At 36.0% G+C, this 48,634-nt stretch carries 50 protein-coding genes, 2 tRNA genes and 1 rRNA gene; 52 read left to right on the top strand and 1 reads right to left on the bottom strand.

Annotated features, from left to right (window positions below):
* The first annotated feature begins 118 nt into the window (after positions 1 to 118).
* The 10 genes from rrf (at position 119) to rsmI (ending at position 6,932) form a co-directional block, all read left to right on the top strand.
* Positions 119 to 234, top strand: a 5S ribosomal RNA gene (rrf, locus tag DPQ31_RS00365).
* A gap of 190 nt (positions 235 to 424) precedes the next feature.
* The gene (locus tag DPQ31_RS00360; protein WP_097958136.1) at positions 425 to 604 is read left to right on the top strand and encodes a sigma factor G inhibitor Gin; all 180 of its coding nucleotides are present in this window, start codon (positions 425 to 427) and stop codon (positions 602 to 604) included.
* A gap of 78 nt (positions 605 to 682) precedes the next feature.
* Positions 683 to 2,104 (top strand): aminotransferase class I/II-fold pyridoxal phosphate-dependent enzyme, encoded by a 1,422-nt coding sequence (locus tag DPQ31_RS00355; protein WP_098912725.1) that lies wholly within the window; start codon positions 683 to 685, stop codon positions 2,102 to 2,104.
* Position 2,105: 1 nt separating this feature from the next.
* On the top strand, positions 2,106 to 2,732 hold the full coding sequence (tmk, locus tag DPQ31_RS00350; RefSeq protein WP_000677212.1) for a dTMP kinase: 627 nt from the start codon (positions 2,106 to 2,108) through the stop codon (positions 2,730 to 2,732).
* Positions 2,733 to 2,767: 35 nt separating this feature from the next.
* Entirely contained in the window at positions 2,768 to 3,751 is a 984-nt protein-coding gene (gene holB, locus DPQ31_RS00345) for a DNA polymerase III subunit delta' (protein ID WP_000169567.1), read from the top strand.
* A gap of 5 nt (positions 3,752 to 3,756) precedes the next feature.
* Positions 3,757 to 4,584: a PSP1 domain-containing protein gene (locus DPQ31_RS00340; protein ID WP_000272428.1), complete on the top strand. Its 828-nt coding sequence runs from the start codon at positions 3,757 to 3,759 to the stop codon at positions 4,582 to 4,584.
* A 14-nt stretch (positions 4,585 to 4,598) separates the two neighbouring features.
* A complete protein-coding gene (gene yabA / locus DPQ31_RS00335; RefSeq protein WP_000412058.1) occupies positions 4,599 to 4,949 on the top strand; it encodes a DNA replication initiation control protein YabA in 351 nt (116 codons plus the stop codon).
* A gap of 121 nt (positions 4,950 to 5,070) precedes the next feature.
* Positions 5,071 to 5,811 carry a tRNA1(Val) (adenine(37)-N6)-methyltransferase gene (locus tag DPQ31_RS00330; RefSeq protein WP_001055365.1) on the top strand — a complete coding sequence of 247 codons (741 nt, stop codon included), beginning with the start codon at positions 5,071 to 5,073 and terminating at the stop codon, positions 5,809 to 5,811.
* Positions 5,798 to 6,088: a GIY-YIG nuclease family protein gene (locus tag DPQ31_RS00325; RefSeq protein ID WP_000414346.1), complete on the top strand. Its 291-nt coding sequence runs from the start codon at positions 5,798 to 5,800 to the stop codon at positions 6,086 to 6,088. Before DPQ31_RS00330 ends, DPQ31_RS00325 begins: the two co-directional genes overlap by 14 nt.
* A complete protein-coding gene (gene rsmI / locus DPQ31_RS00320; RefSeq protein WP_000267798.1) occupies positions 6,057 to 6,932 on the top strand; it encodes a 16S rRNA (cytidine(1402)-2'-O)-methyltransferase in 876 nt (291 codons plus the stop codon). Before DPQ31_RS00325 ends, rsmI begins: the two co-directional genes overlap by 32 nt.
* 20 nt (positions 6,933 to 6,952) lie before the next feature.
* Here the strand turns inward: rsmI and DPQ31_RS00315 are convergent, their stop codons facing one another.
* The gene (locus tag DPQ31_RS00315) at positions 6,953 to 7,237 is read right to left on the bottom strand and encodes a transition state genes transcriptional regulator AbrB (RefSeq protein WP_000843036.1); all 285 of its coding nucleotides are present in this window, start codon (positions 7,235 to 7,237) and stop codon (positions 6,953 to 6,955) included.
* Positions 7,238 to 7,744: 507 nt separating this feature from the next.
* Between DPQ31_RS00315 and metG the strand changes: the two genes are divergently transcribed.
* From metG to lysS, 42 genes are all read left to right on the top strand, one after another.
* Positions 7,745 to 9,727 carry a methionine--tRNA ligase gene (gene metG, locus DPQ31_RS00310; RefSeq protein WP_395933292.1) on the top strand — a complete coding sequence of 661 codons (1,983 nt, stop codon included), beginning with the start codon at positions 7,745 to 7,747 and terminating at the stop codon, positions 9,725 to 9,727.
* Positions 9,728 to 9,895: 168 nt separating this feature from the next.
* Positions 9,896 to 10,663, top strand: a complete 768-nt coding sequence (locus tag DPQ31_RS00305) for a TatD family hydrolase (protein ID WP_000895828.1) — start codon at positions 9,896 to 9,898, stop codon at positions 10,661 to 10,663.
* A gap of 219 nt (positions 10,664 to 10,882) precedes the next feature.
* Complete coding sequence (gene rnmV / locus DPQ31_RS00300) at positions 10,883 to 11,440, top strand: ribonuclease M5 (RefSeq protein WP_000692838.1); 558 nt, start codon at positions 10,883 to 10,885, stop codon at positions 11,438 to 11,440.
* The gene (gene rsmA / locus DPQ31_RS00295; RefSeq protein ID WP_000651557.1) at positions 11,437 to 12,315 is read left to right on the top strand and encodes a 16S rRNA (adenine(1518)-N(6)/adenine(1519)-N(6))-dimethyltransferase RsmA; all 879 of its coding nucleotides are present in this window, start codon (positions 11,437 to 11,439) and stop codon (positions 12,313 to 12,315) included. Before rnmV ends, rsmA begins: the two co-directional genes overlap by 4 nt.
* 110 nt (positions 12,316 to 12,425) lie before the next feature.
* Positions 12,426 to 13,289 (top strand): sporulation peptidase YabG, encoded by an 864-nt coding sequence (gene yabG / locus DPQ31_RS00290; protein ID WP_001173740.1) that lies wholly within the window; start codon positions 12,426 to 12,428, stop codon positions 13,287 to 13,289.
* A 238-nt stretch (positions 13,290 to 13,527) separates the two neighbouring features.
* Complete coding sequence (veg, locus tag DPQ31_RS00285; RefSeq protein ID WP_000044348.1) at positions 13,528 to 13,788, top strand: biofilm formation stimulator Veg; 261 nt, start codon at positions 13,528 to 13,530, stop codon at positions 13,786 to 13,788.
* 91 nt (positions 13,789 to 13,879) lie between these two features.
* Complete coding sequence (sspF, locus tag DPQ31_RS00280; protein ID WP_001985066.1) at positions 13,880 to 14,059, top strand: acid-soluble spore protein SspF; 180 nt, start codon at positions 13,880 to 13,882, stop codon at positions 14,057 to 14,059.
* A 197-nt stretch (positions 14,060 to 14,256) separates the two neighbouring features.
* Positions 14,257 to 15,126: a 4-(cytidine 5'-diphospho)-2-C-methyl-D-erythritol kinase gene (gene ispE, locus DPQ31_RS00275; RefSeq protein WP_000772089.1), complete on the top strand. Its 870-nt coding sequence runs from the start codon at positions 14,257 to 14,259 to the stop codon at positions 15,124 to 15,126.
* A 54-nt stretch (positions 15,127 to 15,180) separates the two neighbouring features.
* Positions 15,181 to 16,029, top strand: coding sequence for a pur operon repressor (gene purR, locus DPQ31_RS00270; RefSeq protein WP_000702479.1), 849 nt, complete (start codon positions 15,181 to 15,183; stop codon positions 16,027 to 16,029).
* 125 nt (positions 16,030 to 16,154) lie between these two features.
* Positions 16,155 to 16,529, top strand: a complete 375-nt coding sequence (locus DPQ31_RS00265; protein WP_000869822.1) for a RidA family protein — start codon at positions 16,155 to 16,157, stop codon at positions 16,527 to 16,529.
* A 152-nt stretch (positions 16,530 to 16,681) separates the two neighbouring features.
* Positions 16,682 to 16,975: a septation regulator SpoVG gene (gene spoVG / locus DPQ31_RS00260; RefSeq protein WP_000454042.1), complete on the top strand. Its 294-nt coding sequence runs from the start codon at positions 16,682 to 16,684 to the stop codon at positions 16,973 to 16,975.
* Between the two features lie 324 nt (positions 16,976 to 17,299).
* Positions 17,300 to 18,679, top strand: a complete 1,380-nt coding sequence (glmU, locus tag DPQ31_RS00255) for a bifunctional UDP-N-acetylglucosamine diphosphorylase/glucosamine-1-phosphate N-acetyltransferase GlmU (RefSeq protein WP_000071045.1) — start codon at positions 17,300 to 17,302, stop codon at positions 18,677 to 18,679.
* Between the two features lie 18 nt (positions 18,680 to 18,697).
* Positions 18,698 to 19,651 (top strand): ribose-phosphate diphosphokinase, encoded by a 954-nt coding sequence (locus DPQ31_RS00250; RefSeq protein ID WP_000107420.1) that lies wholly within the window; start codon positions 18,698 to 18,700, stop codon positions 19,649 to 19,651.
* Between the two features lie 72 nt (positions 19,652 to 19,723).
* On the top strand, positions 19,724 to 20,284 hold the full coding sequence (gene pth / locus DPQ31_RS00245; RefSeq protein WP_079520253.1) for an aminoacyl-tRNA hydrolase: 561 nt from the start codon (positions 19,724 to 19,726) through the stop codon (positions 20,282 to 20,284).
* A gap of 70 nt (positions 20,285 to 20,354) precedes the next feature.
* Entirely contained in the window at positions 20,355 to 20,579 is a 225-nt protein-coding gene (locus DPQ31_RS00240) for an anti-sigma-F factor Fin family protein (RefSeq protein WP_000399441.1), read from the top strand.
* A gap of 105 nt (positions 20,580 to 20,684) precedes the next feature.
* Positions 20,685 to 24,215, top strand: coding sequence for a transcription-repair coupling factor (mfd, locus tag DPQ31_RS00235; protein WP_000579697.1), 3,531 nt, complete (start codon positions 20,685 to 20,687; stop codon positions 24,213 to 24,215).
* 136 nt (positions 24,216 to 24,351) lie between these two features.
* Positions 24,352 to 24,888 (top strand): stage V sporulation protein T, encoded by a 537-nt coding sequence (gene spoVT / locus DPQ31_RS00230; protein WP_000648310.1) that lies wholly within the window; start codon positions 24,352 to 24,354, stop codon positions 24,886 to 24,888.
* A gap of 228 nt (positions 24,889 to 25,116) precedes the next feature.
* The gene (locus DPQ31_RS00225) at positions 25,117 to 26,718 is read left to right on the top strand and encodes a putative polysaccharide biosynthesis protein (RefSeq protein ID WP_085451296.1); all 1,602 of its coding nucleotides are present in this window, start codon (positions 25,117 to 25,119) and stop codon (positions 26,716 to 26,718) included.
* Between the two features lie 12 nt (positions 26,719 to 26,730).
* Positions 26,731 to 28,191 carry a bifunctional methyltransferase/pyrophosphohydrolase YabN gene (gene mazG, locus DPQ31_RS00220; RefSeq protein WP_087948811.1) on the top strand — a complete coding sequence of 487 codons (1,461 nt, stop codon included), beginning with the start codon at positions 26,731 to 26,733 and terminating at the stop codon, positions 28,189 to 28,191.
* A gap of 14 nt (positions 28,192 to 28,205) precedes the next feature.
* On the top strand, positions 28,206 to 28,481 hold the full coding sequence (locus tag DPQ31_RS00215; RefSeq protein ID WP_001234879.1) for an RNA-binding S4 domain-containing protein: 276 nt from the start codon (positions 28,206 to 28,208) through the stop codon (positions 28,479 to 28,481).
* 58 nt (positions 28,482 to 28,539) lie between these two features.
* Positions 28,540 to 28,848 carry a sporulation protein YabP gene (gene yabP / locus DPQ31_RS00210; protein ID WP_001059100.1) on the top strand — a complete coding sequence of 103 codons (309 nt, stop codon included), beginning with the start codon at positions 28,540 to 28,542 and terminating at the stop codon, positions 28,846 to 28,848.
* Positions 28,845 to 29,498 carry a spore cortex biosynthesis protein YabQ gene (yabQ, locus tag DPQ31_RS00205; protein ID WP_208731454.1) on the top strand — a complete coding sequence of 218 codons (654 nt, stop codon included), beginning with the start codon at positions 28,845 to 28,847 and terminating at the stop codon, positions 29,496 to 29,498. The genes yabP and yabQ overlap by 4 nt, the downstream gene beginning before the upstream one ends.
* Positions 29,495 to 29,854, top strand: a complete 360-nt coding sequence (divIC, locus tag DPQ31_RS00200; RefSeq protein ID WP_001208736.1) for a cell division protein DivIC — start codon at positions 29,495 to 29,497, stop codon at positions 29,852 to 29,854. The genes yabQ and divIC overlap by 4 nt, the downstream gene beginning before the upstream one ends.
* Before the next feature lie 87 nt (positions 29,855 to 29,941).
* Positions 29,942 to 30,427, top strand: coding sequence for a S1 domain-containing RNA-binding protein (locus DPQ31_RS00195; protein ID WP_000021451.1), 486 nt, complete (start codon positions 29,942 to 29,944; stop codon positions 30,425 to 30,427).
* A gap of 161 nt (positions 30,428 to 30,588) precedes the next feature.
* Positions 30,589 to 30,662 (top strand) — tRNA-Met (locus tag DPQ31_RS00190).
* A 13-nt stretch (positions 30,663 to 30,675) separates the two neighbouring features.
* Positions 30,676 to 30,747 (top strand) — tRNA-Glu (locus DPQ31_RS00185).
* A gap of 262 nt (positions 30,748 to 31,009) precedes the next feature.
* Entirely contained in the window at positions 31,010 to 33,481 is a 2,472-nt protein-coding gene (spoIIE, locus tag DPQ31_RS00180; protein WP_001123547.1) for a stage II sporulation protein E, read from the top strand.
* A gap of 237 nt (positions 33,482 to 33,718) precedes the next feature.
* Positions 33,719 to 35,149: a tRNA lysidine(34) synthetase TilS gene (gene tilS / locus DPQ31_RS00175; protein WP_070174023.1), complete on the top strand. Its 1,431-nt coding sequence runs from the start codon at positions 33,719 to 33,721 to the stop codon at positions 35,147 to 35,149.
* Positions 35,146 to 35,688: a hypoxanthine phosphoribosyltransferase gene (gene hpt / locus DPQ31_RS00170; protein ID WP_000981842.1), complete on the top strand. Its 543-nt coding sequence runs from the start codon at positions 35,146 to 35,148 to the stop codon at positions 35,686 to 35,688. Before tilS ends, hpt begins: the two co-directional genes overlap by 4 nt.
* A gap of 85 nt (positions 35,689 to 35,773) precedes the next feature.
* Positions 35,774 to 37,675 carry an ATP-dependent zinc metalloprotease FtsH gene (gene ftsH / locus DPQ31_RS00165; protein ID WP_001079666.1) on the top strand — a complete coding sequence of 634 codons (1,902 nt, stop codon included), beginning with the start codon at positions 35,774 to 35,776 and terminating at the stop codon, positions 37,673 to 37,675.
* Between the two features lie 223 nt (positions 37,676 to 37,898).
* Positions 37,899 to 38,687 (top strand): type III pantothenate kinase, encoded by a 789-nt coding sequence (locus DPQ31_RS00160; RefSeq protein WP_000578374.1) that lies wholly within the window; start codon positions 37,899 to 37,901, stop codon positions 38,685 to 38,687.
* A 6-nt stretch (positions 38,688 to 38,693) separates the two neighbouring features.
* On the top strand, positions 38,694 to 39,569 hold the full coding sequence (hslO, locus tag DPQ31_RS00155) for a redox-regulated molecular chaperone HslO (protein WP_000656375.1): 876 nt from the start codon (positions 38,694 to 38,696) through the stop codon (positions 39,567 to 39,569).
* Positions 39,570 to 39,686: 117 nt separating this feature from the next.
* Positions 39,687 to 40,610, top strand: coding sequence for a cysteine synthase A (gene cysK, locus DPQ31_RS00150; RefSeq protein WP_001261721.1), 924 nt, complete (start codon positions 39,687 to 39,689; stop codon positions 40,608 to 40,610).
* Positions 40,611 to 40,832: 222 nt separating this feature from the next.
* A complete protein-coding gene (gene pabB, locus DPQ31_RS00145; RefSeq protein ID WP_001189707.1) occupies positions 40,833 to 42,230 on the top strand; it encodes an aminodeoxychorismate synthase component I in 1,398 nt (465 codons plus the stop codon).
* Between the two features lie 5 nt (positions 42,231 to 42,235).
* Complete coding sequence (pabA, locus tag DPQ31_RS00140; RefSeq protein ID WP_000602280.1) at positions 42,236 to 42,823, top strand: aminodeoxychorismate/anthranilate synthase component II; 588 nt, start codon at positions 42,236 to 42,238, stop codon at positions 42,821 to 42,823.
* A complete protein-coding gene (pabC, locus tag DPQ31_RS00135) occupies positions 42,817 to 43,689 on the top strand; it encodes an aminodeoxychorismate lyase (RefSeq protein WP_098711665.1) in 873 nt (290 codons plus the stop codon). The genes pabA and pabC overlap by 7 nt, the downstream gene beginning before the upstream one ends.
* On the top strand, positions 43,664 to 44,524 hold the full coding sequence (gene folP / locus DPQ31_RS00130) for a dihydropteroate synthase (RefSeq protein ID WP_002176114.1): 861 nt from the start codon (positions 43,664 to 43,666) through the stop codon (positions 44,522 to 44,524). Before pabC ends, folP begins: the two co-directional genes overlap by 26 nt.
* Positions 44,525 to 44,887 carry a dihydroneopterin aldolase gene (gene folB / locus DPQ31_RS00125; RefSeq protein ID WP_000358065.1) on the top strand — a complete coding sequence of 121 codons (363 nt, stop codon included), beginning with the start codon at positions 44,525 to 44,527 and terminating at the stop codon, positions 44,885 to 44,887.
* A complete protein-coding gene (folK, locus tag DPQ31_RS00120) occupies positions 44,884 to 45,399 on the top strand; it encodes a 2-amino-4-hydroxy-6-hydroxymethyldihydropteridine diphosphokinase (protein WP_001059455.1) in 516 nt (171 codons plus the stop codon). The genes folB and folK overlap by 4 nt, the downstream gene beginning before the upstream one ends.
* Positions 45,351 to 45,554: a helix-turn-helix domain-containing protein gene (locus DPQ31_RS00115; RefSeq protein ID WP_000387028.1), complete on the top strand. Its 204-nt coding sequence runs from the start codon at positions 45,351 to 45,353 to the stop codon at positions 45,552 to 45,554. The genes folK and DPQ31_RS00115 overlap by 49 nt, the downstream gene beginning before the upstream one ends.
* Positions 45,555 to 45,577: 23 nt before the next feature.
* A complete protein-coding gene (gene dusB, locus DPQ31_RS00110; RefSeq protein ID WP_000912241.1) occupies positions 45,578 to 46,576 on the top strand; it encodes a tRNA dihydrouridine synthase DusB in 999 nt (332 codons plus the stop codon).
* Between the two features lie 160 nt (positions 46,577 to 46,736).
* Positions 46,737 to 48,236 (top strand): lysine--tRNA ligase, encoded by a 1,500-nt coding sequence (lysS, locus tag DPQ31_RS00105; protein WP_000369685.1) that lies wholly within the window; start codon positions 46,737 to 46,739, stop codon positions 48,234 to 48,236.
* The last annotated feature ends 398 nt before the right edge of the window (positions 48,237 to 48,634 follow it).

Here is a 48,634-nt window from a genome sequence, read left to right as displayed (position 1 = left end):
ATAGGTTCGAGGTGGAAGCATGGTGACATGTGGAGCTGACGAATACTAATAGATCGAGGACTTAACCATATAATATGTAGCAAATGTTATCTAGTTTTGAAGGAATATGCCTTCATAGTTTGGTGATGATGGCAGAGAGGTCACACCCGTTCCCATACCGAACACGGAAGTTAAGCTCTCTAGCGCCGATGGTAGTTGGGACCTTGTCCCTGTGAGAGTAGGACGTCGCCAAGCAACTAAAACACAAGTCTTTTGACTTGTGTTTTTTTGTATTGTTAAACAGTGCATAAAAGAAGTAATGGTAATACAAACACGTTGCCCAAGAGTAAATCATATTATATAAGAGATGGATGTATATTTTTCTGTAAATTGTTAAGGAATAGAGGTATCAAATATGTTTATTTAAATACAGGGAGGGAAGGTTATGAAATTACAAAGTGAAATTTGCATTGTTTGTGAGACAAAAAGAGAAGAAGGTATATATGTTTATAATAATTTGATATGTCATGAATGTGAAAAAGATATGGTGAGTACTGAGACAGATGATCCAAAATATATATATTATTTAAAACAGCTTCGGAAGTTAGAAGTATCATATTTATAAATAGGCATCTGCCTATTATTTTTTTTGCCTTAATATCTGTATAATAGATACAGAATGAATAATAAGGAAGAGATAGATATGAATCAAAAGCGTATGCCTTTATATGAGGCGTTAATAGAGTTTAAAGAAAGAGAACCACTGTCCTTTCATGTTCCAGGTCATAAGAATGGTGTAAACTTCCCTCAGGAAGCCATTAGGGAGTTTAAAGATATACTATCCATTGATGTAACCGAACTAACAGGGTTAGACGATTTACATAGTCCGTTTGAATGTATAGATGAAGCACAAAAATTATTAGCTGATGTATATGGTGCGGAAAAAAGTTATTTTTTAATTAATGGTTCAACGGTCGGAAATCTAGCAATGATTTTATCTTGCTGCGGTGAGCGTGATATTGTCCTTGTACAAAGAAATTGTCATAAATCAATCATTAATGGATTAAAACTAGCGGGTGCGAATCCAATTTTTCTAGACCCATGGATTGATGAGGCATATAACGTACCAGTAGGAATTGGTGATGAAGTTATTAAAGGGGCAATTAAAAGATATCCTAATGCTAAAGCCCTCATTTTAACGCATCCTAATTATTATGGTATGGGGATAGATTTAGAAGCAAGTATTGCTTATGCACATGCACATAAAATCCCTGTTCTAGTAGACGAAGCTCATGGAGCACACTTTTGCTTAGGGGAACCATTTCCAAAGTCAGCATTAGCATATGGTGCAGATATTGTGGTTCATTCTGCACATAAAACATTACCTGCGATGACAATGGGATCTTATTTACATATAAATAGTCATTTAGTGAATGAAGAAAGAGTTTCTGCTTATTTGAGTATGCTACAATCTAGTAGTCCGTCATATCCAATTATGGCTTCACTTGATATAGCGCGCTTTACACTAGCAAGTATAAAGGAAAAAGGTCATGATGAAATTGTCGAGTTTTTACGGAGATTTAAAAAAGGATTGTGTTCCATTTCGCAAATAGCTGTTTTACAATATCCGTTGCAAGATGATTTAAAGATTACTGTACAGACTCGTTGTCAGTTATCAGGATATGAATTACAGTCTGTATTTGAAAGGGCCGGAATATATACAGAAATGGCAGATCCATATAATGTCCTACTTATTTTACCTCTACAAGCAAAAGAGGAGTACATGAGGGCTATAGAGATAATTCGAGTTGCGTTGGAACATTATGAGGTGAAAGACAAGAACGAATCTATTCGTTATACTTATAAAAGAGAATCCTCTCCTTTACCGTATACATATAAACAATTAGAAGGATACAAAACAAAAGTAGTACCTATAGAAGAAGTGGTAGGGATGATAGCGGCGGAAATGATAATTCCATATCCGCCTGGAATTCCATTGATTATGTATGGAGAGAGAATTACTTCAGAACATAAAGAACAAATTATGTATTTAGAGAAAACAGGAGCTCGTTTTCAAGGTAGCACGAAAGATATGAAAGTGTATGATATAGAAAGTAGGTTTTAGGATGAAGGGATTATTTGTAACAATTGAGGGGCCAGAAGGTTCGGGTAAAACAACGTTAATTAAAAAATTATTACCATACTTTGAGCAAAAAGAACAAAAGGTAATGGCGACGAGAGAACCAGGTGGTATAGCAATTTCTGAAGATATTAGAACAATTCTACATAAACAAGAATATACGATGATGGAAGCACGTACAGAGGCGCTTCTTTATGCTGCTGCACGTAGACAACATTTAGTAGAAAAAGTTATGCCAGCGCTTAATGAGAACTATCTTGTATTATGTGATCGTTTTATAGATAGCTCTTTAGCGTATCAAGGATATGCAAGAGGCTTAGGAATGGATAAAGTATTTGAAATAAATCGCTTCGCAACAGAAGACTGTATGCCTAGTGTAACAATTTACTTAGACATTGAACCAGAGATTGGTTTAGCTCGCATTGAAAAAGATGCGGGGCGCGAAGTGAATCGATTAGATATGGAAGATATCTCTTTCCATAAACGTGTACGTGAAGGGTATTTACAAGTTGTAGAACGTTTTTCTGATCGTATTGTATTAGTAAATGCTGATCAACCAATGGAAAAACTTATAGAAGAAGTTGTTCAGATTATAGAAGATAAATTGTTATAATAGAAGGAAAGAATGAAATAAGTGAGGTATGCATTATGACGAAGACGTGGGAGCAGCTTTCTGCTATACAGCCCATCGGTGTAAAAATGTTGATGAATAGCATTGCAAAAGAGCGTATATCCCACGCTTACTTGTTAGAAGGAGGGAAAGGAACAGGGAAGTTTGCAACAGCGATTCAAATGGCAAAGAGTTTCCTCTGCTCTCAAAGGAATGAGGTAGAACCATGTCATGTATGTACAAATTGTAAACGAATTGACTCAGGTAACCACCCTAACCTACATATTGTAAAACCAGATGGATTATCTATTAAAAAGCAACAAATTCATGATTTACAGGAAGAATTTTCAAAAACAGGATTAGAGGCAAATAAAAAAGTTTATATTATCGAGCATGCAGATCGTATGACAGCAAATGCGGCAAATACACTATTGAAATTTCTAGAGGAACCGAGTAGTGATACAACAGCTATTTTACTTACTGAACAAAGTCATCAAATTTTAAATACGATTTTATCTCGCTGTCAAGTTGTTACATTTAGACCGTTACCTACGGAGTCTTTAAGTAGAAGATTACAGGATGAAGGCATTACGTCCTCTTTATCAACTCTAGCTGCACAGCTTACGAATAGTTTTGATGAAGCTTTAGCTTTATGTAATGATGAATGGTTTGCACAAGCACGAACTTTAGTGATAAAATTATGTGAAGCGCTCGAAAAAGATAAAGCCTCTATTTTTTTTGTACAAGAAAAATGGGGAAAACACTTTGGAGAGAAAGAACAGTTACAGCAAGGTTTAGATATGTTGCTCCTTATTTATAAGGATTTATTATATGTTCAACTTGGAGAAGAAGATCGTCTTGTTTTTCATGAGCAGAAAGAGATGTTTGAATCTTTTTCCTATGCTCAGAAGCGCATTGTATCAGCTCTCTTTAATATATTAGAGGCAAAAAATAGAATCAACGCTAATGTAAATGCGCAGCTTGTGTTCGAACAGTTAGTGTTGCGGTTGCAGGAGGGATGACCGTTTTGTATGATGTAGTAGGTGTTCGCTTTAAGAAGGCCGGCAAGGTATATTACTTTGATCCGAATCAGTTCGATATCTCTGAGAATGAGTTTGTAATTGTAGAAACGGTAAGAGGTATTGAATACGGAAAAGTAGTTATTACCAAAAAGCAAGTTGATGAAAACGATGTTGTGTTACCGTTAAAAAAGGTTATTCGTATCGCAAATGAAAATGATCGTACCATTGTTGACGAGAACAAACATGCTGCGAAAGAGGCATATCAAGTTTGTCAACAAAAGGTAGTAGAGCATAATCTAGATATGAAACTTGTAGATGTAGAGTATACGTTCGATCGTAATAAGATTATTTTCTACTTTACTGCAGATGGTCGGATTGATTTCCGCGAACTAGTAAAAGACTTAGCGGCAATTTTTAGGACGAGAATTGAACTAAGACAAATTGGTGTTCGTGATGAAGCGAAGATGCTTGGTGGTATTGGTCCATGTGGTCGTATGCTTTGTTGTTCTACTTTTTTAGGAGATTTTGAACCTGTATCCATTAAAATGGCAAAGGATCAAAATTTATCATTAAATCCTGCAAAAATTTCTGGTTTATGTGGTCGCTTAATGTGTTGCTTAAAATATGAGAATGATGAATATGAGGCAGCAAAGGAACAACTTCCTGATTTAGATCAACGTATACAAACACCACATGGTACTGGCCGTGTTATCGGATTAAATATTTTAGAAAGATTAATTCAAGTGGAGCTAGTAGACAAGGAACGGATAGTAGAATATACGTTAGATGAGTTAGTGAATAAAGGGGTCGTTTCGAGTCAAACCACAGATTAATGAGGTGGGTGCTTGTGGAGAAAAAAGATATTTTTGCATCGGTTTCTAGTATGGAAGAGCAAATTGGACATTTATATAAACAGTTGGGTGAATTAAAACAACATCTTGCAGAGTTGTTGGAAGAAAATCAACATATAAAAATGGAAAATGAAAATTTGCGACACCGTTTTGAAGAAGTGCAGAATAAAGAAAAACAAAAAGCTCAAAAACGTAAAGAAGTGAAGCCGAAGACGGATATTGGTGAAGGCTATGACAATTTAGCAAGACTATATCAAGAAGGTTTCCATATTTGCAATCTACATTATGGAAGTGTACGTAAAGAGGGAGATTGTTTATTCTGTCTGTCATTTTTAAATAAAAAGTGAAATTACCTTTCCAATTATAATTGGAAAGGTAATTTTTTATACATGAGAATAGAACAAAATGTATTTGTATATTAGTAGAAGATGAAATAGGGTAGGTTAAGTGTAAGAAAAGGAGTAATATATGAATTTATACGAAGATGAACGTTTAGATTATTTATTAGCGCAAGATATGAAGATTATACAAAGTCCATCGGTGTTTAATTTCTCTTTAGATGCCGTTTTACTTGCAGATTTTGCTTGGGTGCCAATTCAAAAAGGAAATTTACTTGATTTGTGCACAGGTAATGCGGTTGTGCCCCTTCTATTAAGCACGAGAACAAAAGGGAATATTACAGGTGTGGAAATTCAAGAACGTTTATATGATATGGGAATAAGAAGTGTTCAATACAATAAGTTAGAAGAAAGAATTCAACTCATACATGGAGATTTGAAAGATATGCCAGAGAAACTTGGGCGCCATCAATATGATGTTGTTACATGTAACCCTCCTTATTTTCAAACACCTCAAACGTCTGAGAAAAATATGAATGAACATTTAGCAATAGCTCGTCATGAAATTATGTGTACGTTAGAAGATGTTGTATCTGCAAGTAGTCAGCTAGTAAAACAAGGCGGGAAAGTAGCGTTTGTACATCGCCCAGGTCGTTTACTCGACATTGTTACATTAATGCGTAAATACAAAATTGAACCAAAGCGTGTGCGATTTGTTTATCCTAAGGCAGGTAAAGAAGCAAATACATTGTTAATTGAAGGAATTAAGGATGGGAACGCAGATTTAAAAATCCTACCACCTCTTTTTGTATACGAAGAAAATAACGAATATACAAAGGAGATTCGTTCAATTTTATATGGAGAAGAATAAGCATTGTTTTTATGTGGTGGAATGTTCTGATGGAAGTTATTATGCTGGATATACAAATCATATAGAAAAACGGATTCAGACTCATAATAGTGGAAAAGGTGCTAGATATACACGTGCTAGACTTCCAGTTGTTTTAAGGTATGTAGAGAATCATGAGGATAAACGAACAGCTATGCAGGCTGAATATCATTTTAAGCAGTTAACGAGAAAACAAAAAGAAGAATATATGCAAAAAGGAGAACGCTATGTGGCAGCAAAAAAGCTTTCAACAAAATGAAAAGGGGATGTTATATCTAGTACCTACTCCAATTGGAAATTTAGAAGATATGACATTTCGTGCAATTCGGATTTTAAAAGAGGTAGATGTTATTGCAGCGGAAGATACAAGACAAACCAAAAAACTTTGTAATTATTTCGAAATTGAAACACCTGTCATGAGTTACCATGAGCATAATAAAGAAGTAAGTGGAAAGAAAATATTAGAGAAGCTAGAGGAAGGGAAGAATATAGCACTTGTTAGTGATGCTGGTATGCCGTGTATTTCCGATCCAGGCTACGATATTGTTGTCGAGGCCGTAGCTGAGCAATATCATGTGGTTCCGCTTCCTGGGGCAAATGCAGCCCTTACAGCGTTAATTGCATCGGGTCTTGAAACAAAGCAGTTTTATTTCTATGGATTTTTACAAAGAAATAAAAAGGAACGAAAAATGGAATTAGAAAAACTTCGCTATGTGCAAACTACAATGATGTTTTATGAAGCACCTCATCGTCTAGATGACACTTTAATCTCGATGCAAGAAATATTAGGCAATAGGGAAATTGTATTATGTCGAGAGTTAACGAAAAAGTTTGAGGAATTTATTCGAGGAACAATCGAAGAAACAATTGAATGGACGAAGCAAAATGAAGTTCGTGGTGAGTTTTGTATTTTAGTAGCTGGTTCAACGGAAGAACCTGCTCCAGAAGAACAATGGTGGGAATCTATTTCGGTATATGATCATATTGAACATTATATAAATGAAAAAGGCATGAATTCAAAAGAGGCGATAAAAACAGTCGCTAAAGATCGAGATTTGTCGAAACGCGATGTGTATCAAATCTATCATGTCGATAAAAAATAAGCTTCTCATAATTGAGAAGCTTATTTTGCTGTTTCGATATAATCTTGAAGTTCGTTTAAGATTTGCTCAGCGCCTTCTTTGCTTAAGATAATTTTACCTTCAGCTAAAGATAGGTTACCATCAGATACTTCACCAGTTACTTGGCAAGTCATGTTTGGTTTATATTTTTTTAAGATGATTTTTTCGTCATCAACATAAATTTCAAGTGCATCCTTTTCTGCAATACCTAAAGTACGGCGTAATTCGATTGGAATTACAACACGACCTAATTCATCAACTTTACGAACAATACCAGTAGATTTCATAATTCTTTTCCTCCTAAATAAATAGTTTATAAGTTTCGAGTCTATTTTTTTGATTCGTCATTTTTCGACAAAATACCCTATGGACATATGATACCAATCATTTACATTTCCGTCAATTCTTAAATTCTATATTTTTTAAAAAGATTTATAGATTTCTTACTTCTTATATATAATAGAATGGGAGTAATTTTTGCGATTATTTTCTGAAAAATATATTTATTTAAAAGTAGGGTTGTATATTTTGTTTGAATATGAGTAATAGATGATAAAGATATGTAGCATTAACTGGTGTTTATCCCGCGTTAACGAGCAATAAGATTCCCGCTTTAAAATGCGGTTGGAGCAAAGAAGTTAAGTTGGAGTCGGGCTGCTCGTAAAAGATTGATTAGTGAGAGTTAATAATTTGTGGGGGATAAACACCCCTACGGATTAAAGTTTCACTTTATATATGAGTTTTTGATATACTATTTATAAATACATATGAGGTTATTCGGGAGGTCCAAAACAATGACAAAGGAAAATAAGTCCTTTTATATTACTACCCCAATTTATTATCCAAGTGGAAAGTTACACATTGGACATGCTTATACGACAGTAGCAGGAGATGCAATGGCACGATATAAGCGTATGCAAGGCTACAATGTTCATTATCTAACAGGAACTGATGAGCATGGGCAGAAGATCCAAAAGAAAGCAGAAGAGTTAAATGTGACACCACAAGCATACGTGGATAATATTGTTGCAGGAATTAAAGAGCTTTGGGAGAAGATGGATATCTCTTATGATGATTTTATTCGCACAACTGAAGATCGTCATAAAGATGTTGTCGAAAAGATCTTCAAGCAACTAGTAGACCAAGGTGATATTTATCTTGATGAATATGAAGGTTGGTATTCTGTACAAGATGAAACATTCTATACAGCGCATCAATTAGTAGATCCAATTATGGAAGGTGACAAAGTAGTTGGAGGAAAAAGTCCAGATAGTGGTCATGATGTAGAACTTGTTCGTGAAGAATCATATTTCTTTAGAATGGGTAAATATGTCGACAGACTATTAAAGTTCTATGAAGATAATCCACATTTTATCCAGCCAGAGTCTCGTAAAAATGAAATGATTAATAACTTCATTAAACCAGGATTAGAAGATTTAGCAGTTTCTCGTACTTCATTTGATTGGGGAGTTCGTGTTCCAGGCAACCCAAAACATGTTATTTACGTATGGGTTGATGCATTATCTAACTACATTACAGCATTAGGTTATGGAACAGAAAATGAAGAGATGTATAAGAAATTCTGGCCGGCAGATGTGCATTTAGTCGGAAAAGAAATTGTTCGTTTCCATACAATTTATTGGCCAATCATTTTAATGGCATTAGATTTACCTCTTCCGAAAAAGGTCTTTGCTCATGGCTGGATTTTAATGAAGGATGGAAAAATGAGTAAGTCAAAAGGAAACGTAGTAGATCCAGTTACATTAATTGATCGTTACGGATTAGATGCATTACGTTATTACTTACTTCGAGAAGTTCCGTTCGGATCTGATGGCGTATTCACACCAGAAGGATTTGTTGAACGTATCAACTTCGATTTAGCAAATGACTTAGGTAACTTATTAAATCGTACAGTAGCTATGATTGATAAGTACTTTAACGGAGAAATACCTGCATTTAAAGCAAATGTAACGGAATTCGATGAAACGTTAGTAACGTTTGCAAAAAATACATTGCAAAAAGTAGAAGACGCAATGGAAAATATGGAATTCTCTGTAGCGCTAAGCTCAATTTGGCAATTGGTTAGCCGTACGAATAAATATATTGATGAAACACAACCGTGGGTATTAGCGAAGGATGAAAATGATCGTGAAAAGTTAGCTTCTGTAATGGCTCATTTAGCAGAAGTACTTCGTCAAACAGGTATTATGCTTATGCCATTCTTAACAGTAGCACCAAGCAAGATGTTTGCTCAACTTGGTCTTACTGAAGAAGCACATAAATCTTGGGAAAGCCTATCTACAATTGGATGTATTCCAGGTGGAACAAAAGTAGAAAAAGGAAACCCAATTTTCCCTCGTTTGGAAATGGAAGTAGAAGTAGAGTATATTAAAGATCAAATGAAGAGCTCTGCGCCTAAAGTAGAAGAGAAAAAAGAAGAAGAACCGCAGGCAGAAGAAATTACAATTGATGATTTCTTTAAAGTAGAATTACGAGTAGCTGAAGTAATATCGGCTGAACCTGTAAAAAAAGCAGATAAGCTGTTAAAAATCCAGCTTGATTTAGGTACAGAAAAGCGCCAGGTTGTTTCAGGTATTGCAAAATTCTATTCTCCGGAAGACTTACAAGGTAAAAAAGTTATTTGTGTAACAAACTTAAAACCTGTAAAATTACGCGGTGAATTATCACAAGGTATGATTTTAGCGGGTGAAGAGAATGGAGTATTGTCATTAGCAACAATCGACCAAAATCTTCCGAATGGTACAAAAATCAAGTAATTAAGGCAAGAAAAGAGATGTTTCACGTGTAACATGTGTGAAGCGTCTTTTTTCTTTTTAAATTTCCTTTTTTTGCATTAAAATTGTAGTATTGTTATCGTTGAGTTAGAAAGAAAATCGTTTTTCTCTATGATAGAATTGATTTCAATATAAAAGGAGTTATTTATTATGTTGTTTGATACACATTCACATTTAAATGCAGAGCAGTTTGAAGAAGATTTACAAGAAGTTATTGCACGAATGAAAGAAGCAGGAGTTACATATACAGTTGTTGTTGGATTTGATGAAGTAACGATAAAAAAAGCGATTGAATTAGCTGAGGCTTATGATTTTATTTACGCTGCAGTTGGATGGCATCCTGTAGATGCTATCGACATGAAAGAAGAACATTTAGCTTGGTTAGAAGAATTAGCTTCACATCCTAAAGTCGTTGCAATTGGAGAAATGGGACTAGATTATCACTGGGATAAGTCCCCTAAAGAAATACAGAAGGAAGTATTCCGTAAACAAATTGCATTAGCTAAAAAAGTGAAATTACCAATCATTATACATAACCGTGATGCAACTCAAGATATTGTTGATATTCTAGAGGAAGAGAATGCGGCTGAAGTAGGGGGCATTATGCATTGCTTTAGTGGTAGTGTCGAAGTAGCACAGCGATGTGTTGATATGAACTTTTTAATTTCATTAGGTGGACCGGTTACATTTAAAAATGCTAAGAAACCGAAAGAAGTTGCAGTAGAGATTCCTTTAGAGAAATTGTTAATAGAGACGGATTGTCCATATTTAACACCACATCCATTTCGAGGGAAGCGAAATGAACCGAGTTATGTAAAGCTTGTAGCAGAAGAAATTGCGAATTTAAAGGGGATTTCTTATGAGGAAGTAGCAGAAGTTACAACAAAAAATGCAAAGGCTTTATTTGGTGTTGAATAAAAAAGGAATGGGAGAACCCATTCTTTTTTATTTTTTGAGAAAAGAAATAGTAGAAGCGAAAGAGAAGATAAGGGGAAATTAGGAAGTGTTACAATAAGGAGAGAGAACAAAGTTTGTACCAGTCTATTTTTTAAAATGTAAGAATGGGGAAAATAATAATGGAAAAGTCGTCATTTTTTTGTTTTACTAAGTAGAGACGAAATGAGTGTGGAGGCAAGCATGAAAATTAAAGAGATTATCGTTGTAGAAGGTAAAGATGATACAGTTGCAATTAAGCGTGCTGTTGATGCGGATACAATTGAAACGAACGGTTCAGCAATCGGTGATCATGTTATTGAGCAAGTTAAATTAGCGCAGCAAAAACGAGGCGTTATTATTTTTACAGATCCGGATTATCCAGGAGAGCGTATTCGAAAAATTATTTCTGACAAGGTACCTGGATGTAAGCATGCTTTCTTACCGAAGGAAGAAGCGCTTGCTAAAAGAAAAAAAGGTGTTGGAATTGAACACGCTTCTAATGAATCGATTCGCCGTGCTTTAGAGAATATACATGAAGAAATGGAAGCTTACACAAGTGAAATTAGTTGGAGTGATCTAGTCGATGCAGGCTTAGTGGGCGGAGAAATGGCAAAGAGTCGCAGAGAAAGAATGGGTAAGCTATTAAAGATTGGTTATACAAATGCAAAACAGTTACATAAACGTTTACAGATGTTTCAAGTTTCAAAAGAGACGTTTGCAGAAGCTTATAAACAAGTAATACAGGAGGAAAAGAAATGAAAGATATCGCAACGCCGAATCGTACGAAAGACATTGTTGAAAAGTATGGATTCTCATTCAAAAAAAGTTTAGGACAAAATTTCTTAATTGATACAAATGTATTAAATCGTATTGTTGATCACGCAGAAATCGGTTCAGAAAGTGGTGCAATTGAGATTGGACCAGGTATCGGTGCGTTAACAGAGCAGTTAGCGAAGCGTGCTAAAAAAGTGGTGGCTTTTGAAATTGATCAAAGATTATTACCAATTTTAGACGAGACGTTAGCTCCATATAGTAACGTTACAGTTATAAATAAAGATGTACTAAAGGCAGATGTACACGAAGTGTTTAGTGAGCAATTTGAAGAAGGACAAGATGTAATGGTAGTAGCTAATTTACCATACTATATTACAACGCCAATTTTATTTAAATTGCTTGAAGAAAAATTACCGGTTCGTGGATTTGTTGTTATGATGCAAAAAGAAGTTGGAGATCGTTTAGCTGCTAAACCTGGAACGAAAGAATATGGTTCTTTATCAATTGCTATTCAGTATTATACAGAGGTAGAAACAGTTATGACTGTACCGCGTACAGTGTTTGTACCACAACCAAATGTTGATTCTGCGATTATCCGTCTTCTAAAGCGTCCGAAACCAGTTGTAGAAGTGACAAATGAGACTTTCTTCTTTGAAGTAGTAAGAGCAAGTTTCGCACAGCGCCGTAAAACTTTAATGAATAATTTATCGAATAATTTAAATGGTTTCCCGAAAGATAAAGAGCTGTTGGATCGAATTTTAACAGAAGTAGGAATTGATCCAAAGCGAAGAGGCGAAACGCTATCTATCGAAGAGTTTGCAACATTAAGTAACGCATTAGTTCTTCATAAGTTATCATAAGGATATGAAAGGGACAGTTCAATTTGAGCTGTCCCTTTTGTCACCTTTCCTTTCCTAAATTCATACTTTAAAAACAGGTAAGATGGCCTAACGAGTTTGGAGGTAGGAGAATGGCTTTACATGTTGGAGAATTAGTGGAACGATATTCTCATAATAGGGATATCCTTTTTCGTATTATAGAAATAAAAGGCGAGATAGCTATATTGTTTGGGGAGGAAATTAGACTTGTGGCAGATGCGCCGCTTGAAGATTTAATTAGTATAGATCAACGAGAACATAAAAAAAGAGTGAAGCGTGAAAAAGAAACAATGGAGCGCACGTACCGTTTATTTCAACAAGATTATGTATTGATGAAACAAAGGCATGAACACACTTCAACTGGTGGATACACAAGTGAAGTGAATTACTTTCAAATGCCAGGACGCGTATTGCATATAGATGGGGACCCTTTGTATTTGCGCAAGTGTTTAGACCTATATAATAAAATTGGTGTTCCTGTACAAGGTGTTCATTGTAAGGAAACAGAGATGCACGAAAAGGTAGTAGACTTAATAGATCATTTCCGCCCAGACATTTTAGTTATTACAGGACACGATGCCTATACAAAATCCAAAGGGGTAAAGGGAGATTTAGCAGCATATAGGCATTCAAGGCATTTTGTACAGGCTGTCCGAGAAGTACGAAAAAAATATCCATCATTGGATCAACTCGTTATTTTTGCTGGGGCGTGTCAATCGCATTTCGAGGCGTTAATTCGAGCGGGTGCTAACTTTGCTAGTTCTCCGTCTAGGATTAACATTCATGCACTAGACCCTGTGTATGTAGTTGGTAAAATTAGCTTCACTTCATTTATGGAGAGAGTAAATGTATGGGATGTTGTACGTAATACGATTACTGGTGAAAAAGGACTGGGTGGAATTGAAACGAGAGGGATTTTACGAACAGGATTACCCTTCCAACATTATGAAGAATAAGCAAGGTACATACGTATCTTGCTTTTTTATGCGTAAGAGAATGAAATGAATTTGGATAAAAAGTGGTAAGAGCGTAAAGACTATACAATGATACTTTTACAATATAGTATTTCTTCTATCTATTCGAACGCATGATGCTTTTATAATGATATAGTCTGTGAATTGCGGTTAATAATTGGGATAGATATATCGTGTTTTAAGTGTTCAATCTAAATTACAGCGAGGTGTAGCAAGGTATATGTCAAAACGTTTAGATGAAATTAAAAGCGAATTAGATCACCATCTTGGACAGCGACTTATGTTAAAGGCGAATAGCGGAAGAAGAAAAACAGTGGAGCAATCAGGTGTACTTGCAGAAACTTATCGTTCTGTGTTTGTTGTACAGTTAGACCAACAAGAAGATGCATTGCAACGTGTATCTTATAGTTATGCAGATGTTTTAACAGAGACGGTAGAGTTAACATTTTATGGTGAACCCCATAATGAAATTATTTTATAACTCATGTGTCGTTACATATATTCCCACAAATGAAAAGTTATATTATTTTGCATACTAATTATACCGTAGCAAAATAAGGGGGGACTCTGCATTGAGTAGACGAAGAGGTGTCATGTCAAACCAGTTTAAAGAAGAGCTAGCAAAAGAGCTGGGCTTTTATGATGTTGTTCAGAAAGAAGGATGGGGCGGAATTCGTGCGAAAGATGCTGGTAATATGGTGAAACGCGCTATAGAAATTGCAGAACAGCAATTAATGAAACAAAACCAGTAGTTGTAAGATTACTTTCTATGCTACGGTAGCCGAGGAGAGATTCCTCGGCTTTTTGTACTCTGAAAGGTGCCATCATTTTACATAAGTAGTTTCATTCTGAATGCTTTTCGTTATAATTAGGGAAGTGTCATCGTCTTACTATAAATTTATGGTAAAATAAACGATAAAAGATTGAGTACATAGAGTGGGTGAATAGATTGAAGCTACTAGTGAAAGCACCAGCAAAGATTAATCTGTCGTTAGATGTACTGGGAAAAAGACAAGACGGATATCATGAAGTGAAAATGATTATGACAACAATTGATTTAGCGGATCGTTTAGAACTAATGGAATTAGCAGAAGACCGTATTGAAATTTTATCCCATAATCGGTATGTCCCAGACGACCAACGAAATTTAGCTTATCAAGCAGCGAAATTATTAAAAGAGAAGTTTAATGTGAAAAAAGGTGTATCTATTACTATTGAAAAAACGATTCCAGTAGCAGCTGGATTAGCAGGTGGAAGTAGTGATGCAGCAGCGACATTACGTGGTCTTAATAAATTATGGAATTTAGGGCTTACAATTGACGAATTAGCAGAGCTTGGCTCAGAAATTGGATCAGATGTATCGTTCTGTGTATATGGAGGGACAGCAATTGCCACTGGAAGAGGAGAGCGAATTGAGCATATAAAAACGCCACCTTCTTGTTGGGTTATTTTAGCGAAGCCACATATTGGTGTATCTACTGCTGACGTGTATGGAAATTTAAAACTAAATCGAGTTACACATCCAAATGTAGATAAAATGGTTGATGTCATCAATGCTGGGGATTACAAAGGGATTTGTGATACTGTTGGTAACGTCTTAGAAGATGTAACATTTAAGATGCATCCCGAAGTTGCTCGTATTAAAGCACAGATGAAACGATTTGGAGCAGATGCTGTATTAATGAGTGGAAGTGGTCCAACTGTATTCGGACTTGTACACCATGATTCGCGAATGCATCGCATTTATAACGGATTAAAAGGATTTTGTGAACAAGTATATGCGGTACGTTTATTAGGAGAGCGAGAAACGCTTGAATAAAGACGTATAATACGTTATGATTTGTTTAGAATATTCGTGATTTGAGGTGGGCGTATGAAAATTAGACGAAGTACAAGATTAGTCGATATGACATATTACTTGTTACAAAACCCTCGTCAGCTAGTTTCTCTCACTTTTTTTGCTGAAAGGTATCAATCGGCTAAATCCTCTATTAGTGAAGATTTAGTTATTATTAAGCAAACGTTTGAACAACAAGGGGTCGGCACATTGCAAACGGTACCAGGAGCAGCAGGAGGAGTGAAATATATACCATATATAAGTGAAGAAGAGGCAGATCTAATTATTGATGAGCTTTGTAGCTTATTTGAAAATCCAGATCGTATTTTGCCTGGTGGTTACTTATACATGACAGATCTTTTAAGTAATCCTCGTCATATTAATGGTGCAGGTCGTTTGTTTGCTTCTGTCTTTGCTAGGCAACCAATCGATGCAGTTATGACGGTAGCAACAAAAGGGATTCCACTTGCTTATGCAGTGGCAAACTACTTAGATGTACCGGTAGTAATTGCGAGGAAAGATAATAAGGTAACAGAAGGTCCAACTGTTAGTATTAACTATGTATCAGGTTCTTCTAAACGAATACAAACAATGACGTTGGCAAAGCGTAGTCTTCCAGAGGGATCAAACGTTTTAATTATTGATGATTTCATGAAAGCTGGCGGAACAATTCAAGGTATGATGAGTATGCTAGAAGAGTTTAAGGCTAATGTTGTTGGTATCGGTGTATTAGTAGAATCCACAGATATCGAAGAACGACTTATTAATAACTTTGTATCATTAATTCGTCTTTCAGAAGTTGATGTGAAAGAAAAATCGATTCAAGTGGAGAAGGGGAATTATTCACTTACACCATTTGATGAAGGACTTGTAGAGGTTGAATAAAAAAGGTAAAGCAAATGGCTTTATCTTTTTTTTATTCTATTTATAAATTATAAAATAGATGGACAAACTGCTTTTCGTGCACTATTTTTAAAGAGTAAAAATAAATAATAAAAGGGTGAAAAAATATGAAAGTTGTTCAAACAAGCAAGGCACCACAAGCAATTGGACCTTATTCACAAGGGATTATTGTAAATAATATGTTTTACAGTTCAGGACAAATTCCATTAACAGCAAGTGGAGAGCTTGTAACGGGAGATGTAACAGTACAAACAGAACAAGTATTTGAAAATTTACAAGCAGTATTAGAAGAAGCAGGTGCTTCATTTGATACGGTAGTAAAAACAACAGTATTCTTAAAAGATATGGATGATTTTAATGCTGTTAATGAAGTATACGGTTCTTATTTCTCTACTCATAAACCAGCACGTTCTTGTGTACAGGTAGCAAAATTACCGAAAGATGTTTCAGTTGAAATCGAAGTAATCGCCCTAGTTAAGTAACCTTTTGTAAGCGATAACCTCTACTAATCCTTATATTCAATTGCAATAAAAATTTTTATCTTAAAAATTTTTAAAAAATTAAAGGGAAAATAGAAAATTTGTGGAATTTATACAAATATATCGCTTATTTAGAAAAGGGTGGTGAACACAAGATGGAAGTGACTGACGTAAGATTACGCCGCGTAAACACAGAAGGCCGCATGAGAGCAATTGCCTCTATTACTCTAGACCATGAATTTGTTGTTCATGATATTCGTGTAATTGATGGTAATAATGGATTATTTGTAGCAATGCCAAGTAAACGTACTCCAGATGGAGAATTCCGTGACATTGCACATCCGATTAATTCTAATACACGCTCTAAAATTCAAGATGCGGTTTTAACGGAGTATCATCGTTTAGGCGAGTTAGAAGAGGTTGAGTTTGAAGAAGCAGGTGCTTCGTAAAATTCGAATGAAAAGGGCTTTTGAAAGAAAGTCTTATAATTTTGTAGCAAACTCCTGTAAGCATTTACAGGAGTTTGTTTTTTTTTTGACTTTATATAATTTATATTTAAAACATTCATCGTTTATTAAAATGAAGAGAAGAAACTACTAATTTTTTCAAAATCATTTTAAATAGTATAGCTTATTTCTTAAAAAAGATACTAAAGAGTAAAACATCTTATAAGAATTATGGTAAAATTTAATAGTTAAAATGTGTTTCTTGAAATATATGATGATTTAGGATAATATCGTTAATGGATAAATAGGTTGCGATGGAGGGTCTATATGTCAAACAGATTTGCAGTGATTCTAGCTGCAGGTAAAGGCACACGTATGAAGTCTAAGCTATACAAAGTGCTGCATCCTGTATGTGGAAAACCTATGGTACAACACGTAGTCGATCAAGTAACTCAATTAGGATTGCAGAAACTTGTAACGGTCGTTGGACATGGTGCTGAAATGGTACAAGAACAGCTAGGAAACGTAAGTGAGTTTGCATTACAAGCAGAACAACTTGGTACAGCGCATGCTGTAGATCAAGCTGCTAGCGTACTTGCAAATGAAGAAGGAACAACTTTAGTTATTTGTGGTGATACACCTTTAATAACTGCTGAAACGATGGAAGCATTACTTCAGCAACACAAAGAAGCAGGAGCAATGGCAACTGTGCTAACAGCATACATAGAAGAGCCTGCTGGATATGGCCGTATCGTTCGTAACGAAAATGGTCATGTTGAAAAGATCGTTGAGCATAAGGATGCAAATGAAAAAGAATTAGCTATTAAAGAAATCAATACAGGTACGTATTGTTTTGATAATAAAGCTTTATTCGCTTCACTTTCTAAAGTTTCAAATGATAACGTACAAGGTGAATATTACCTTCCAGATGTTATTGAGATTTTAAAAAATGAAGGTCATATCGTATCAGCTTATCAAACAGAGCACTTCGATGAAACGTTAGGTGTTAACGACAGAGTCGCTCTATCGCAAGCGGAAATTATTATGAAAAATCGTATCAACCGAAAGAACATGGTAAATGGTGTTACAATTATTGATCCAAGTAACACATATATTTCTGCTGATGCAATTATCGGTAGTGATACAGTTCTTCATCCAGGAACAATTATTGAGGGGAACACTGTAATTGGTTCTGATTGTGAAATTGGACCGCATACAGTAATTCGCGATAGTGAAATTGGAGATCGTACGACAATTCGTCAATCTACTGTACATGATAGTAAGCTTGGTACAGAAGTATCGGTTGGTCCATTTGCACATATTCGCCCAGATTCAGTTATTGGAGACGAAGTACGCGTTGGAAACTTCGTGGAAATCAAAAAAACTGTTTTTGGTAATAGAAGTAAAGCCTCACACTTAAGTTATATCGGGGATGCACAAGTTGGAGAAGACGTGAATCTTGGTTGTGGTTCAATTACGGTGAACTATGACGGCAAGAATAAATTTAAAACTGTGATTGGTAACGGGGTATTTATTGGATGTAATTCAAATCTTGTTGCTCCTGTAACAGTTGAAGATGGTGCTTATGTGGCAGCAGGCTCTACAATTACAGAGAATGTCCCATCAAAAGCATTATCAGTAGCACGTGCACGTCAAGTTAACAAAGAAGACTATGTTGATCAATTGCTGAATAAGAAAAAATCATAATGTGGAGGGTTAATCTAGATGTCGACTCAATATCTAAATTCTAATTTGAAAGTATTCTCTTTAAACTCTAATAAGGAACTTGCTGAGCAAATCGCAAAGCATATTGGAGTAGGACTAGGAAAATGTTCTGTTGATCGTTTTAGTGATGGAGAAGTTCAAATTAACATTGAAGAAAGTATCCGTGGTTGCGATGTATTCATTATTCAATCTACAAGCTTCCCAGTAAACGAACATATCATGGAATTACTTATTATGATCGATGCATTAAAGCGTGCATCTGCAAAAACAATTAATATTGTTATTCCTTACTATGGTTATGCGCGTCAAGACCGTAAAGCGCGTTCTCGTGAACCAATTACATCGAAACTTGTAGCAAACTTGCTTGAAACAGCAGGTGCAACTCGTGTAATCACTCTAGATTTACATGCTCCACAAATTCAAGGATTCTTTGATATCCCAATCGACCACTTAATGGGTGTACCGATTCTTTCAGATTACTTTGAAACAAAAGGTCTTAAAGACATCGTAATCGTATCACCTGACCATGGTGGTGTAACTCGTGCTAGAAAAATGGCAGATCGCCTAAAAGCGCCAATCGCTATTATTGATAAACGTCGTCCTCGTCCGAATGTATCAGAGGTAATGAACATTATCGGTAACATCGAAGGCAAAACAGCAATTTTAATTGATGACATCATTGACACAGCTGGTACAATTACATTAGCAGCAAACGCTCTTGTTGAGAACGGTGCTTCTGAAGTATATGCTTGCTGTACACACCCAGTATTATCTGGCCCAGCAATTGAACGTATTCAAAATTCGAATATTAAAGAGTTAGTTGTAACGAACTCTATCGTATTACCAGAAGAAAAGAAAATCGACAAAGTACATGAACTTTCAGTTGCTCCATTAATTGGAGAAGCAATCATTCGTGTATACGAAGAAGAATCTGTAAGTGTATTATTCAATTAATTGGATAGAATGAGACGTAACCAAGCTTGGTTACGTCTTTTCGTATCGAAAAAAGAAAGTAGTGGTACAAGAATGAAATTGATAGTAGGACTTGGGAACCCAGGTAGAGAATATGAATTAACAAGGCATAATATTGGATTTATGGCAATTGATGAACTTGCAAAGCGTTGGAACATTTCTTTGAATGAACAGAAGTTTAAAGGCGTATTTGGTGCAGGATTTGTTAATGGAGAAAAAGTAATCTTATTAAAGCCACTTACATATATGAATTTATCTGGGGAAAGTATTCGTCCACTTATGGATTACTATAAAATTGATGTTGATGATTTCGTTGTTATGTATGATGATTTAGATATCCCGGTAGGTAAATTACGCCTTCGTATGAAAGGGAGTGCCGGTGGACATAATGGCGTGAAATCAACAATTTCGCATTTAGGAACGCAAGAGTTTCAACGTATCCGTATGGGAATTGATCGCCCGAAAAATGGGATGAAGGTAGTAGATTACGTATTAGGACGTTTTACATCCGAAGAGATTCCTGATGTCAATCATTCCATTGAAAAAGCAGCGGATGCATGTGAAGAGTGGTTAAATAAGCCTTTTCTCCAAATCATGAATACTTTCAACAGTTAAGGTTATGATTGGGAATATTTTATTTTATTTTTACCCATACTAGTAGTAACTGGATATTTAGGAGGCTAGTATGGAAGGGTATTATTATTGTAGGCATTGCGGGAGTAATGTAGGCTCCGTTACCGCAGAAAAAGTATATAGCGACGTTTTATTTCAACTAACAGAGCAAGAGGTAGTAGAGATGATTCATTTTCATGAGAATGGAAATATATATATAAAAACGATTTGTGAATCGTGCCAAGAAACGCTCGCATCTTATCCTGAGTATTATGAATATGAAAAATTTCTACAATAAAATGTTGTCGCTTTGGCATGTCCAAAGCATTTTTCTGTTTTCTTTTTCCAAAATATTTGCATAAAATATGGTGACTTGCTCTTTATGTTGAGAGGAGTTTTGATAATGATAGGTTTATTAGAGCAATTTTATAAAAATGAAGAAATACAATCGGTTATTAATGGGTTAGAAGATGGTTTAAAAGAACAACTTATATCAGGTATGGCAACATCTTCTCGTTCATTATTAATGGCAGCTTTATATAAAAAAACAAAGAAATCGCAACTTATTGTCACACACAATCTATATCAAGCACAAAAGGTACATGAAGATTTAGTGGCATTACTTGGTGAAAAAGATGTATGGCTGTACCCAGTAAACGAATTAATTGCATCAGAAATCGGTGTTGCAAGTCCAGAATTAAAAGCGCAACGCATTGAGGTGCTAAATCGTTTAGCGGCAGGAGAGAATGGGGTTATTGTAGCGCCAGTCGCAGGATTACGTAGATTTTTACCGATAAAAGAATTATGGAAGCAAAAGCAAATTGAAATTAATCTAGGGCAAGAGATTGATTTAGAGGCGCTCTTGCATACATTACATCATATTGGCTACGAACGTAAGTCGATGGTAGAAGCTCCGGGGGAGTTCAGTTTGCGCGGGGGCATATTAGATATTTACCCATTAACTGAAGAATTACCATTCCGTATTGAATTCTTCGATACAGAAGTCGATTCTATTCGATTATTTGATGTGGATGAACAGCGTTCTCAAGATAAAAAGGAAAGTGTTAAGTTTGGTCCGGCAACAGAGTTTTTATTTTCACAGGAAGAATTGAAATCGGGAATTAAGCATCTTGAAGAAGGTTTGACTAAGACGATGCAAAAACTTTCCGATGACAAATTAAAGACTGCAGTGCTTGAGACAGTAAGTCATGAAATTGAAATGTTGAAAAATGGCCAAAGTATAGAACAGATGTTTAAATATTTATCTATTTTCTATAAAGAACCTGCTAGTCTGATAGATTATTTACCAGAAGATGGTGTTGTAATTTTAGATGAAATCTCTCGTATTCAAGAAACAGCATCACATCTTGAAACGGAAGAAGCGGAATGGTATATATCACTTCTTGGTGAAGGAACAATAATTCAGGATTTATCTTTCTCCCACTCATTTGAGGGATTTCTTCATCATAAAAAAAGAAGTTTTGTATATTTAACGTTATTCTTACGCCATATAGCACATACGCATCCGCAAAACATTGTGAATGTGACATGTAAAACAATGCAAGATTTCCATGGGCAGATGCAGTTATTAAAAACTGAAATTGATAGATGGAATGAAGGGCACTTTACGACTGTTGTGCTTGGAACAGATGATGAACGTGTAAAAAAACTACAACATATTTTAAGTGATTATGATATTGAAGCGGATATTGTAGAGGGCACAGATATTTTATTGCCTGGAAGGTTACAGATTGCTGTAGGTGATTTACATGCAGGATTTGAAATGCCGATGCAAAAGCTCGTTGTCATTACTGAAAAGGAGCTTTTTCATAAGAAAGTTAAAAAATCACAACGTAAGCAAAAGTTATCTAATGCTGAGCGTATTAAAAGTTATTCGGAATTAAAAGTTGGAGATTATGTAGTTCATGTAAATCATGGTATAGGTAAATTTTTAGGTATTGAGACATTAGAGATTAATGGTGTTCATAAAGATTATTTAAATATTAAATATCAAGGTAACGATAAGCTATATGTTCCAATTGAACAAATCGATCAAGTGCAAAAATATGTGGGTTCTGAAGGTAAGGATCCGAAAGTTTATAAATTAGGCGGGAACGATTGGAAGAAGGTCAAAACGAAGGTTGAAAAATCTGTACAAGACATTGCAGATGACCTAATTAAATTATATGCTGAGCGCGAAGCTTCAAAAGGCTATGCATATACACCAGATACGGCAGAACAACAAGAATTTGAATCTTCCTTCCCGTATCAAGAGACAGATGACCAATTACGTTCTATTGAAGAAATTAAGAAAGATATGGAACGCGGACGTCCGATGGATAGGCTTCTTTGTGGTGATGTAGGATATGGAAAGACCGAAGTAGCTATTCGTGCAGCATTTAAAGCAATCATGGATGAAAAACAAGTTGCGATTTTAGTACCGACAACAATTCTGGCACAACAACACTATGAAACAATTCGAGAGCGTTTTCAAGATTACCCGATTAATATAGGGTTACTAAGTAGATTCCGCACGCGGAAACAACAAAACGAAACGCTTAAGGGGTTAAAAGATGGCACAGTAGATATTGTAATCGGAACGCATCGTATTTTATCTAAAGATGTTACTTATAAAGATTTAGGACTTCTTATTATTGATGAAGAACAAAGATTTGGTGTGACGCATAAAGAAAAAATTAAACAATTAAAAGCAAATGTTGATGTGTTAACCCTAACGGCAACGCCAATTCCACGTACACTTCACATGTCTATGCTTGGTGTGCGTGACTTATCTGTCATTGAAACGCCACCAGAAAATCGTTTCCCAGTCCAAACGTATGTGGTGGAATATAATCCAGCGTTAATGAGAGAAGCGATAGAGCGAGAGCTTGCAAGAGGTGGGCAAATTTACTTCTTATATAACCGGGTAGAGGATATCGAAAGAAAAGCAGATGAAATTTCGATGCTAGTTCCAGACGCTCGTGTAACATACGCACATGGGAAAATGAACGAAAGTGAATTAGAGTCTGTTATGCTATCGTTTTTAGAGGGACAGCATGATGTTCTTGTAAGTACAACAATTATTGAAACAGGTGTAGATATCCCGAACGTTAATACGTTAATTGTATTTGATGCAGATCGTATGGGACTATCGCAGTTGTATCAGCTTCGTGGGCGTGTTGGGCGTTCTAATCGCGTTGCATATGCATACTTTGCATACAAACGTGATAAAGTGCTATCAGAAGTTGCAGAGAGACGTCTACAAGCAATTAAAGAGTTCACAGAGCTTGGATCTGGTTTCAAAATTGCGATGAGAGATTTATCAATTCGTGGTGCGGGTAACTTGTTAGGGGCAGAACAACACGGGTTTATTGATTCTGTCGGATTTGATCTATATTCTCAAATGTTAAAAGATGCAATTGAACAGCGCAGAGGAACCGATGGAGTTGAAAATACAGTTAATGTTGAAATTGATTTAGAAGTAGATGCGTATTTACCAGATGCTTATATTTCAGATAGTAAACAAAAGATTATGATGTATAAACAATTTAGAGGTGTTTCTACAATTGAGGATATTGAAGAATTACAGGAAGAGATGATCGATAGATTTGGTGATTACCCACAAGAAGTTGGTTATTTATTACAAATTGCAAATATTAAAGTATTGGCAATGAAAGAACAAATCGAATTAATTAAGCAAAATAAATTTGAAGTAACAATTCTGTTCTCAGAACAAGCAAGCCAAAATATTGATGGTGGAAAATTATTCATGCTTGGAAATAGTTTTGGGCGTATGATCGGTCTTGGAATGGAAGGATCACAATTGAAAATCGTTATGAAAACGAATGGATTAGAGACATCGAAGTGGTTAACAATTGCTGAAAATTTATTAAAAGGCTTACCAGATGTAAAAAAAGAAGTAATAAATGCCTAATATTAGATAAAAAAATACAATTCGACGTGCATAGAAGAACTAATGTGTAAAATACTATGTCTAACAGTTGGTGATTTTTACATGAACAGGTAAATTCACCACTTTGATCATCAGTAGAAAGTGAGGCAGCATTAGAATGAAAGCAACTGGAATCGTACGTCGAATTGATGATTTAGGCAGGGTAGTAATCCCGAAGGAAATTCGTAGAACTTTACGTATTCGAGAAGGAGACCCACTAGAAATATTTGTTGATCGCGATGGAGAAGTAATTTTGAAGAAATATTCTCCGATTAGTGAATTAGGGGATTTTGCAAAAGAATATACGGAAGCTTTATACGATAGCTTAGGACATAATGTGCTTGTATGTGATCGTGATTCTATTATCGCAGTAGCAGGCATATCTAAAAAAGAATACTTAAATAAAAGTGTTGGCGATTTAATTGAGAAGACAATGGAAGAGCGTAAGTCTGTAATTATGACGGACGAAAGCGAAATTTCAATTATTGATGGAGTAACAGAAAAAGTTAGCTCCTATACAATTGGCCCGATTGTTGCGAATGGGGATCCAATTGGAGCTGTTATTATCTTCTCTAAAGAGGCTATTATAAGTGAAGTAGAGCATAAGTCAGTAAATACAGCAGCGAGCTTCTTAGCGAAGCAAATGGAGCAGTAAAGATATATAATTTTAGAAGTTGCAATCTTTCCTAATTATGATATTTCTTTTGAAAAATCAATTATTTGGAGATATAGGTATATTGAATGAAGGTAGCGCTTTGCTACCTTTTTTCGTTGAACACTTTTAGTTTTGTAAGAACTCTTTATTACTCGTGGGTGTAAGGGAGCCTGTTTTTTCTTTGTGATATAATACGAGAGGTGAGAATAGAAAAAGGAGTTTTCTTGTATGGAAGCGAAGAAGTATCAAGCCTTTTGGCGTGGGGCTATTATATTAACGATCGCAAGTTTTATTACAAAAGTATTAAGCGCTTTTTACCGTATTCCATATCAAAACATAGCGGGAGATGTTGGTTTTTATATTTACCAACAAATTTATCCGTTTTATGGATTTTGTTTAATTTTAGCTACTTATGGATTCCCTATTATAATTTCAAAAATGGTTGCAGAAAGATTAGAAAGAGGAAAACAAAAAGAAGCAGAAGAAATAATTTGTGTATCTTTTTGGTTTTTATTAGGAATTGGCTTTATAGGGTTTTTCACATTGTTCTTTGGTGCCGAAACGATTGCATCGGCTATGGGTGATGTACACTTATATAAGTTATTACGTGTTATTTCATTTTCATTCATATTAATGCCATTCTTATCCGTAGCGAGAGGATATTTTCAAGGATTTAATAATATGATGCCGACGGCTGTTTCACAAGTAATTGAACAAACGATTCGTGTATCTATTATTGTCTTTTTATCACTATTCCTAATTGCTCACGGATTTGATCTATATACAGTCGGTGCAGGTGCTATGTTAGGTTCGATTGCAGGCGGGCTTATTGGGATTATCGTACTTTTACTTTATATGCGTCATGATTTTCGCGCCATTTTCTTTAAAAGCTTGAAGAGAGTTGGGGGAAAAAGAAGAATTGTTAAAATCCTTTTTTGGCAAGGAATAGCTATTTGTGTTAGTAATTTAGTCCTTATTTTTATACAAATGGCAGATTCAGTTTCCTTCTATACTTTACTCATTGGGGCAGGGGAACAGGCTGAAAGTGCAAAGGTACTAAAAGGTGTTTATGACAGAAGTATCCCTCTCATGCAATTAGGTACTGTCGTGACAACTTCTTTCTCATTGTCACTTATTCCAATTATTACAGCGGCAAAGGAAAGAGGAGATCTTGCTTTTATTCAAGAAAAGGTAAAGTTAGCGATGAAAATAACACTTGTTATTGGATTTGCAGCAGCCATCGGATTAACTTGCATTATTCAGCCTACAAATATTATGTTATTTGAGAATAGTGATGGGTCAGATGTGTTATCGATTTTATCTTTATCTATTTTATTTAGTTCATTGTCAATTACAACTGCTTCTATTTTACAAGGGCTGGGACAAACATTAAAACCAGCAATATTCGTTGTATTTGGAGGTTGTTTGAAGTTAGTTTTAAACTATATGTTAATGCCGCATTTTGGAGTTAAAGGAGCTGCGATTGCAACTTTAATTGCGCTTGTTGTAATTGCCTTGTTAAATAGTGTATTACTTATGCAATCTGTATCGGGGTCGCTTATTGATAAGCAGAAGATGTTCGGTATAGTTATTAGTGGTATCGGTATGGGATTTGTATTAATAATGTTTATTCGTGTGTTACAAATGTCTGGGTTAGTAATTGATGGGAATCATAGAGGAATCGCGACATTTGAAGCGTTGTTAGGTGTAGCTATTGGCGGATTGACATACATGTTTTTAATTTTAAAATTACGTGTATTTACAAAAGAAGAATTAGGATCCGTTATGAAAAAAGAGAAAAAAGAAGGTTCATTGAAGAAGAGTGGATAGAGGTGACAGGTTGTGAGTGGAATCATTACTATTTTAGGATTAGGTGCTGGTGAATTAGATCAGCTAACGATGGGCGTATACCGAAAGATAAAAGTAGCAGACCATATGTTTGTTAGAACGAAGGAGCACCCGGTTATAGAAGAGTTGGAGAAAGAAGGTATAAAATATACGGCTTTCGACAATATATATGAAGCGCATGATACATTTGAAATTGTATATGAAACAATTGCGAATACATTGCTAGAACAAGCTGAAGGTGCAGAAATTATTTATGCTGTTCCAGGTCATCCGCTAGTAGCAGAAAGAACAGTTCAGCTACTTTTAGAAAAAGGAGAAGTAGCAAATGTTGAAGTGCGAATTGAAGGTGGACAAAGTTTCCTTGATCCAATGTTCGCAAGTTTAAAAATCGATCCGATTGAAGGATTCCAATTAATTGATGCTACATCATTTGAAAGAGGGCAATTAGAATTACGTCAACATTTAATCTTTTGCCAAGTGTATGATGCGTTCGTTGCTTCAGATGTGAAGTTAACATTAATGGAAATATTGCCAGATGATTATGAAGTGTATATCGTAACAGCTGCAGGAACTTCGTTTGAACAAGTCAAAAAGGTACCGTTGTACATGTTAGATCATGAAACAGAATTGAATAATTTAACGAGTGTGTATGTACCACCAGTTCAGGAACGTGCATCCTTGTATCAACAGTTTGATGTACTGAGAGAAATTATTGCAGACCTTCGTGGACCGAATGGTTGTCCGTGGGATAAAAAGCAAACACATCAATCTTTAAAGAAGTATTTAATTGAGGAAGCTTATGAAGTATTGGAAGCAATTGATGAAGAGGACGATGATCACTTAGTAGAAGAGCTAGGTGATATATTATTACAAGTCATGCTTCATGCCCAAATTGGAGAGGATGAAGGTTGGTTCTCCATCGATGATATTATTCGAACTTTATCGGAGAAAATGGTTCGTCGTCATCCACATGTGTTTGGAAATGCAGATGTAAATAATGCTGAAGAAGTGATTGCGAATTGGGAAGAAATTAAAAAACAAGAAAAGGGATTCGTAAAAGAATCTGTTTTAACTGGAATTCCAAAAAGTTTGCCGCAATTAATGCGTGCCTATGAAATTCAGAAGAAAGCTGGAAAGGTTGGATTTGATTGGGTTGATGTACAGCCAATGATAGAGAAAGCCCTAGAAGAATGGCAAGAATTCCAGCAAGAAGTTATAAATATGGATGAGGAAAAGATGCTAGGTGAATTTGGCGATTTACTATTTGCATTTGTTAACATAGCTCGTCATTATAAATTAGATCCAGAAGAAGCATTACGTTCAACTAATGAGAAATTTATGGGGCGTTTTTTATACATGGAAGCAAAAGTAGCTGAAATGAATAAAGAAATGCAAGATCTGTCATTAGAACAGTTGGATGTTTTATGGGAAGAGGCAAAGCAAACAGAGCGTTAATAGGGGGATTTGATATGCGTCTAGATAAATTTTTGAAAGTGTCACGTTTAATTAAAAGAAGAACATTAGCAAAAGAAGTATCTGATCAAGGAAGAATATCTATCAATGGTCAAGTCGCAAAAGCGAGTTCAGATGTGAAAGTGGCTGATGAATTAACAATTCGTTTCGGTCAAAAAATAGTAACGGTGAAAGTAAATGAATTGAAAGAAACAACAAAAAAAGAAGATGCAGCAAATATGTATAGCCTAGTTCGCGAAGAAAAAGTAAAAGCAGAAGAGGGCTTGTTCTAAAATCTGCTATCCCTTCATACATTACTATTAGCTAGTATAAAGCTATGGGGGGATTTTCGTGAATAATGGTTACTCACCTATGTCTTCTAATCAACAAAATGTTTCTGTAGAGCATGATATTATTATGCGTGGTAGGCGTGTGATCGATATTACTGGTGTAAAACAAGTAGAGAGTTTTGATAGCGAAGAATTTTTACTCGAGACTGTGATGGGTTTTTTAACAATTCGTGGACAAAATTTGCAAATGAAGAATTTAGATGTGGAAAAAGGTGTTGTATCGATTAAAGGCAAGATTCATGAGATGTTGTATATTGATGAGAATCAAGGGGAGAAAACTAAAGGCTTCTTTAGTAAGTTGTTTAAATGAGTCTAACAATTCAGTTGTATACAATGCTTTCGATGATCGGAATGGGTGCTTGGATTGGAGCATCATTAGATACATACCAACGTTTTTTAAAGCGTCAGGAACGTAAACGTTGGATTGTATTTATACATGATATACTATTTTGGGTTGTCCAAGCATTATTCGTTTTTTATGTATTACTTCTCGTAAATGAAGCTGAACTACGTATATATGTATTTTTGGCATTATTATGTGGTTTTGCGGCATATCAAAGCTTATTGAAAGCACTATACATGAGGTTGCTAAATTTTCTCATCTATATTTTTGTGCAAACAACACATTTTTTTGTTCGAATTATACAGCTACTCATGATAAAACCTGTTATTATTATAGCGCAGCTATTTATTGCATTTATATTATTCTTATTTCGTATACTGCTTTCAATTGGACATGTGTTATGGAAAATGGTGATTTGGATATTACTTTTCATATGGAAAGTTTTTTTCTGGCCTGTTCGATTTATTGCTTTGCTCATATGGAAACTTCTCCCTAATCGTGTTAAACTTTTTATAATGAAACATGTAGGGTTCCTGCAATATATAGCAAAATTGAAGGGACACATCTTCCAACTATGGGAGCGTATAAAAAAGAAGTTAGGGGGACCTCGGAAATGAGGGAACTGAGACAAAGAACAATCGAAAAACAGAGTCCAAATCCTGTTAAAGAGCATATAATACAAACGGATGAGAACAGGAAGCGACTTTATCGCCGTTTAGCGGTTTTTCTTGTCTTTGCTTTTACAATTATTGCGAGTATTAGTGTAACTTTTTATCAACAAAACAGTTCCATTAAAGCAAAAGAAGCAAAAGTTAAGGACATGAAAAAAGAACTAGATTCATTAACGAATAAAGAAAAAAGTCTAAAAGACGAAGTTCAAAAGTTAAATGATGAAGAGTACGTATTAAAGATTGCTAGAAGGGATTATTTCTTCTCCGGAAAAGGGGAGATAATTTTTCCTGTTTCTAAGTAAAGTATGTCTTATTGACACTATATTTTAGGATTATATATAATAAAGTAAAATTTGACTTTTTAATCACTAAGGAGGAGCATTTTTTTTATGTCAATCGAGGTAGGCAGCAAGTTACAGGGTAAAGTAACAGGTATTACAAATTTTGGGGCTTTTGTGGAGCTGCCAGAAGGCTTAACGGGTCTTGTTCATATTAGTGAAGTTGCTGATAATTATGTGAAAGATATTAACGATCACTTAAAAGTGGGCGACCAAGTAGAAGTAAAAGTTATTAATGTTGAAAAAGATGGGAAAATTGGTCTATCTATTAAAAAAGCGAAAGAACGTGAAAAAACAGAAGGAGATCGTCCACGCGGTGAATACCAACGCGGTGGTGATCAACAACGTTCTGGACGTCCACAACGTAATAATCGCTCTTTCAACAGAGATAATCGCGGTGGCGGTAACGACCGAGCTCCAAAAGAAACATTTGAGCAAAAGATGGCACGCTTTTTAAAGGATAGCGAAGATCGTTTAACTTCTTTAAAGCGTAACACAGAGTCTAAACGTGGTGGCCGTGGCGCACGTCGCGGATAATAAGAACGTTTAGTTTTTAACATATAGAGAGGTACCCAGAGTGATGGCTCAGGGTGCTTTTTTATATGCGAAAATATATTTTTTAAAAAAATTTTTGAGATGTGTTGACTTTAAATGATATCTGATGTAAGATACTAATTGTCCGTTAAATAAGACGACATGGCGGTGTAGCTCAGCTGGCTAGAGCGTACGGTTCATACCCGTGAGGTCGGGGGTTCGATCCCCTCCGCCGCTATATTTAATTTAACGGCCCGTTGGTCAAGTGGTTAAGACACCGCCCTTTCACGGCGGTAACACGGGTTCGAATCCCGTACGGGTCATCTAAAAAGATCATGCAAACTTGCATGATCTTTTTTTGTTAAATAAAAAAGTAAGACATACAATACTTCTACAAAATCACCTTAAATTTTCTGAATCTTCAATATAATAAAGAGAGATAAATTACATACTATGTATATATGTAGAGTTATTTCGAATAAAAAGTCGAACGATTATAAAAGTGAAAACTGTTGTTTTGACAAAAATCCCAATAAGCATCTTTTATAATGACAGTAATTAAACTATGCAGGTGGTGTTAAAAATATGCCTAAAGCAGGAAGGAATACTATGAATACAAGTGCATTGGCAATGAATGAAAGTCAGCTTGGAGGAATAAAGTGGACGAGTAAGTTGCGAATGAAGTTTGAACAAGTTTTCTTTAGATGGGGATTTATTATTGTTGTTATTGGTTTTCTTTTGGGAAGAGCATATATATTAACAAACATTTTACCGTTTGCATTACCGTTTTTCGCTGCCGTTTATGTTATGAAGCGAGATAAAATGCCGCTCGCATTCCTAGCTTTAATGGGAGGAGCACTTTCAGTTTCGATAGATAATTTATTTTTTACTTTCGCGTCTATCTTTACTTTCTTCATTTATAATATCTTCTTTAGTCGGTTTACACGTAAAACTGTTGGACTTGTACCATTCCAAGTATTTATCTCCGCATTAACCGCACATTTAGTTGTTGTATATTTTGCACAGCAAACTATCACCATGTACGATTTGCTCGTTAGTACGATTGAAGCGGGGCTTAGTTTCGTATTAACGATGATATTTTTACAAAGTGTTCCGCTCTTAGTAGAAAGGAAAGGGAAACAACAAGCATTAGAGACAGAAGAAATTGTTTGTTTAATTATATTACTAGCATCTGTTTTAACAGGTACGACGGATTGGTTTGTATATGACGCTTCTATTCAACATATTTTCACTAGATATTTAGTGTTAGTATTTGCCTTCATCGCCGGCGCTGCTACAGGATCCACAGTTGGGGTTGTCACCGGCTTAATATTAAGTTTAGCGAATGTGTCCAGTTTGTCTCAGCTTAGCCTTCTTGCTTTTTCTGGATTGCTTGGAGGGTTATTGAAAGAAGGGAAGCGTCTAGGCGTTAGTTTAGGTTTGTTAATTGGGACAAGCTTAATTACATTATATGTAGATAAACAAACGAACATTGTAACAACTTTAATTGAATCAGGTGTGGCAATTGTTTTCTTTTTATTAACACCGAAACTTGTTCTGGATCGCATTGCTAAATTTATGCCGGGAACACAAGAGCATTCACAAGATCAACAACAATATTTAAGAAGAATGCGCGATGTTACAGCGAACAAAATTAATCAATTTGCAAATGTGTTTGCGGCTTTATCTAATAGCTTTTCTGTATATGGTTATGTGGAAGAGGAAGATAAAGAAACAGAGGCAGATTTATTTTTAAGTACAATTACTGCGAAAACATGTCAAACGTGCTTTAAAAAGGATCAATGCTGGGTGGTTAATTTCGACAAAACGTATGATTATATGAAACAAATAATGAGTGAAACGGAAGAAGGAACACTGCAGCATAATCGGAAGTTAGTTCGTGAATGGGACAAGCATTGTGTGAGAGGTAAGAAAGTAACAGATTTAGTAGCCGGTGAATTAGATCACTTTTATGAGGGACAAAAATTACGAAAACAAATGAAAGAAAATCGCAGAATAGTAGCGGAGCAATTATTAGGCGTATCAAAAGTTATGGAGGATTTCGCACAGGAAATACAAAGAGAGCGAGAAAATCATCAAGTACAGGAAGAACAAATTTTGCAAGCGTTTCGTGATTTTGGCGTCGAAGTGGAGCATGTTGATATTTATTGTTTAGATAGAGGGAGCATTGATATTGAGATGTTAATTCCGGCTGCATCTAATGAGCATGGTGAGTGCGAAAAATTAGTTGCGCCGATGCTTTCGGATATTCTAAAAGAAAATATTGTCGTTAAACATGAAGAAAAGTCTTCTTATCCAAATGGTCACAGTTTAATATCATTTGGTTCAGCAAAGACGTATTCTCTTGATACGGGGTTGGCTACAGCTGCAAAAGGCGGTGGGTTTGTTTCGGGGGATTCTTATGCGATGATGGATTTGAGTGTGGGTAAATATGCACTTGCGATTAGTGACGGTATGGGAAATGGGCAACGAGCTCATATGGAGAGTAAGGAAACGGTAAAATTATTACAAAAGATACTTCAATCAGGTATCGATGAGGAAATAGCAATTAAATCGATCAATTCAATTCTTTCTTTAAGAACGACAGAAGAGATGTTTACAACGCTGGATTTGGCGATGGTAGATTTACGGGATGCGAATGCGAAATTTTTAAAGATCGGATCGACGCCGAGTTTTGTTAAACGCGCAAATAATATTTTGAAAATTGAAGCAAGTAATTTGCCAATGGGGATCATTGAAGATGTTGAGGTTGATGTAGTGGGTGAGCAATTAAAAACGGGCGATATTCTTATTATGATGAGCGATGGTATTTTTGAAGGAGCGCAGCATGTGGAGAACCATGAATTATGGATGAAACGAAAAATTAAGGAACTGCAAACCGAGGACCCGCAAGAAATTGCTGATATCATTATGGAAGAAGTGATTCGTTCTTGTGATGGTTATATAAATGACGATATGACAATTGTTGTGGCGAAAGTAAAGAAGAATATGCCAAAGTGGGCTACGATTCCAATTGTAGGAATGCAGGCGCAATAAAGTAAAACTTTTATCTGCTACTGATTCATATAGTCTATTCTGAAAAACCTAGGCGAATTCCTAGGTTTTTTTGCTTTAAAAGGTAATGTTATTATTTTTTTGAATATGTGCGGAGGATGTAAGATAAAAATGTAATTTTTGTATATCTTTTTTTTGCACAATGTTTGTAAAAGTTGTACCATTATAGACAAGGTAACTAACGTTGCTGTTCTTGTTTAATGAAAGGTGATTACGAAGTTGAAAGATACATTTGTTGAAAAGGTAGATGACTTTGTAAAGCAGCATGATGTATTAAAGGAACGTTCAACAATTGTTGTAGGAGTTTCGGGTGGCCCTGACTCTTTAGCTCTTCTATATTATTTGTTAGAAAAAAGGGCAGAAAAACAGTTGGAAATTGTAGTAGCGCATGTGGATCATATGTTTAGAGGCGATGAATCTCATGAGGATCTACAGTTTGTGCAGGATCTTTGCAAAGGACTGGGAGTTATTTGCGAAACGATAAGGGTTAACGTGTCGCAATATCAACAGCAATACGGAATGAATGCGCAGGTTGCTGCTAGAGAATGCAGATATGCATTTTTGGAAAGAATAATGAAGAAATATGATGCGAGATATGTAGCTCTTGGGCATCATGGAGATGATCAAGTAGAAACGATTTTAATGCGCCTTGTACGAGGGAGTACTCCGAAAGGGTATGCAGGAATTGCAGTGAAGCGTCCTTTTCATAATGGATATTTAATTAGGCCTTTACTTGGAGTAACGAAGGAAGAAATTGTTAATTACTGTAATGAGCTAAATTTAATTCCCCGTATAGATCCGAGTAATAAAAAGGAAGTATATACAAGGAATCGATTACGTAAATATGTCCTTCCTCATTTGAAAGAAGAAAATCCACAAGTGCATGAGAAATTTCAAAAATTTAGCGTGCAGATGCAAGAGGATGAGGCTTATTTGCAGGAATTAGCTTTTGAGAAAATGAATAAAGTAATTACAAAAAAAAGTGATAAACAAATTAGCTTATCAATTCCTGCCTTTGAATCCATGTCTATGCCTTTACAAAGAAGAGGGATTCAACTAATATTAAACTATCTTTATGAATATAAGATTCCATCTTCTCTTTCCTCTATACATATTGACAAAGTGATTGAGTTTTTTAAGCGGACACAACCTTCGGGTTCACTTGATTTCCCAGGTGATTTAAAAATTGTTCGCACATACGAGGAGTGTAGCTTTGGATTTAAACAAGAAATTGTTTCTCCTTTTTCGCAAGATTTATCAGTACCCGGGACAATTACGCTATCGAACGGGGATGAACTTGTAATAGAGGTGAGCGAAGATATACCAAGTAACATGAATGAAACAGTATTTGTTGCTAAGTATAATGATATATCATATCCACTTCGTATTCGTTCTAGGGAAAATGGAGATCGCATGTCAATACAAGGTATGAATGGCACAAAAAAGATAAAAACTATTTTTATCGAAGCAAAAGTACCAAGAGAAAAAAGAGAAGCATGGCCGGTCGTTTGTGATGCAAGTGGGAATATTATTTGGATACCCTTGTTGAAGCGATCTGCATTTGCTGTTTCGAAAGAGATGGCAAAGAAGGATAAATATATGATTATTCACTACAAAAGCAAGGAGTCTTCCGGGAGGATAATGAAATGATGAATCAAGATATCGAAAAAGTATTAATTTCTGAAGAACAAATACAAGAAAAGGTGCGCGAATTAGGTGCAATTATTGCAGAGGATTATAAAAACACAGTACCTCTTGCAATTGGTGTATTAAAAGGCGCAATGCCATTCATGGCAGATTTATTAAAGAGAACAGATACATATCTTGAAATGGATTTTATGGCTGTATCTAGTTACGGTCACTCTACTGTTTCAACAGGCGAAGTGAAAATTTTAAAAGATCTTGATACTTCTGTAGAAGGTCGCGATATTTTAATCGTTGAGGATATTATTGATAGCGGTCTTACGCTAAGTTACTTAGTGGACCTATTTAAATATCGTAAAGCGAAGTCTGTAAAAATTGTTACGTTATTAGACAAACCAACAGGCCGCAAGGTAGATTTGAAAGCGGATTATGTTGGATTTACTGTCCCACATGAATTTGTTGTAGGATATGGATTAGATTATAAAGAGCAGTACCGTAATCTTCCTTATGTAGGAGTATTAAAACCAAGCGTTTACTCAAATTAATTAAATACAGGCGTTACAATTGTATAGGAAAGTTTTTCTATGTTACGATTTACAATAGTGTTTATGCCGTGAGAGGAGGTTAGGAATGAATCGTATCTTCCGTAATACCATCTTTTATTTACTGATATTCCTAGTAGTAATTGGAATCGTGAGCTATTTTAATGGTTCAACGCAAAAAACGACATCAGTTAGCTACGATAAATTCATTACTAAACTAGAAAAAGGTGAAGTGCGCAATGTGCAACTTCAACCGAAAAATGGTGTGTTTGAGGTAAAAGGACAATTTAATACTTCTAGCCAAGGAGAACAATTTGTTACTTATGCACCAAATACTGAGGAATTACAAAAGAAAATTAATGATAAAGCGCAAGGTGCTGAAGTTAAGTATCAACCAGCAGAAGAAACAAGTGCTTGGGTAACCTTCTTTACTTCTATCATTCCGTTTGTCATTATCTTCATTTTATTCTTCTTCTTATTAAACCAAGCTCAAGGCGGCGGTAGCCGTGTTATGAACTTCGGGAAAAGTAAGGCGAAGTTATATAATGACGAAAAGAAAAAAGTTCGTTTCAGAGATGTTGCTGGAGCGGATGAAGAGAAACAAGAGCTTGTTGAGGTAGTTGAATTCTTGAAAGATCCTCGTAAGTTTGCTGAAGTTGGTGCCCGTATTCCTAAGGGTGTTCTGTTAGTGGGACCTCCAGGTACAGGTAAAACTTTATTAGCACGTGCTGTTGCAGGTGAAGCTGGCGTTCCGTTCTTCTCTATCAGTGGTTCTGACTTCGTAGAGATGTTTGTCGGTGTCGGTGCATCCCGTGTACGTGATTTATTCGAAAATGCAAAGAAAAATGCTCCTTGTATCATTTTCATTGATGAAATTGATGCAGTAGGACGTCAACGTGGCGCAGGTCTTGGTGGTGGCCATGATGAGCGTGAGCAAACGCTGAACCAATTACTTGTTGAAATGGATGGATTCGGTGCAAACGAAGGTATTATTATCATCGCTGCAACAAACCGTCCCGATATTCTTGATCCAGCATTATTACGTCCAGGTCGTTTTGACCGTCAAATTACAGTAGATCGTCCAGATGTAAATGGTCGTGAAGCTGTACTTAAAGTACATGCTCGTAATAAACCGCTTGATGATCATATCAACTTAAGAGCAATTGCAACTCGTACACCAGGGTTCTCTGGTGCCGATCTTGAAAACTTATTAAACGAAGCTGCTTTAGTAGCTGCGCGTCAAGATAAGAAGAAAATTGATATGAGTGACATTGATGAAGCGACGGATCGTGTTATTGCAGGTCCAGCTAAGAAAAGTCGTGTTATCTCTGAAAAAGAACGTAATATCGTTGCATTCCATGAAGCTGGCCATACTGTAATTGGTGTTGTCCTTGATGAAGCAGATATCGTTCATAAAGTAACAATTGTCCCTCGTGGTCAAGCTGGTGGATATGCAGTAATGCTTCCGAAAGAAGATCGTTACTTCATGACAAAACCAGAGTTACTTGATAAAATCACTGGTTTACTTGGTGGTCGAGTAGCTGAAGAGATTGTGTTTGGTGAAGCAAGCACAGGTGCTCACAACGACTTCCAACGTGCGACTGGTATTGCAAGACGTATGGTTACGGAGTTCGGTATGAGTGATAAGCTTGGACCGATGCAATTCGGTAGCTCGCAAGGTGGTCAAGTGTTCTTAGGAAGAGACTTCCATTCAGAACAAAACTACAGTGATGCAATTGCACATGAAATCGATGTGGAAATGCAAACGATTATAAAAGAATGTTATGCCCGCGCGAAACAAATTCTTACTGAAAAACGTGATAAGCTAGATATTATTGCGAAAACGTTACTTGAAGTAGAAACGTTAGATGCAGAGCAAATCAATCATTTATATGATTACGGCAGATTGCCAGAGCGTCCAACATCTTCAGATGATGTAAAAGTAAACATCAATATGAAGAAGGACGATGAAGACGTAGAAGATAAGTAAGAGATAAAGGAGTGACAATTGTCGCTCCTTTTTTATTTGTAGAAAAATACTAAGTCGGAAAAATTTTTAATAAAATTAGTATTAAAAATTGAAATAGAGAGTAATCTTTTTGTAAAATGATGAGGATAGAAAAGCTGATTATATAAGTATGTGTGATATGATGTTTTTATAAGTTTTATACATACTACATAAATATAGATTAAATAAGATAAGTGGTGAGAATATGATTTTTGTATTGGATGTAGGGAACACAAATGCTGTACTAGGCGTATTTCAAGATGGGGAACTTCGTCAGCATTGGCGTATGGAAACAGATCGTCACAAGACGGAAGATGAATATGGAATGCTTGTAAAGCAGTTACTTGAGCATGAGGGTCTTTCATTTGAAGATGTGAAAGGTATTATTGTGTCTTCAGTTGTACCACCAATTATGTTTGCTTTAGAGCGCATGTGTGAAAAGTATTTTAAAATTAAACCGCTTGTAGTAGGGCCCGGGATAAAAACAGGGCTAAATATTAAATATGAAAATCCGCGTGAAGTAGGCGCAGACCGAATTGTAAATGCAGTAGCGGGAATCCATTTATATGGAAGTCCGCTTATTATTGTCGATTTCGGTACGGCTACCACATATTGTTATATTAACGAAGAGAAGCATTACATGGGTGGAGTTATTACACCGGGAATTATGATTTCAGCGGAAGCCTTATATAGTAGAGCGGCAAAACTTCCTCGTATTGAAATTACAAAACCAAGTAGTGTTATTGGGAAGAATACAGTAAGTGCGATGCAATCTGGTATTCTTTACGGATATGTTGGACAAGTGGAAGGTATTGTTAAGCGTATGAAAGAGGAAGCTAAACAGGAACCAAAAGTTATTGCAACAGGTGGATTAGCGAAATTAATTTCAGAAGAATCAAATGTAATTGATATCGTAGATCCGTTTTTAACGTTAAAAGGTTTGTATATGTTATATGAGCGTAATGCAAATTTACAGTATGAGAAAGGTGAATAAATAAGTATGAAAGATTATTTAGTAAAAGCTTTAGCATTTGATGGAGAAGTACGTGCGTATAGTGTGCGTACAACAAATACAGTAAGTGAAGCGCAAAGACGTCACGACACGTGGAGAACTGCTTCAGCAGCGCTTGGCCGTTCTTTAACTGCGGGTACAATGATGGGTGCGATGTTAAAAGGTAATCAAAAGTTAACAATTAAGGTAGAGGGTAACGGTCCGATTGGTCCAATCTTAGTGGATGCTCATGCAAATGGGGATGTACGTGGTTATGTAACGAATCCGCATGTTGATTTTGAAGGAACAGAACAAGGAAAACTACGTGTATATCAAGCGGTGGGAACAGAAGGATTTGTAACTGTAATTAAAGATATTGGTATGCGCGAGCCGTTTATTGGTCAATCTCCAATTGTTTCAGGTGAATTAGGAGAAGACTTCACGTACTATTTTGCAGTTTCTGAACAGACGCCTTCTTCTGTTGGTGTTGGTGTTCTTGTAAATGGAGATGACAGCGTATTAGCGGCGGGTGGATTTATCCTTCAAATTATGCCGGGCGCACAGGAAGAAACAATTTCATTCATTGAAGATCGTTTGCAAAAAATCCCTCCTGTATCAACATTGATCGAACAAGGTCTTTCTCCAGAAGAGCTATTATATGCAGTTCTTGGGGAAGATAAAGTAAAAGTATTAGAAACTATGGATGTTCAATTTAATTGCACTTGCTCACGTGAACGTATTGAGAGTGTGTTAATTAGTTTAGGTAAAACAGAATTAGAGCAAATTCGTGAAGAAGAAGAAGAGACGGAAGTGCACTGTCATTTCTGTAATGAACGATATAAATTCTCTAAAGAAGATATTACAAGCATAATTGTGAACTTGTAATAAGGAAGTTTGGGTGGAGAATTGTTCGCTCGGATAGATTGACAAACAGGGAATTTTCTGACAAAATCTAAATATAGATAAAACCAATAAAAATACTCGGTGTTAGGAGTGACAGGAATGCGAGTGGCACAATCAGTTTCAGAATTAATCGGGAAAACGCCGATCGTTAAGTTGAACCGCATCGTAGAATCAGACAGCGCAGATGTATACTTAAAATTAGAATTTATGAATCCTGGGAGCAGTGTTAAAGATCGTATTGCATTAGCTATGATTGAAGATGCTGAAAAGAAAGGATTATTAAAAGAAGGCGATACAATCATTGAGCCAACAAGTGGTAACACAGGAATTGGTTTAGCGATGGTAGCGGCCGCTAAAGGATATAAGGCGATTTTAGTAATGCCAGAAACAATGAGTATTGAGCGTCGTAATTTATTACGTGCTTACGGTGCTGAATTAGTATTGACTCCAGGTCCTGAAGGAATGGGTGGGGCAATTCGTAAAGCGACTGAATTAGCGAAAGAGCATGGCTACTTTATACCGCAACAGTTCCAAAATCAATCAAATCCAGAAATTCATCGTTTAACAACAGGTCCAGAAATTGTTGAACAAATGGGTGATCAATTAGATGCGTTTATTGCAGGTATTGGTACAGGTGGAACAATTACTGGTGCTGGTGAAGTGCTGAAGGAAGCGTATAAAGATATTAAAATTTATGCAGTAGAACCTGCGGACTCACCAGTATTATCTGGTGGGAAGCCGGGTCCACATAAAATCCAAGGAATTGGGGCGGGATTCATCCCAGAGACATTGGATGTAAAGGTATATGATGAAATTATTCAAGTAAAAACAGAGCAAGCGTTTGAATATGCGAGAAGAGTGGCTAAAGAGGAAGGTATTTTAGTTGGTATCTCTTCAGGAGCAGTTATTTATGCAGCGACAGAAGTTGCGAAAAAATTAGGTAAAGGGAAAAAAGTACTTGTTATTATTCCAAGTAACGGTGAACGTTATTTAAGTACACCACTTTATCAATTTGAATCATAATTGAATGTGATTGAAAAGCATCCTTGAAAAAGGATGCTTTTTTCTTTTTGGATTGGAAATAGGAAAAGAGTGATTGACTAGAAAACTTCATGTAAAATAAGAGGTAGTATAATTAATTTATTTTCACTAACCTTCGAGTATAATCATTTTCTATATAAAGAGCTTATGTAGTTTGAGGTGGTTAATCTAAGAGGGTGGGATAAAAGAAGACGGGGTGTTGATATGCAACGAAGAAAATCTTTAGCGCTTTCTATTCCATATCAGTTAGATTTCTTTAAGCAATATAAATTTCTTTCTCAGGATAAGCCGCAACATATTTTGCTAGAAAGCGGACGTGGCGGTCGTTATAACATAGTGGGGTTAAACCCAGTAGCGGTAATCCAAGGGAAGGGTGAAACGTTACATATAAGCGAAAGTGGTAAGGAAACAATAAAGCGAGGGAATCCATTAGATTTAATGCAAGAATATATGGAAAAATGGAAAACAGACTACAATCCAGAGTACCCGCCGTTTCAAGGTGGTGCGATTGGCTACTTTAGTTATGATTGTATCCGTTATATCGAAAAACTCCCTTCTCTTGCAGAGGATGATCTGAATATACCCGATATATTCTTTTTATTATTTGACGATGTGTTCGTCTATGATCAAGAAGAAAAAGTATTGTGGATTATTACACATTATGTAGATAAGCATGCAGAGGCGGAAGAACGATTACATGAATGGAAGAATCTTTGGGCGGCAGAAGTGCCTGAAGTGACTATGCCGTTTGAACGTCCTGAAAAGAAAAATGAAGCGGTTGCTTTTACAGAAGAAGGCTTTATGAAGGCTGTTGAACGTATTCAAGAATATATTGGAAATGGTGATGTGTTTCAAGTAAACTTGTCGACAAGGCAAGAAAGAACTTTACAAACGCATCCGCTAGAAATTTATACAAGTCTTCGTAAAATTAATCCATCTCCATATATGGGATACTTGGAGCTTGGGGATTTTCAAATTGTTAGTGCTTCGCCTGAATTGCTAATTAAAAAACAAGGGCAAGAAGTAAGTACAAGACCAATTGCTGGTACAAGATCCCGCGGTGCGAATGAACAAGAGGATGAAGAATTAGCGAGGGAATTAATTGAGAACGAAAAGGAACGAGCGGAGCATGTAATGCTTGTAGATTTAGAACGAAATGATTTAGGGCGCGTTTGTAAATATGGCACTGTAGAAGTAGATGAATTTATGGTAATTGAAAAGTACTCACATGTTATGCATATCGTTTCTAATGTGCGTGGTGAGGTGGAAGAAGATAAGGATGCTTTCGATTTAGTGAAAGCTGTATTCCCTGGTGGAACAATTACCGGTGCCCCGAAAATACGTACGATGGAAATTATTGAAGAATTAGAACCTGTTCGACGAGGGATTTATACAGGTTCAATTGGTTGGATTGGTTATTCTGGAGATACGGAATTGAATATTGTAATTAGAACGCTTCTTGCTAAAGATGGGCAAGCGCATGTGCAAGCAGGAGCGGGAATTGTAATTGATTCAAATCCGAAAAATGAATATAAAGAGTCGTTAAAAAAGGCAATTGCTTTATGGCGTGCAAAAGAAAGTAGCGAAGAAACGGTTAGGTGAGAGAAATGATATTAATGATTGATAATTATGATTCTTTTACATTTAATTTAGTGCAATTTCTTGGAGAACTTGGACAAGAGCTTGTTATTAAGCGTAATGATGAAGTGACTATTGCAGATATTGAGAATATGAAACCAGATTTCTTAATGATTTCACCAGGTCCATGTAGTCCGAATGAAGCGGGAATTAGTATGGAAGCTATTAAATACTTTGCAGGAAAGCTTCCGATTTTTGGAGTTTGTCTTGGGCATCAATCTATTGCGCAAGTCTTTGGTGGAGAAGTTGTTCGAGCAGAGCGATTAATGCATGGGAAAACGTCGCCTATGCATCATGATGGAAAGACGATTTTCTCGGACATTCCTAATCCATTTACTGCAACGCGTTATCATTCCCTTATTGTTAAGAAAGAGACGTTACCTGATTGCTTAGAGGTAACATCTTGGACAGAGGAAGGGGAAATTATGGCGCTTCGTCATACAACATTACCGATTGAAGGTGTGCAGTTCCATCCGGAATCTATTATGACTTCTCATGGGAAAGAATTATTACAGAATTTCATTCGCAAATATAGTCCAAGCGTGGCATCATGTTAATTTACGTAAATGGTGAATATGTAGAAGCGAATGAAGCGAAAATTTCTCCTTATGACCATGGTTATTTATACGGACTTGGAGTTTTTGAGACGTTTCGTATTTATAATGGTCATCCTTTCTTGTTGGATGATCATTATAAACGTTTAATAGATGCGCTAGATACATTGCAAATCAAATGGACAATGACAAAAGATGATGTAATGCTTATTTTGAAAAATCTCTTCGTTAAGAATGAATTGGAGCATGCATATGTTCGTTTCAATGTATCGGCGGGTGTAGATGAAATAGGATTGCAAACGGAAATGTATGAAGAGCCGTCGGTTATTGTTTTTATAAAACCTTTACCAGCCCCAGGGGATATAGTGGAAAAAGAAGGGGTTGTTTTAAAACAAGTGCGAAATACACCAGAGGGTGCGTTTCGCTTGAAGTCCCATCATTATTTAAATAACATTTTAGGGAAACGCGAAATTGGAAATGTTGTGGATAAGGAAGGTATTTTCCTTACTGAAGCAGGTTATGTTGCAGAGGGTATTGTTTCGAATCTCTTTTTTGTGAAAGACAATGTTTTGTATACGCCTTCGCTAAAAACAGGGATTTTAAATGGTATCACTCGTGCATTTATTATAAAGGTTGCAGAGGAGCTTCGTATAGAAATAAAGGAAGGTTTCTTTACGAAAGATGAATTGCTTTCAGCAGATGAAGTTTTTGTAACGAATTCCATTCAAGAAATTGTTCCGCTTTATCATATAGAGGGACGAGATTTCCCGGGTAAAGTCGGAATGATTACAAAAAGGTTTATGCATCTTTATGAAATGCAGAGAGAGAAATTGTGGAGTAGAAATGAATTGCGAAGAGGAGATGTGTAATTTGAAGTGGGATTATGATTTGCGCTGCGGCGAATATACATTGAATTTAAATGAAAAGACATTAATTATGGGGATTTTAAATGTAACGCCAGATTCATTTTCTGATGGTGGGAGTTACAACGAAGTGGATGCTGCGGTGCGCCATGCGAAAGAAATGAAAAATGAAGGTGCTCATATTATTGATATTGGTGGTGAATCTACTCGCCCGGGTTTCGCTAAAGTTTCGGTGGAAGAAGAAATTAAACGAGTTGTTCCGATGATCCAGACGGTTTCGAAGGAAGTGGAATTGCCTATTTCTATCGATACGTATAAAGCAGAAGTTGCGAAACAAGCAATTGAAGCTGGTGCTCACATTATTAATGATATTTGGGGGGCGAAGGCGGAACCGGAAATTGCTGAAGTTGCAGCTCATTATGATGTACCTATCATCTTAATGCATAACCGTGACAATATGAGTTATCGTAATTTAATGGCGGATATGATTGCTGATTTGTATGACAGTATTAAAATTGCTAAAGCTGCTGGTGTACGAGATGAGAATATTATTTTAGACCCAGGTATTGGTTTTGCTAAGACGCCTGAACAAAATTTGGAAGCGATGCGTAATTTAGAACAGTTAAATGTACTAGGTTATCCAGTTCTTTTAGGCACTTCAAGAAAGTCCTTTATTGGACATGTACTAGATTTACCGGTAGAGGAACGTCTTGAGGGAACTGGAGCTACCGTTTGTCTCGGTATTGAAAAGGGCTGTGAATTTGTTCGTGTTCATGATGTGAAAGAAATGGCGCGTATGGCTAAAATGATGGATGCGATGATTGGTAAGGGGGTAAAGTAATTGGATAAAATTTATATCCATGATATGGAGTTTTACGGTTATCATGGTGTATTCCCAGAGGAAAATAAATTAGGTCAGAGGTTTAAAGTTGATTTAACGGTAGAATTGGATTTGAAACGTGCAGGAGAAAGTGATGACTTAGAGCATTCTGTCAATTATGGAGAGCTTTTTGAATTGTGTAGGAAAGTTGTCGAAGATAGAACGTATAAGCTTGTAGAGAGCATCGCTGAAAATATCGCTACAAATATATTGAAACAATATGAGAGTATTTCACGATGTACAATTAAGGTAATTAAACCAGATCCGCCGATACCAGGGCATTATCGCGCTGTAGCGGTAGAAATTACGAGAGAACGTTCATGAATAATATAGCGTACATTGCATTAGGTTCGAATATTGGAGAGCGTTATACGTATTTAACTGAAGCGATTCAGTTTTTAAATAAAAGTCCGTATATCCAAGTTGATGATGTTTCATCAGTGTATGAAACTGATCCAGTTGGCTATACTGACCAAAGTTGCTTTTTAAATTTAGTTATAAAAATTTCTACCAATTTATCACCACAAGAATTATTGAAAGTAACGCAAAAAGTAGAGAATGACCTAGGAAGAAAAAGGGAAATTAGATGGGGTCCGAGAACCATCGACCTTGACATCTTACTCTATAATCAAGAAAATATTGAAGCAGAGAATCTTATTGTTCCGCATCCGCGGATGTTCGAAAGAGCTTTTGTTATCGTTCCGTTGTTAGAAATTAATCAAGATATAAAACAAGACATTTCACGTTCACAAGTAGAAGAAATGAAAAGGCGAGAGGGAGTAACGGTATGGAAGCAGAAAAATGGGGAAGACGCATTCGTGCTTTTCGAAAGCTGAAAGGCTATACACAAGAAGGTTTTGCTAAAGAATTAGGGGTATCTGTATCTGTTTTAGGTGAAGTTGAGAGAGGGAATCGATCGCCTTCCCAAGATTTTGTAGTAGAAGTTGCTAAAGCATTAAAGGTCTCGATAGAGGAACTAATGCCAAAGTAATTATGAAGGAAGGAGTAAATCGAGTGTTAAAGATTGCAAATATTGAGATGAAAAATCCGGTTGTACTAGCACCGATGGCGGGAGTGTGTAACTCTGCATTCCGTTTAACAGTAAAAGAATTTGGTGCAGGCTTAGTTTGTGCTGAAATGGTAAGTGATAAGGCGATATTACTTAATAATAAGAGAACGTTAGATATGTTATATATCGACGAGAGAGAAAAGCCATTAAGTTTACAAATTTTTGGTGGAGAGAAAGAAACGCTTGTAGATGCTGCGAAATATGTAGATAAATATACGACAGCAGACATTATTGATATTAATATGGGTTGTCCAGTACCAAAAATCACTAAGTGTGATGCAGGAGCAAAATGGCTTTTAGATCCAAATAAAATATATGAAATGGTAGCGGCAGTTGTAGATGCTGTTGAAAAGCCAGTTACAGTTAAAATGCGTATTGGTTGGGATGAAGAACATATTTTCGCAATAGAAAATGCTAGAGCTGTTGAGCGTGCTGGTGGACAGGCAGTGGCAGTTCATGGACGTACACGAGTGCAAATGTATGAAGGAAAAGCAGATTGGGATATTATTAAACAAGTAAAGCAAGCTGTGAATATCCCGGTTATTGGAAATGGTGATGTTGAAACACCGCAAGATGCGAAGCGTATGCTTGATGAAATTGGTGTAGATGGTGTTATGATTGGTCGTGCTGCTCTTGGGGATCCGTGGATGATTTATCGTACGGTAAAGTATTTAGAGACGGGTGAATTAATGCCGGAACCAACAGTGCGCGAGAAAATTGATGTATGTATGTTGCATCTAGATCGTCTTATCGATTTAAAGAATGAAAATGTTGCTGTAAGAGAGATGAGAAAGCATGCGGCTTGGTATTTAAAAGGTGTTCGTGGTAATGCGAGTGTGCGTAATGGCATCAATACTTGCAACACACGTCAAGACCTTGCGAATGTATTAGGTGCATTTGTAGAAGAAGTAGAAGCGAAACAACAAACAATTTATGTTGGTTAATAAGGGAATGTAGAAGATTGACATTCTTCTACACACTTCCTATAATTACGTGAAAGAAAGAAGAACTGCCAGTTAGTTGCTGGCAGTTTTTCTAGTTGAGTAGAAAATGCTATACTGTATATATTGTAAAAATTAATAGAGCTGGAGTGATATCAATATCATGGATAACATGAACCACGAAGAATTAAACGACCAATTGCTTGTTCGTCGTGAAAAGCTACATAATTTACGTGAGCAAGGAATCGATCCGTTCGGTAAACGATTTGAACGCACAAATTCAACAACGGACTTAGTAAGTCTATATGGAGAATTCTCTAAAGAAGAATTAGAAGAGAAAGAAATCACTGTTTCTATCGCTGGTCGTATTATGACAAAACGCGGTAAAGGAAAAGCTGGATTCGCGCACATTCAAGATTTACACGGACAAGTTCAAATTTACGTTCGTAAAGATACTGTTGGAGATGAAGAGTACGAATTATTTACGACAGCAGATTTAGGTGACTTAGTAGGTATTGAAGGTAAAGTGTTCAAAACGAACGTTGGAGAACTTTCAGTAAAAGCAACAGGATTTACACTTTTAACGAAATCCCTTCGTCCATTACCGGATAAATACCATGGATTAAAAGATGTTGAACAACGTTACCGTCAACGTTACTTAGACTTAATTACAAGTATGGAAAGTCGTGAAACATTTGTTACTCGTAGTAAAATCATTCGTGAGATGAGAAGATATTTAGATGACAACGGTTATCTTGAAGTAGAAACGCCTATGATGCACGCGATTGCAGGTGGAGCATCTGCTCGTCCTTTCACAACGCACCATAATGCGTTAGATATGGAATTATATATGCGTATCGCAATTGAACTTCATTTAAAACGTCTTATTGTGGGTGGATTAGAAAAAGTTTATGAGATCGGCCGTGTATTCCGTAATGAGGGTGTATCAACTCGTCATAACCCTGAGTTTACGATGATTGAATTATATGAAGCATATGCTGATTATAATGATATTATGAAACTAACAGAAAATATGGTTGCTCATATTGCGAAAAAAGTATTGGGTACAACAACGATCCAATATGGTGATTATGAAATTAATCTAGAACCAGAATGGACACGTCTTCATATGGTAGATGCAATTAAGCAACACTCTGGAGCTGATTTCTGGAATCCAATGAGTGTAGAAGAAGCGCGTGAACTTGCAAAAGAACATAATGTAGAAATTAAGGATACAATGGAAGTTGGTCATATTATTAATGAGTTCTTCGAACAAAAAGTAGAAGATAAATTAATCCAACCAACATTTATTTATGGTCATCCGGTAGAAATTTCGCCACTTGCGAAAAAGAATGACGAGGATCCACGATTCACAGATCGTTTCGAGTTATTTATCGTTGCACGTGAACATGCAAATGCATTCACTGAGTTAAACGATCCAATCGATCAAAAAGAACGTTTTGAAGCTCAATTAAAAGAGCGCGAGCAAGGTAATGATGAAGCTCACATGATGGATGATGATTATATCGAAGCTCTTGAGTACGGTATGCCTCCTACGGGCGGATTAGGAATCGGTATTGATCGTTTAGTTATGTTATTAACAAATGCACCATCTATTCGCGATGTACTATTATTCCCTGCTATGCGTCATAAGCAAGACTAAGCTTTGGAGATTTCTCCAAAGCTTTTTTTATTTTACTATGAGTGATTTGAAGGAAGTGGGTTTTGATAGGGATCGTTTAGAAATTATATTTATATAGAAGAAACATGCTATTTTTATGCTTTTTTACTAAGTTAAAAATTTTATTAGAAAAACTATTGCATTTTAATAAGCGAACTGGTATATTTATATTCGTTGCCACGAGAGGTAACAAAAGAAACAAACGAAAAACAACTTATTTAAAAAAAGTTGTTGACGAAAATATAACAAAATGTTATATTGATAAAGTCGCTTCTGAGCGACGAAGTAGTTCTTTGAAAACTGAACGAAACAAACAACGTGAAACGTCAATTTTTATTTTTAGATGCTAGACAAACTAACTTTATTGGAGAGTTTGATCC

The organism is Bacillus sp. COPE52 (assembly GCF_003355115.1).
Lineage (GTDB): Bacteria > Bacillota > Bacilli > Bacillales > Bacillaceae_G > Bacillus_A > Bacillus_A toyonensis.
The sequence above is the reverse complement of the archived record's forward strand: the minus strand, read 5'-3'. Positions and strand labels throughout refer to the sequence as shown.

What these genes read in the sequence shown, in the direction of transcription:
- DPQ31_RS00250 (WP_000107420.1), top strand. Translation starts at nt 18,698, where the DNA reads ATGTCGACTCAATATCTAAATTCTAATTTGAAAGTATTCTCTTTAAAC.
- mfd (WP_000579697.1), top strand. Translation starts at nt 20,685, where the DNA reads ATGATAGGTTTATTAGAGCAATTTTATAAAAATGAAGAAATACAATCG.
- rnmV (WP_000692838.1), top strand. Translation starts at nt 10,883, where the DNA reads ATGAAAATTAAAGAGATTATCGTTGTAGAAGGTAAAGATGATACAGTT.
- pabC (WP_098711665.1), top strand. Translation starts at nt 42,817, where the DNA reads ATGTTAATTTACGTAAATGGTGAATATGTAGAAGCGAATGAAGCGAAA.
- holB (WP_000169567.1), top strand. Translation starts at nt 2,768, where the DNA reads ATGACGAAGACGTGGGAGCAGCTTTCTGCTATACAGCCCATCGGTGTA.
- DPQ31_RS00305 (WP_000895828.1), top strand. Translation starts at nt 9,896, where the DNA reads ATGTTGTTTGATACACATTCACATTTAAATGCAGAGCAGTTTGAAGAA.
- metG (WP_395933292.1), top strand. Translation starts at nt 7,745, where the DNA reads ATGACAAAGGAAAATAAGTCCTTTTATATTACTACCCCAATTTATTAT.
- rsmI (WP_000267798.1), top strand. Translation starts at nt 6,057, where the DNA reads ATGTGGCAGCAAAAAAGCTTTCAACAAAATGAAAAGGGGATGTTATAT.
- tmk (WP_000677212.1), top strand. Translation starts at nt 2,106, where the DNA reads ATGAAGGGATTATTTGTAACAATTGAGGGGCCAGAAGGTTCGGGTAAA.
- DPQ31_RS00225 (WP_085451296.1), top strand. Translation starts at nt 25,117, where the DNA reads ATGGAAGCGAAGAAGTATCAAGCCTTTTGGCGTGGGGCTATTATATTA.
- hpt (WP_000981842.1), top strand. Translation starts at nt 35,146, where the DNA reads ATGATGAATCAAGATATCGAAAAAGTATTAATTTCTGAAGAACAAATA.
- spoVG (WP_000454042.1), top strand. Translation starts at nt 16,682, where the DNA reads ATGGAAGTGACTGACGTAAGATTACGCCGCGTAAACACAGAAGGCCGC.
- DPQ31_RS00360 (WP_097958136.1), top strand. Translation starts at nt 425, where the DNA reads ATGAAATTACAAAGTGAAATTTGCATTGTTTGTGAGACAAAAAGAGAA.
- DPQ31_RS00330 (WP_001055365.1), top strand. Translation starts at nt 5,071, where the DNA reads ATGAATTTATACGAAGATGAACGTTTAGATTATTTATTAGCGCAAGAT.
- glmU (WP_000071045.1), top strand. Translation starts at nt 17,300, where the DNA reads ATGTCAAACAGATTTGCAGTGATTCTAGCTGCAGGTAAAGGCACACGT.
- DPQ31_RS00240 (WP_000399441.1), top strand. Translation starts at nt 20,355, where the DNA reads ATGGAAGGGTATTATTATTGTAGGCATTGCGGGAGTAATGTAGGCTCC.
- folP (WP_002176114.1), top strand. Translation starts at nt 43,664, where the DNA reads ATGAATTGCGAAGAGGAGATGTGTAATTTGAAGTGGGATTATGATTTG.
- lysS (WP_000369685.1), top strand. Translation starts at nt 46,737, where the DNA reads ATGGATAACATGAACCACGAAGAATTAAACGACCAATTGCTTGTTCGT.
- rsmA (WP_000651557.1), top strand. Translation starts at nt 11,437, where the DNA reads ATGAAAGATATCGCAACGCCGAATCGTACGAAAGACATTGTTGAAAAG.
- spoIIE (WP_001123547.1), top strand. Translation starts at nt 31,010, where the DNA reads ATGCCTAAAGCAGGAAGGAATACTATGAATACAAGTGCATTGGCAATG.
- pabB (WP_001189707.1), top strand. Translation starts at nt 40,833, where the DNA reads ATGCAACGAAGAAAATCTTTAGCGCTTTCTATTCCATATCAGTTAGAT.
- yabG (WP_001173740.1), top strand. Translation starts at nt 12,426, where the DNA reads ATGGCTTTACATGTTGGAGAATTAGTGGAACGATATTCTCATAATAGG.
- DPQ31_RS00215 (WP_001234879.1), top strand. Translation starts at nt 28,206, where the DNA reads ATGCGTCTAGATAAATTTTTGAAAGTGTCACGTTTAATTAAAAGAAGA.
- yabQ (WP_208731454.1), top strand. Translation starts at nt 28,845, where the DNA reads ATGAGTCTAACAATTCAGTTGTATACAATGCTTTCGATGATCGGAATG.
- spoVT (WP_000648310.1), top strand. Translation starts at nt 24,352, where the DNA reads ATGAAAGCAACTGGAATCGTACGTCGAATTGATGATTTAGGCAGGGTA.
- DPQ31_RS00195 (WP_000021451.1), top strand. Translation starts at nt 29,942, where the DNA reads ATGTCAATCGAGGTAGGCAGCAAGTTACAGGGTAAAGTAACAGGTATT.
- veg (WP_000044348.1), top strand. Translation starts at nt 13,528, where the DNA reads ATGTCAAAACGTTTAGATGAAATTAAAAGCGAATTAGATCACCATCTT.
- pabA (WP_000602280.1), top strand. Translation starts at nt 42,236, where the DNA reads ATGATATTAATGATTGATAATTATGATTCTTTTACATTTAATTTAGTG.
- DPQ31_RS00115 (WP_000387028.1), top strand. Translation starts at nt 45,351, where the DNA reads ATGGAAGCAGAAAAATGGGGAAGACGCATTCGTGCTTTTCGAAAGCTG.
- hslO (WP_000656375.1), top strand. Translation starts at nt 38,694, where the DNA reads ATGAAAGATTATTTAGTAAAAGCTTTAGCATTTGATGGAGAAGTACGT.
- folK (WP_001059455.1), top strand. Translation starts at nt 44,884, where the DNA reads ATGAATAATATAGCGTACATTGCATTAGGTTCGAATATTGGAGAGCGT.
- cysK (WP_001261721.1), top strand. Translation starts at nt 39,687, where the DNA reads ATGCGAGTGGCACAATCAGTTTCAGAATTAATCGGGAAAACGCCGATC.
- DPQ31_RS00265 (WP_000869822.1), top strand. Translation starts at nt 16,155, where the DNA reads ATGAAAGTTGTTCAAACAAGCAAGGCACCACAAGCAATTGGACCTTAT.
- ftsH (WP_001079666.1), top strand. Translation starts at nt 35,774, where the DNA reads ATGAATCGTATCTTCCGTAATACCATCTTTTATTTACTGATATTCCTA.
- purR (WP_000702479.1), top strand. Translation starts at nt 15,181, where the DNA reads ATGAAAATTAGACGAAGTACAAGATTAGTCGATATGACATATTACTTG.
- DPQ31_RS00325 (WP_000414346.1), top strand. Translation starts at nt 5,798, where the DNA reads ATGGAGAAGAATAAGCATTGTTTTTATGTGGTGGAATGTTCTGATGGA.
- DPQ31_RS00315 (WP_000843036.1), bottom strand. Translation starts at nt 7,237, where the DNA reads ATGAAATCTACTGGTATTGTTCGTAAAGTTGATGAATTAGGTCGTGTT.
- pth (WP_079520253.1), top strand. Translation starts at nt 19,724, where the DNA reads ATGAAATTGATAGTAGGACTTGGGAACCCAGGTAGAGAATATGAATTA.
- DPQ31_RS00355 (WP_098912725.1), top strand. Translation starts at nt 683, where the DNA reads ATGAATCAAAAGCGTATGCCTTTATATGAGGCGTTAATAGAGTTTAAA.
- divIC (WP_001208736.1), top strand. Translation starts at nt 29,495, where the DNA reads ATGAGGGAACTGAGACAAAGAACAATCGAAAAACAGAGTCCAAATCCT.
- DPQ31_RS00160 (WP_000578374.1), top strand. Translation starts at nt 37,899, where the DNA reads ATGATTTTTGTATTGGATGTAGGGAACACAAATGCTGTACTAGGCGTA.